General features: G+C 43.3%; 55 protein-coding genes (2 of these 55 cut by a window edge). 31 read left to right on the top strand and 24 right to left on the bottom strand.

Annotated elements, in window-relative coordinates; translation table 11 throughout:
• The 6 genes from AC07NA_RS22930 to AC07NA_RS22905 all read left to right on the top strand — a co-directional run.
• A protein-coding gene (locus AC07NA_RS22930) for a DUF4139 domain-containing protein (RefSeq protein WP_494900081.1) crosses the window boundary here: on the top strand, nt 1-1008 show its 3' portion. 861 nt of this gene lie to the left of the window's left edge; only the last 1008 of its 1869 coding nucleotides appear in the window; the start codon falls outside the window, past its left edge; the stop codon is at nt 1006-1008.
• 2 nt (nt 1009-1010) lie between these two features.
• Nucleotides 1011-2513 carry an NADH-quinone oxidoreductase subunit N gene (locus AC07NA_RS22925; protein WP_494900079.1) on the top strand — a complete coding sequence of 501 codons (1503 nt, stop codon included), beginning with the start codon at nt 1011-1013 and terminating at the stop codon, nt 2511-2513.
• Nucleotides 2514-2620: 107 nt separating this feature from the next.
• Nucleotides 2621-3928, top strand: a complete 1308-nt coding sequence (locus tag AC07NA_RS22920; RefSeq protein ID WP_345213594.1) for an ammonium transporter — start codon at nt 2621-2623, stop codon at nt 3926-3928.
• A gap of 100 nt (nt 3929-4028) precedes the next feature.
• Nucleotides 4029-4238 (top strand): hypothetical protein, encoded by a 210-nt coding sequence (locus AC07NA_RS22915; RefSeq protein WP_494900078.1) that lies wholly within the window; start codon nt 4029-4031, stop codon nt 4236-4238.
• Nucleotide 4239: 1 nt separating this feature from the next.
• Entirely contained in the window at nt 4240-4416 is a 177-nt protein-coding gene (locus tag AC07NA_RS22910; RefSeq protein ID WP_494900076.1) for a hypothetical protein, read from the top strand.
• Nucleotides 4417-4529: 113 nt separating this feature from the next.
• Complete coding sequence (locus AC07NA_RS22905) at nt 4530-6437, top strand: amidophosphoribosyltransferase (protein ID WP_345213597.1); 1908 nt, start codon at nt 4530-4532, stop codon at nt 6435-6437.
• A gap of 493 nt (nt 6438-6930) precedes the next feature.
• On the opposite strand, the gene AC07NA_RS22900 is transcribed toward AC07NA_RS22905, so the two are convergent.
• Nucleotides 6931-7587: a LysE family translocator gene (locus AC07NA_RS22900; protein WP_345213599.1), complete on the bottom strand. Its 657-nt coding sequence runs from the start codon at nt 7585-7587 to the stop codon at nt 6931-6933.
• A 170-nt stretch (nt 7588-7757) separates the two neighbouring features.
• Here AC07NA_RS22900 and AC07NA_RS22895 point away from each other — a divergent pair, with 170 nt between their 5' ends.
• Nucleotides 7758-9449: an MFS transporter gene (locus tag AC07NA_RS22895; protein WP_345213600.1), complete on the top strand. Its 1692-nt coding sequence runs from the start codon at nt 7758-7760 to the stop codon at nt 9447-9449.
• Between the two features lie 216 nt (nt 9450-9665).
• Nucleotides 9666-10133 (top strand): deoxycytidylate deaminase, encoded by a 468-nt coding sequence (locus tag AC07NA_RS22890; protein ID WP_494900073.1) that lies wholly within the window; start codon nt 9666-9668, stop codon nt 10131-10133.
• Here the strand turns inward: AC07NA_RS22890 and cmk are convergent.
• The gene (gene cmk, locus AC07NA_RS22885; RefSeq protein WP_494900071.1) at nt 10120-10797 is read right to left on the bottom strand and encodes a (d)CMP kinase; all 678 of its coding nucleotides are present in this window, start codon (nt 10795-10797) and stop codon (nt 10120-10122) included. The two genes, AC07NA_RS22890 and cmk, sit on opposite strands and share 14 nt — an antisense overlap.
• Before the next feature lie 59 nt (nt 10798-10856).
• Here cmk and arfB point away from each other — a divergent pair, with 59 nt between their 5' ends.
• Nucleotides 10857-11267, top strand: coding sequence for an alternative ribosome rescue aminoacyl-tRNA hydrolase ArfB (gene arfB / locus AC07NA_RS22880; RefSeq protein ID WP_494900069.1), 411 nt, complete (start codon nt 10857-10859; stop codon nt 11265-11267).
• Here the strand turns inward: arfB and AC07NA_RS22875 are convergent.
• Together AC07NA_RS22875 and lon are read right to left on the bottom strand one after the other, a co-directional pair.
• Nucleotides 11264-12217, bottom strand: coding sequence for a lipid A deacylase LpxR family protein (locus tag AC07NA_RS22875; RefSeq protein WP_494900067.1), 954 nt, complete (start codon nt 12215-12217; stop codon nt 11264-11266). The two genes, arfB and AC07NA_RS22875, sit on opposite strands and share 4 nt — an antisense overlap.
• A gap of 218 nt (nt 12218-12435) precedes the next feature.
• Nucleotides 12436-14910, bottom strand: a complete 2475-nt coding sequence (gene lon / locus AC07NA_RS22870) for an endopeptidase La (RefSeq protein ID WP_494900066.1) — start codon at nt 14908-14910, stop codon at nt 12436-12438.
• A 351-nt stretch (nt 14911-15261) separates the two neighbouring features.
• Between lon and AC07NA_RS22865 the strand changes: the two genes are divergently transcribed.
• Nucleotides 15262-15891 (top strand): tetratricopeptide repeat protein, encoded by a 630-nt coding sequence (locus AC07NA_RS22865; RefSeq protein ID WP_494900065.1) that lies wholly within the window; start codon nt 15262-15264, stop codon nt 15889-15891.
• Here the strand turns inward: AC07NA_RS22865 and AC07NA_RS22860 are convergent.
• Both AC07NA_RS22860 and gpmI read right to left on the bottom strand, forming a co-directional pair.
• The gene (locus AC07NA_RS22860) at nt 15888-16448 is read right to left on the bottom strand and encodes a hypothetical protein (protein WP_494900063.1); all 561 of its coding nucleotides are present in this window, start codon (nt 16446-16448) and stop codon (nt 15888-15890) included. The two genes, AC07NA_RS22865 and AC07NA_RS22860, sit on opposite strands and share 4 nt — an antisense overlap.
• Complete coding sequence (gene gpmI, locus AC07NA_RS22855; RefSeq protein WP_494900062.1) at nt 16435-17958, bottom strand: 2,3-bisphosphoglycerate-independent phosphoglycerate mutase; 1524 nt, start codon at nt 17956-17958, stop codon at nt 16435-16437. The genes AC07NA_RS22860 and gpmI overlap by 14 nt, the downstream gene beginning before the upstream one ends.
• 99 nt (nt 17959-18057) lie before the next feature.
• Between gpmI and AC07NA_RS22850 the strand changes: the two genes are divergently transcribed.
• Genes AC07NA_RS22850 through AC07NA_RS22830 form a run of 5 tightly spaced genes read left to right on the top strand, consistent with a single transcriptional unit; the run spans nt 18058 to nt 21628 of the window.
• The gene (locus tag AC07NA_RS22850) at nt 18058-18453 is read left to right on the top strand and encodes a DUF4783 domain-containing protein (RefSeq protein WP_345213609.1); all 396 of its coding nucleotides are present in this window, start codon (nt 18058-18060) and stop codon (nt 18451-18453) included.
• Nucleotides 18454-18497: 44 nt separating this feature from the next.
• Nucleotides 18498-19343 carry a carboxylating nicotinate-nucleotide diphosphorylase gene (nadC, locus tag AC07NA_RS22845; protein ID WP_494900060.1) on the top strand — a complete coding sequence of 282 codons (846 nt, stop codon included), beginning with the start codon at nt 18498-18500 and terminating at the stop codon, nt 19341-19343.
• Nucleotides 19344-19385: 42 nt separating this feature from the next.
• Nucleotides 19386-20033, top strand: a complete 648-nt coding sequence (gene plsY / locus AC07NA_RS22840) for a glycerol-3-phosphate 1-O-acyltransferase PlsY (RefSeq protein WP_345213611.1) — start codon at nt 19386-19388, stop codon at nt 20031-20033.
• 5 nt (nt 20034-20038) lie between these two features.
• Nucleotides 20039-20842: a M48 family metallopeptidase gene (locus tag AC07NA_RS22835; protein WP_494900059.1), complete on the top strand. Its 804-nt coding sequence runs from the start codon at nt 20039-20041 to the stop codon at nt 20840-20842.
• A 42-nt stretch (nt 20843-20884) separates the two neighbouring features.
• Nucleotides 20885-21628, top strand: a complete 744-nt coding sequence (locus AC07NA_RS22830) for a YqjF family protein (RefSeq protein ID WP_494900057.1) — start codon at nt 20885-20887, stop codon at nt 21626-21628.
• Here the strand turns inward: AC07NA_RS22830 and AC07NA_RS22825 are convergent.
• The 7 genes from AC07NA_RS22825 to AC07NA_RS22795 all read right to left on the bottom strand — a co-directional run bounded on the left by AC07NA_RS22825 (nt 21600) and on the right by AC07NA_RS22795 (nt 29332).
• On the bottom strand, nt 21600-22865 hold the full coding sequence (locus AC07NA_RS22825) for an anthranilate synthase component I family protein (protein WP_494900055.1): 1266 nt from the start codon (nt 22863-22865) through the stop codon (nt 21600-21602). The genes AC07NA_RS22830 and AC07NA_RS22825 overlap by 29 nt on opposite strands.
• Nucleotides 22866-22893: 28 nt before the next feature.
• Entirely contained in the window at nt 22894-23985 is a 1092-nt protein-coding gene (locus AC07NA_RS22820; RefSeq protein WP_494900053.1) for an acyltransferase family protein, read from the bottom strand.
• Nucleotides 23986-24223: 238 nt separating this feature from the next.
• The gene (locus AC07NA_RS22815) at nt 24224-25501 is read right to left on the bottom strand and encodes an adenylosuccinate synthase (protein WP_494900051.1); all 1278 of its coding nucleotides are present in this window, start codon (nt 25499-25501) and stop codon (nt 24224-24226) included.
• Nucleotides 25502-25504: 3 nt separating this feature from the next.
• Nucleotides 25505-26137, bottom strand: coding sequence for a nucleotidyl transferase AbiEii/AbiGii toxin family protein (locus AC07NA_RS22810; protein WP_494900049.1), 633 nt, complete (start codon nt 26135-26137; stop codon nt 25505-25507).
• Nucleotides 26092-26406, bottom strand: a complete 315-nt coding sequence (locus AC07NA_RS22805; protein ID WP_494900047.1) for a DUF6922 domain-containing protein — start codon at nt 26404-26406, stop codon at nt 26092-26094. The genes AC07NA_RS22810 and AC07NA_RS22805 overlap by 46 nt, the downstream gene beginning before the upstream one ends.
• A complete protein-coding gene (locus AC07NA_RS22800; protein WP_494900046.1) occupies nt 26390-26857 on the bottom strand; it encodes a Fur family transcriptional regulator in 468 nt (155 codons plus the stop codon). The genes AC07NA_RS22805 and AC07NA_RS22800 overlap by 17 nt, the downstream gene beginning before the upstream one ends.
• A gap of 252 nt (nt 26858-27109) precedes the next feature.
• Complete coding sequence (locus tag AC07NA_RS22795) at nt 27110-29332, bottom strand: RelA/SpoT family protein (RefSeq protein WP_345213618.1); 2223 nt, start codon at nt 29330-29332, stop codon at nt 27110-27112.
• Between the two features lie 106 nt (nt 29333-29438).
• Here AC07NA_RS22795 and AC07NA_RS22790 point away from each other — a divergent pair, with 106 nt between their 5' ends.
• From AC07NA_RS22790 to AC07NA_RS22775, 4 genes are read left to right on the top strand one after another with little or no spacing between them, the layout of a single operon-like run.
• Nucleotides 29439-30065, top strand: a complete 627-nt coding sequence (locus tag AC07NA_RS22790; RefSeq protein ID WP_494900045.1) for a DUF4294 domain-containing protein — start codon at nt 29439-29441, stop codon at nt 30063-30065.
• A 3-nt stretch (nt 30066-30068) separates the two neighbouring features.
• Nucleotides 30069-30569: a glutathione peroxidase gene (locus AC07NA_RS22785; RefSeq protein WP_494900043.1), complete on the top strand. Its 501-nt coding sequence runs from the start codon at nt 30069-30071 to the stop codon at nt 30567-30569.
• A 12-nt stretch (nt 30570-30581) separates the two neighbouring features.
• Nucleotides 30582-31307, top strand: a complete 726-nt coding sequence (gene bshB1, locus AC07NA_RS22780; protein ID WP_494900042.1) for a bacillithiol biosynthesis deacetylase BshB1 — start codon at nt 30582-30584, stop codon at nt 31305-31307.
• 32 nt (nt 31308-31339) lie between these two features.
• Nucleotides 31340-31633, top strand: coding sequence for a hypothetical protein (locus AC07NA_RS22775; RefSeq protein WP_494900041.1), 294 nt, complete (start codon nt 31340-31342; stop codon nt 31631-31633).
• Between the two features lie 29 nt (nt 31634-31662).
• Here AC07NA_RS22775 and AC07NA_RS22770 read toward each other — a convergent pair whose 3' ends face one another.
• Complete coding sequence (locus AC07NA_RS22770; RefSeq protein ID WP_494900040.1) at nt 31663-32103, bottom strand: hypothetical protein; 441 nt, start codon at nt 32101-32103, stop codon at nt 31663-31665.
• 200 nt (nt 32104-32303) lie between these two features.
• The gene (gene lat, locus AC07NA_RS22765; RefSeq protein ID WP_494900038.1) at nt 32304-33635 is read right to left on the bottom strand and encodes an L-lysine 6-transaminase; all 1332 of its coding nucleotides are present in this window, start codon (nt 33633-33635) and stop codon (nt 32304-32306) included.
• A gap of 409 nt (nt 33636-34044) precedes the next feature.
• Between lat and kaiC the strand changes: the two genes are divergently transcribed.
• The 5 genes from kaiC (at nt 34045) to AC07NA_RS22740 (ending at nt 38883) form a co-directional block, all read left to right on the top strand.
• Nucleotides 34045-35739, top strand: coding sequence for a circadian clock protein KaiC (gene kaiC, locus AC07NA_RS22760; RefSeq protein ID WP_494900036.1), 1695 nt, complete (start codon nt 34045-34047; stop codon nt 35737-35739).
• 27 nt (nt 35740-35766) lie between these two features.
• A complete protein-coding gene (locus AC07NA_RS22755; protein WP_345214217.1) occupies nt 35767-36051 on the top strand; it encodes a circadian clock KaiB family protein in 285 nt (94 codons plus the stop codon).
• Nucleotides 36052-36061: 10 nt separating this feature from the next.
• Nucleotides 36062-36379 carry a circadian clock KaiB family protein gene (locus tag AC07NA_RS22750; protein WP_345214218.1) on the top strand — a complete coding sequence of 106 codons (318 nt, stop codon included), beginning with the start codon at nt 36062-36064 and terminating at the stop codon, nt 36377-36379.
• The gene (locus AC07NA_RS22745) at nt 36372-38045 is read left to right on the top strand and encodes a PAS domain-containing sensor histidine kinase (protein ID WP_494900034.1); all 1674 of its coding nucleotides are present in this window, start codon (nt 36372-36374) and stop codon (nt 38043-38045) included. The genes AC07NA_RS22750 and AC07NA_RS22745 overlap by 8 nt, the downstream gene beginning before the upstream one ends.
• A gap of 325 nt (nt 38046-38370) precedes the next feature.
• Entirely contained in the window at nt 38371-38883 is a 513-nt protein-coding gene (locus AC07NA_RS22740; protein ID WP_345214220.1) for a hypothetical protein, read from the top strand.
• On the opposite strand, the gene AC07NA_RS22735 is transcribed toward AC07NA_RS22740, so the two are convergent.
• Both AC07NA_RS22735 and AC07NA_RS22730 read right to left on the bottom strand, forming a co-directional pair.
• Nucleotides 38876-40873: a T9SS type B sorting domain-containing protein gene (locus AC07NA_RS22735; RefSeq protein WP_494900033.1), complete on the bottom strand. Its 1998-nt coding sequence runs from the start codon at nt 40871-40873 to the stop codon at nt 38876-38878. The genes AC07NA_RS22740 and AC07NA_RS22735 overlap by 8 nt on opposite strands.
• Nucleotides 40874-41014: 141 nt before the next feature.
• Entirely contained in the window at nt 41015-41917 is a 903-nt protein-coding gene (locus AC07NA_RS22730; protein ID WP_494900032.1) for a 1-aminocyclopropane-1-carboxylate deaminase/D-cysteine desulfhydrase, read from the bottom strand.
• A gap of 145 nt (nt 41918-42062) precedes the next feature.
• Here AC07NA_RS22730 and AC07NA_RS22725 point away from each other — a divergent pair, with 145 nt between their 5' ends.
• Nucleotides 42063-43100, top strand: a complete 1038-nt coding sequence (locus tag AC07NA_RS22725; protein WP_494900030.1) for an RluA family pseudouridine synthase — start codon at nt 42063-42065, stop codon at nt 43098-43100.
• A gap of 96 nt (nt 43101-43196) precedes the next feature.
• Nucleotides 43197-44030, top strand: coding sequence for an aminotransferase class IV (locus AC07NA_RS22720; RefSeq protein ID WP_494900029.1), 834 nt, complete (start codon nt 43197-43199; stop codon nt 44028-44030).
• On the opposite strand, the gene AC07NA_RS22715 is transcribed toward AC07NA_RS22720, so the two are convergent.
• Nucleotides 44025-44819, bottom strand: a complete 795-nt coding sequence (locus AC07NA_RS22715) for a DUF3050 domain-containing protein (RefSeq protein ID WP_494900027.1) — start codon at nt 44817-44819, stop codon at nt 44025-44027. The genes AC07NA_RS22720 and AC07NA_RS22715 overlap by 6 nt on opposite strands.
• A 132-nt stretch (nt 44820-44951) precedes the next feature.
• Here AC07NA_RS22715 and AC07NA_RS22710 point away from each other — a divergent pair, with 132 nt between their 5' ends.
• Together AC07NA_RS22710 and AC07NA_RS22705 are read left to right on the top strand one after the other, a co-directional pair.
• Nucleotides 44952-45722: a hypothetical protein gene (locus AC07NA_RS22710; RefSeq protein ID WP_494900026.1), complete on the top strand. Its 771-nt coding sequence runs from the start codon at nt 44952-44954 to the stop codon at nt 45720-45722.
• A gap of 48 nt (nt 45723-45770) precedes the next feature.
• Nucleotides 45771-46409, top strand: coding sequence for a hypothetical protein (locus AC07NA_RS22705; protein WP_494900024.1), 639 nt, complete (start codon nt 45771-45773; stop codon nt 46407-46409).
• Here the strand turns inward: AC07NA_RS22705 and AC07NA_RS22700 are convergent.
• The 3 genes from AC07NA_RS22700 to AC07NA_RS22690 all read right to left on the bottom strand — a co-directional run bounded on the left by AC07NA_RS22700 (nt 46399) and on the right by AC07NA_RS22690 (nt 48858).
• The gene (locus tag AC07NA_RS22700; RefSeq protein ID WP_494900022.1) at nt 46399-46575 is read right to left on the bottom strand and encodes a hypothetical protein; all 177 of its coding nucleotides are present in this window, start codon (nt 46573-46575) and stop codon (nt 46399-46401) included. The genes AC07NA_RS22705 and AC07NA_RS22700 overlap by 11 nt on opposite strands.
• A gap of 30 nt (nt 46576-46605) precedes the next feature.
• Complete coding sequence (fmt, locus tag AC07NA_RS22695; RefSeq protein ID WP_494900020.1) at nt 46606-47523, bottom strand: methionyl-tRNA formyltransferase; 918 nt, start codon at nt 47521-47523, stop codon at nt 46606-46608.
• A gap of 90 nt (nt 47524-47613) precedes the next feature.
• Nucleotides 47614-48858 (bottom strand): exo-beta-N-acetylmuramidase NamZ family protein, encoded by a 1245-nt coding sequence (locus AC07NA_RS22690; protein ID WP_494900018.1) that lies wholly within the window; start codon nt 48856-48858, stop codon nt 47614-47616.
• Nucleotides 48859-48940: 82 nt separating this feature from the next.
• Between AC07NA_RS22690 and AC07NA_RS22685 the strand changes: the two genes are divergently transcribed.
• Nucleotides 48941-50161, top strand: a complete 1221-nt coding sequence (locus tag AC07NA_RS22685) for an ABC transporter permease (protein ID WP_494900016.1) — start codon at nt 48941-48943, stop codon at nt 50159-50161.
• A gap of 290 nt (nt 50162-50451) precedes the next feature.
• On the opposite strand, the gene holA is transcribed toward AC07NA_RS22685, so the two are convergent.
• A complete protein-coding gene (gene holA, locus AC07NA_RS22680; RefSeq protein WP_345214241.1) occupies nt 50452-51474 on the bottom strand; it encodes a DNA polymerase III subunit delta in 1023 nt (340 codons plus the stop codon).
• A 113-nt stretch (nt 51475-51587) separates the two neighbouring features.
• Between holA and AC07NA_RS22675 the strand changes: the two genes are divergently transcribed.
• Nucleotides 51588-52046 (top strand): type I restriction enzyme HsdR N-terminal domain-containing protein, encoded by a 459-nt coding sequence (locus AC07NA_RS22675; protein WP_494900014.1) that lies wholly within the window; start codon nt 51588-51590, stop codon nt 52044-52046.
• On the opposite strand, the gene AC07NA_RS22670 is transcribed toward AC07NA_RS22675, so the two are convergent.
• Together AC07NA_RS22670 and AC07NA_RS22665 are read right to left on the bottom strand one after the other, a co-directional pair.
• Nucleotides 52047-53846 carry an ATP-binding protein gene (locus AC07NA_RS22670; protein ID WP_345214239.1) on the bottom strand — a complete coding sequence of 600 codons (1800 nt, stop codon included), beginning with the start codon at nt 53844-53846 and terminating at the stop codon, nt 52047-52049.
• An 81-nt stretch (nt 53847-53927) separates the two neighbouring features.
• A complete protein-coding gene (locus AC07NA_RS22665) occupies nt 53928-56630 on the bottom strand; it encodes a valine--tRNA ligase (protein ID WP_494900012.1) in 2703 nt (900 codons plus the stop codon).
• Between the two features lie 475 nt (nt 56631-57105).
• On the opposite strand from AC07NA_RS22665, the gene AC07NA_RS22660 reads away from it, so the two are divergent.
• A protein-coding gene (locus AC07NA_RS22660) for a rhodanese-like domain-containing protein (RefSeq protein ID WP_494900010.1) crosses the window boundary here: on the top strand, nt 57106-57671 show its 5' end (the start). Its footprint extends 844 nt past the window's final position; only the first 566 of its 1410 coding nucleotides appear in the window; its start codon is at nt 57106-57108; its stop codon lies beyond the right edge, outside the window.

The raw sequence follows: 57671 nt of genomic DNA, 5'->3' as shown, positions 1-57671 counted from the left end.
ATGTACTTTGCCGCCCCCGCAGGCAGCATTACCCGTGTTACAGGTAAGGTGATTGACAGGGCGACAGGTACGGCGGTTCCGGGAGTGAGCATCAGGGTAAAAGGTACTTCAATAGGTTCTTCTACCGATGCTGTGGGTAATTACTCAATACAAATACCTGCCGGTAATAATTTGTTGGTTTATAGTTTTATCGGGTTCGAACCCCAGGAAATACCTGCCAATACCCCTCAGATAAATGTAACCCTTGTTGAATCTGTTCAGCAATTACAGGAGGTTGTAGTAGTTTCAGGGTATAGCAGTAACGATGGTGACAAGGCAGTAGCAACTACTCTTCAGGGTAAAGTAGCAGGTTTAAGAGTGACCAACACCATCCCGGTGCCTGTGCAGCAAACCGAAAATCAAACTAATATTGAGTTTAATATTGAAACACCGTATTCAATACCAAGCGATGGTAAACAATACCTTGTTGAGATCAATAACTTTGATATTAATGCCGCTTACCAATATTACGTGGCGCCCAAAATTAGTACCGATGTGTTTTTAACCGCTACCTTAACCGACTGGAATAAATACAATTTCCTATCGGGAGAAGCTAATCTGTATTTTGAGGGCACCTACATCGGCAAATCATTGATAGACACTTATTCCACCAATGATACGCTGAGTTTATCTTTAGGGGCCGATAAAAGCATCGCGGTTACCCGCACACTAAAAAAGGAACTTACCGAGAAGAAAAATAGCTCATCAACCCAAAAAGAAAGCCGCGACTGGCAAATTGCCATAAAAAACCGCAAAAATCAAGCAGTGAAGTTACTGGTTGAAGATCAGTTGCCGGTATCGCAAAACTCGGCTATTGAAGTGGAGGCGCAGGAGGTATCGGGTGCAAAATTGGATAAGCCTACCGGTAAGCTTTCATGGAGTTTTATGTTAAATTCGCAGCAGGATAAAAATCTGGAATTAAAATACCAGGTACGCTATCCTAAAAATCAATCTGTTATAGTACAATAATAATGCACGATCTGTCGCCATATCTTTCTGAGCAATTAACGTCTATCTGGAACGGCATACCTTATTTTATGCCCGAGATATACCTGAGCGCGCTGTTCATCATCGTATTGATCACCGATTTGCTTTTCGGTAAAAACTCAGAAAAATTATGCCGCATTATAGCTTTCACGGGGATACTGCTGGTTGCTTATAAAGACATCCAGCAGTATTCACTTGCCTCAAACGAGGAAGTGCAGATGCTGTTTAACGATATGCTGGTATTTAACCGTACCTCGGTAACGTTTAAACTACTTATCGACTGTGTATCGTTCCTGCTATTATTATATATGGGCTGGGATGATAAGCTCAGCGCGCACCCTAAGCGCCTGGCCGATCTGTATACCATTGTTGTAGGCTCTATTTTAGGATTGCATTTAATGTGCATGTCGGTAAACCTGCTGGCCATTTATTTATCCATAGAGATGGTGTCCATCGCCTCATACCTGATGGCTGCTTATCGTTCGGAAAGTAAATTTAGTGCCGAGGCGGGGATGAAGTATGTGCTGTTTGGGGCTGCGGCATCGGCTATATTATTATATGGTATTTCGCTGTTGTATGGTTTTACAGGCACGCTAAACATAGCCCTTGCCGATTTCGGTACACAGCTGGCCATGTTAAATACGGCGGGTATTGCCTTTGCCATAGTATTGGTATTGGTAGGGATAGGCTTTAAGCTATCATTTGTGCCGGTCCATTTTTGGGTGCCCGATGTGTATGAGGGCGCACCTACGCCGGTTACGGCTTACCTGTCGACAGTGCCTAAAATTGCCGCGTTTGCTTTGCTGGTTAACTTTTTGCCGTCGTTTATATTTTATGATAAGCTGGCCGTGTTCGATTTTAGGCTGGTGCTATCCGTTATAGGCGTGGTAACCATGGTAGCGGGTAACTTTGCCGCCGTATCACAAAACAATGTTAAGCGTATGCTGGCTTATTCAAGCATTGGGCATACCGGCTTCGCGCTGATGGCCATCGTTACTTTTTCACCGCAGGGATTGGCTTCGCTCATTTACTATTTGGCAGTATACGCGCTGGCTAACATAGCGGCTTTGGTGCTGGCCACCTATTTTGCCAATGCTACCGGTGCCGAAAAGATCAGCGACTATAAAGGTTTGGGCTTAAAATACCCTGTGGCATCGGTTTGCTTTGTAATTGTGCTGATATCCTTAACCGGATTGCCGGTAAGCGCCGGATTCACCGGAAAATTATTCGTTTTTTCGGCAGTGTATGGCGTTTATGAAACAAATCATAACGTATGGCTACTTATTTTACTTATTACGGGTGCTATAACTACGGTTGTTGCCCTGTTTTACTACATTAAAATTCCATTAAACCTTTTCCTTAAAAAGAAAGATAGTGCTATCCCGGTAGAAAAATCATTAAACAAAGCATTGGTTTTTTCAATAATAGCATCGCTTGTGCTTATTTTGCTCGGTATTTTTCCCGATTATCTGTATAGTTGGATATAAGTGTAGCGATAAAGCTTAAAAATTAAAAAATCATTACATTTTTTGAATTTTATATAATAAAAATCATATTTTCACGGCTCTTTTAGAACTTGTTATTTAAAAAGCTAATGAAACGCTTCTTCCCCTTCTCGGTAATTTTAGTTATATTATTATTAACTTTTATTTTTCCTTCTGTAGACTTAGACAATAAAGAGGTTTCGCATTTTGATAAGGCCGATATCGCCTGGATGCTGATGTCAACCGCGCTGGTTTTGATCATGACGCCCGGTTTGGCCTTCTTTTACGGCGGCATGGTCAACAAAAAGAACGTGATATCAACCATGCTGCAAAGCATCGTTTGTATGGTGATCATTACAGTGCTTTGGGGTATCTTCGGTTTCAGCCTGGCCTTCGGCGATAGCATAGGCGGGGTAATTGGTAACCCATCCACCTTTTTTATGATGAAGGGGATGCTGGGCACACGTACCTGGCCATCGGCACCAACCATACCGATATTGCTGTTTGCCATGTACCAGTTAAAGTTCGCCATAATTACCCCGGCGCTTATTACCGGTGCCTTTGCCGAGCGGATCCGTTTTAACTCGTACATTATCTTCCTGATACTATTCTCGATATTCATATTCTCGCCGCTGGCACATTGCACCTGGCATCCCGATGGCATACTTGCCAAATTAGGTGTGTTAGATTTTGCAGGCGGCACTGTTGTGCACATGTCGGCAGGTTGGGCAGCGCTGGCTTCGGCCTTGTACCTGAAACGGCGTAACGAGGCTAACCATGCCCCGGCGCGTATCACTTACGTAATGATTGGTACCGGTTTATTATGGTTCGGCTGGTTTGGTTTTAACGCGGGTTCGGCAATGGGCGCTAATCACTTAGCGGTAACCGCGCTGGCCACCAGCACTACGGCATCTGCCGCGGCAGGTGTTACCTGGATCTTTTTTGATATGCTGCGTAAAAAGAAACCATCGGCTATGGGCACCTGTATTGGCGCGGTAGTGGGCTTGGTAGCCATTACGCCTGCGGCAGGGTATGTATCGGTTCCGCATTCGCTGGCTATCGGTATCATCTCGGCACTGGTAAGTAATTTGGTGGTTGAGTGGCGTACCCGTACGTCTATTGACGATACACTGGATGTTTTCCCTTGCCATGGCGTGGGCGGTATGGTGGGTATGGTGCTTACCGGCGTGTTTGCCAACACCAACGTTAACCCGGGAATTGTTAATGGTAACGGTTTGTTCTTCGGCGAAACCAAGCTGTTCTTTATCCAGCTGATCGCCCTGGTAGGTACTTCGGTATTCGCTTTCTTTGGCTCCATGTTGCTGCTGAAGATCACCGATATGATATCGCCATTACGTGTAACCATTGAAGAAGAAATTGTTGGTTTGGATATCAGCCAGCATGGCGAAAAGCTGTAAACATATACAGGTAACTGCCAAACGATAAATAATCTAAGCCTCTTAAATGAGGCTTTTTTTATGACCGATATTTTGCATCTTAGGGCAAACTTTATCACTAATGAAAAGCATTTATGTAATTGGCATTCTGTTAACTTTTATTGCGTTTTCGTACCTGATAGCCACCAGGATCTTAACGTATTTTTATAACGAAAGTGAGTCGGGGAGTGGTTATAGCGTTGGTTTCGCCGTTAACTGGTGGGAAGTACTATCATTAATCGCGCTAATTGCAGTTATGATCTATCTTATAAAAAAATTCAGACAAGCTTAATATGGCACAGCCTTTTGTAACCAGATTTTCGCTGCCTGCCGCCTATCTCGAAAAGTACGAAATACAGCATGTTGGCGGCCCTATTCATAACGAACTATTGGTGCCGGCAGAGGATCTGGAAGAGTTTAATAACCATATAGTTGGTTTAATTGAGGTTACTAAATCATTTTATGCCTGATTTTCAATTACTAAAATGGAATTGTTACAAATTGCATTTTAGTACGCATTAATGACAATCGATATAGGGAGAGTTCATGATAAAAGTTTACCTTTGCCACCTCATTACAGATCATGAGCGATCAGATTAAACATGAATGCGGTGTGGCGTTTATCCGCTTAAGAAAGCCACTCTCTTATTACCAGCAAAAGTACGGTACTGCACTGTACGGCTTAAACAAGCTATACCTTTTAATGGAAAAACAACACAACCGCGGCCAGGATGGCGCAGGTGTTGCTACCATTAAACTGGATATTGAGCCGGGTAAAAGGTACATCAGTCGTCACCGTTCAATGGCATCAAATGCTGTGGCAGATATTTTTGAATACATCCAAAAGAAATTTGCGGATATACAAAAAGAAATGCCCGAAAAGCTTGCCGACGCCGAATGGTTGAAAGAAAATGTAAGCTTTACCGGCGAAGTGCTGCTTGGCCACCTGCGCTACGGTACCCACGGTAAAAACAGTATCGAAAACTGTCACCCGTTTTTAAGGCAAAACAACTGGAAAACCCGTAACCTCGTTATAGCAGGTAACTTCAACATGACTAATGTTGACGAGCTGCTGCAACAATTGTACGATTTAGGTCAGCACCCGAAAGAGAAGGCTGACACAGTTACCGTGCTTGAAAAAATAGGTCACTTTATTGATACCGAAAACCAGGGATTGTTTGACCAGTACAAACGCGAAGGTTTAGACGATAACATGGAGATCAGCAAGCTTATAGCCAATGATATGGATGTAGCTAAGATCCTCCGTAAATCGGCCAAAAACTGGGATGGTGGCTATACCATAGCCGGTATCCTGGGTCATGGCGATGCCTTTGTAATGCGCGACCCGGTGGGTATCAGGCCTGCGTTTTACTATTACAATGATGAAATAGTAGTTGCAGCATCAGAGCGCCCGGCTATTCAAACCGCTTTTAACGTACCAATTGAAGATATCAGGGAGATAAAACCCGGTCATGCGGTTATCGTTAAAAAGAACGGCGATTTGAGCGAAGAAATGTTCAGCGAGCCTAAAGAGAAAAAGGCATGTTCTTTTGAACGTATCTATTTTTCACGCGGCAGCGATTCTTCTATCTATCGCGAACGTAAACAATTAGGCCGCCTGCTTTGCCCGCAAATACTGGATGCCGTTGATCATGATGTAAAGAACACCGTTTTCTCTTACATTCCGAACACTGCCGAGGTAGCGTTTTACGGTATGGTTGAAGGCGTACATAAATACATTAAAAAATACCAGCGCGACCAGCTGCTTAACCGTGAGGATAAGATAACCGACGAGGAGCTTACCGAAGTATTAAAGCTTGCCCCGCGTGTGGAGAAAATAGCCATTAAAGACGTTAAACTGCGTACCTTCATCACCCAGGATGCCGACCGCAGCGAAATGGTGGCTCACGTATACGATACTACTTACGGCCTTATTAACAAAGGTGCCGATACATTGGTAGTATTGGATGACTCCATTGTACGTGGTACTACGCTTAAACAAAGCATCCTTAAAATATTAGACAGGTTAGGCCCTAAAAAGATAGTGGTAGTATCATCTGCTCCGCAGATCCGTTACCCTGATTGTTATGGTATTGATATGTCGCGTATGGGTGAGTTTGTGGCGTTTGAGGCAGCTATCAGCCTGCTGAAAGAAGCCGGCAAAGAAGATATTATCCTGAAAGCATATCAAAAAGCTAAAGACAGTTCGTTATTACCTAAAGAGGAAGTAGTGAACCACGTAAAAGCTATTTACGAACCGTTTACCGATCAGCAGATCTCTGACCGTATTGCGCAGATCATCACGCCTAAAGGCATTACTGCCAAGGTTGAAGTGATCTACCAAACGCTGGATAACCTACATATCGCTTGTCCGGATCATACCGGCGACTGGTACTTCTCGGGCGATTACCCAACCCCGGGCGGTAACAAAGTGGTAAACCGCGCATTCGTAAACTGGATGGAAGGCAAAAACCAAAGAGCTTACATGTAAGCCATACAAGAATTATATTTAAAAGAGGCATCATTTTATGGTGCCTCTTTTTTTGTGGTAAAGAATTTTCTCTTGCGCTCATTTATAATGAGTGCTTAAAAATGGAGTGGCGATTGCAATGCCTGGCAGGGTAGGGCGATGCAATCGCCATCCCATGTTAAGCACTGATCACAGATCAGCGCAATTGATAAGGGTTTTCTTCTCCGTCCGCAAACAGCTTCGGGCGAAAACGGGCAGGACTTTGGTGGCCAAGAGCGAAAAGGCGTGAGACGATGTGTGAAAAATCAAATAAAGGTTAGCCTGTCACCCTGAGCTTGTCGAAGGGTGCGTGGGTGATGGCCTCTGCGCAAATCCTTCGACAAGCTCAGGATGACCCATTTATTAGACATCATGGTAACGTAGCGAAGAATCTTCCTCCCTATACTAATCGGCAATCAGATGCTTCGTACCTCAGCATGACAGTGACGACTATAATATAACAATCGAAATAAACCTACGACCCCGCAGGAGGCGAGAAAATAAAGTGTGTAACCAACCTGTCGAAAAGGATAAACGAAGCGATGATGAGCGCTACGCCGGCCACCTGGTTAAGCTTGTGTACCAGTTTTACCGATATTTTGTCGCGAAGTTTGTTAGCATAAAAGGCTTTTGTGGTATCTAATCCGAACTGAACCACCAGAATTGTAAAGAACATGATGGCAATTTTCAGCTGACGGTGATGAACACCTTCGTGGTAAATGGTACTGGCGGTACCTATAACGGTGATCCAATGGAAGAGAATGGTAGGATTGAAGATGCACATCAGGAACCCTTTGAGGAAATAGCCGGTGCGCTTTAAGCCCGAGGGCGCGTTGTTATTATAGTTAACATCGGCCTTTTTAAACAGGTAATAAATACCGATGCTAAGTAATATGGCACTACCGATAACCCCGGCAATAGTTTTTGTATGTGGTGTAATATCAAATAGTTGCGAACCGAAAAGGATGGCCCCTACAAACACTACATCGCTGGATACAACGCCAAGTGCGAGATAAACCCCGGCATGGAATCCGCGCTCGATGCTGGTCTTAATTAGTGCGAAAAAGACCGGCCCGGTAATAAACGTGAGCACCAACCCTATCCCAATACCCGATATAATAGCTTCTATCATTAAACTTTAGCCTTAGGTTCAGTTTTGAAGTATGCGAATATGCAACTTTATCTGTTAAACAACGAAACTAATATATAGTGTTATATTAAATTTAAATCAATAACAGGATTTTACAAAAATTGATTTATGTTAGTGGTTTAAAAATCCTTTTAGTACAACCAAAAAATACAATGGAACAAAACAATTCTAAAAACTACGGGTCGGCATTGTACACGCTGATCACGGTGTTTTTCTTTTGGGGCTTCTTAGCTGCATCAAACGGCATATTTATCCCATTTTGTAAAACACACTTCAGTTTAACCCAATTCGAATCGCAACTGATCGACTTTACCTTTTACGGTGGTTACTTCATAGGTTCGTTGGTGTTATACTTCGCTTCGCAGGCCAGCCGTGTAGATATACTGAACAAACTTGGCTATAAAAATGGTATCATTTTAGGTTTGGTAATTTCGGCTATTGGCGCGTTGGGTATGGTTCCATCTGTAAATTCAGGTTCATTTGTACTTATCCTGTTGTCATTCTTTGTAATAGCCATTGGTTTCTCGTTACAGCAAACAGCGGCTAACCCGTTCGTTATTGCTTTAGGTCCGCCGGAAACAGGTTCAAACAGGTTAAACTTTGCAGGTAGTATTAACAACATCGGTGCCTTATTAGGCCCGGTAGTAGTAAGTGTTGTATTATTTGGTTCGGCTTCGGCAGCAAGCGCCGCGGCTGATGTTAAAATATCATCTATCAACAATCTGTATTTCATATTAGCCGGCTTATTCATCGCCGTTGCGGTATTCTTTTGGTTCTCTAACCTGCCAAAGGTTACCAGCGACGAAAAGATCGAATCAAGCTCAAAAGCGAACACACCATTGCTGATCATCTTTGTAGCATTCCTGATCATCCTTGCAGCTGATCCGCTGAGCGCTTATACTGCGGGTATATTACCAAGCGGAAAAGGTTTGGATCCGGCAGCCTTCGCGGCTTTAATATTAAGCGTTAAACCTTACTTTGTATACCTGGCACTGGCCATTATCGTTTTCACTTTAGTGGGTACTATAGTAGCTGCCGGTAAGGGCAAACAAGGCTGGGGTGCCATGCAATATCCACAGCTGATTTTGGGTATGATCGCTATCTTCACTTATGTAGGTACAGAGGTAACTATTCAAAGTAACATGGGTGCCTTATTAAAACAACCTGAATTTGGTGGTTTTGATGATTCGGCTATTGCACCTTACATTTCTTTGTACTGGGGTAGTTTAATGATAGGCCGTTTCGCGGGTTCTATCGGCGCGTTTAACTTATCAAAATCGGTTAAAAATATCTTGACTGTAATTGTTCCGTTTGTTGCCTTTGGTGTAATATTAATGGTGAATTACCTGAGCGGTGGTACAGTGGCTAACCTGTTGCCTTACGCCATTTGCGTACTGGTACTAATTGTAGCTTTCTTTATCGGCCAGCAAAAACCGGTGCGTACGCTTACTGTATTCGGTTTGTTAGGTGTTGCCTTTATGCTGATCGGTTTGTTTACCACAGGCACAGTAGCTACCTTCGCGTTCATCAGTGGTGGTCTGTGCTGCTCTATCATGTGGCCATCAATCTTCTCATTATCTATAGCAGGTTTAGGAAAATACACCAGCCAGGGTTCAGCGTTCCTGATCATGATGATTCTGGGCGGATCAATACTGCCTCCGGTACAGGGTATCCTGGCCGATAGCAGCCACAATGTAGTTCCGGGTTTAAGTGGTATCCACTTCTCATACATTGTACCGGCATTAGGCTTCGCTTATCTTGCATTCTTTGCCTGGAAAGTAAGCCGCGAGCTAATTAAACAAGGTATCAATCTTGACCACGTAGAATCTTCAGGCGGTCACTAAGATATTCGTATTAGGGCATTGGGTCATTGGTTAGTGAGTTTTCACTGACCAATGACCCAATCTCTTTTTATACCAGTGAGAAATGAGTAAAATTGCTGTTTGATAAATTAAGGTTTAAAGCTGACCATTCAACAACTAACTATTTTACTATTTGATACATTAAAGTTTTGCGGCTGACTACTGACCACTAACAATTCACCACTAACTACTGACCACATGAAACCCAGTTTCAATAACATATTCATGAATTTGGCTACTGACCTGGCCCGGCGTTCGCATTGTGTAAAGGCGCAGGTAGGGGCGGTGCTCACTAAAGACACCCGCATTATATCCATAGGCTATAATGGTCCACCGGCAGGTACCCATAACTGCGATGAAGAATGGCCTACAACAGGCTGCGCGCGTGATGCTAAAGGAAGCTGCTCACTCGCCTTACATGCCGAAGAGAACGCTATTTTATATGCGGTAAAGAATGGCGCCAACCTGGAAGGGGCAACGCTTTACACCACGTTATCGCCGTGTTTGCCATGTGCAAGGCTGATCTACTCGGCAGGTATTAAATATGTGCTGTACGATAAATCTTACGCGGCATACAAAGGCCTGCCCAGCGATGAGGGCGTTGATTTTCTGAACCGTTTCGGGGTTGTAGCCGTGAAGATAGATACCGGGATTACTGACCTGTAAAAGGCTTTATCTTGCCCAGGGCAAAGTCAAGCTGCTCGTCGGGAGTAAGATGGCTGTTGTCTAATATAATAGCGTCATCGGCCTGCACCAGCGGACTTTCCTCACGTGTGGTATCATCATGATCGCGCAGGGCAAGGTTATCAAATACCTCTTCCATCGTGATCTCCGGATTTTTTACCACCAGCTCTTTATAACGTCGTTCAGCACGGATCTGAGGGTCGGCTGTCATAAACAGTTTTACCTGCGCATCGGGGAATACGGTAGTGCCTATATCGCGGCCATCCATAATTATATTGATGGATTTACCCATCAGCTGCTGTTGCTTCACCATGGCATGCCTTACCTCGCGGATGGCGGCTACCTTGCTCACGTTTGATGCCACGTGCATCTCGCGGATCTCGTCAGATACATCTTCGCCGTTAAGTAATATATGGGCTTGCTCGCCTTCAGAGCGGAAGGTGATATGTACATTATCCAAAGCTTCTGTTACCTTTGCAGCATCAGTGGTATCAACCTGGTTGCGCAAAAAGTACAGGGTTACGGCACGATACATGGCGCCGGTATCAATATAAACGAAATGAAGTTTTTTAGCTAATGCCTTGGCAATGGTACTTTTGCCGCATGATGAATAGCCGTCGATAGCTACTACGATATTGTTGCTCATAGGCTACTAAGGTACAAAAAACAGTGTTTTTATCCTGATTTTATCACAATATCTTTGAAATGAATTTTACAAAAAACGACCTCCAGAAAGAGGTAAGCTATAAAACATCGCGCAGCGGGGGCAAAGGCGGGCAAAATGTAAACAAGGTTTCTACCAAGGTAGAATTGTTGTTCGATATAAACGGTTCATCACTTTTTACCGATGACGAAAAGACCCTGCTGAACCAGCGTTTGCAATCGCGCTTTAATAAAGATGGTTTAGTGCAGGTAGTATGCGATGAAGAACGCAGCCAATACCTGAACAAAGAAAAGGCCATTGAAAAACTGATCAACATACTCACCAAAGGCCTGCATGTTGCCAAGGTACGCAAGCCGGTTAAGGTTAGCAAAGCGGCAAAGGCCGCGCGCTTAGATAGTAAAAAGCAGCAATCCTCCAAAAAAGAAAGCCGCCGTAAAGTAACCGACGATTAATTGAAACGGTAGTACAATGCTGCAGTACCCCATTGGTGCGATGATTTCATCATCTCCTTAACATCGCGGGTATGGAAGGTGGCTGATAACTGCGCCATCCAACGGCTGCCGCCATAAGCCAGGCCGATCTGGTTGCTGATCATGATGTGTTTTGGCGTTAAGGTAACTTCGTTGGCATCATCGCTGTTTTTAAAGATATTGCCCTGCACGGTGGCATCATAAGCTACATAGTTAAAGAGCGGTTTGTAAAACAGGAACAGTTCATACTTATGCAAAGGTTCGGCGGTGCGGTTCTTAATAGCGGTACTTTGCGTGCTGTACGAGTTAAAAAGCTGGTTGAAATTACCAATCCTGAACATAGGGCCAACACCAATACCGTTAAAACCGGTACCTACATTAGCGTACGAGGTAAGGCTTACATCGGCATCGCCGCCACGGGCCAGCAGCCTGTTATATTCGGCCGAAAGATTGATCTGTACATTGTTTTTAACCTGGTATTGCCAGCCGTTCAATTCGTAAAAACCGAAGGTGTCGTGTATTACTTGCTGTGCCTGCCTGCCCAAAGCCGCCGGACCAACAACGCCCACCTGTGCGCCCAGTTTAAGGTTGCTTTCGTTTTTATAGAGTAAGTTAAGGCTCGATCCTAAATAAAGATAGCCTGCGAAAGGCCTGTCTATATAGCTTTTATCAGGCACCGAACCCGATATTGGGTTAAAGATCTTTTGACCGACCTCGATACCTAAAACCTTATTGGCGAGCGAAGTGCTTTCGGGAACGGTTAAAGCCTGGTTGTAATAAATGAATAAGCCGTTGGTGTAATACCTGTCTGATCCCTGCGCTAAAAATGAGTCGTTTTCCGATACGATACCAACTTCCTGCGTATGTGTTTGGGCAAAGGTGTTGTTAATACATAACAGCAACCCCGATAATATTAATAATTTAAGTTTCATTAGTTTATAAAAGTAAACATATATAAAAAGCCGAACAATTGTCCGGCTTTTAAATTTTTTAATTTGTTATGATTTGCCCATGACTTGTTTGTCTGTGGGGCATCCTGAGCTTGTCGAAGGATCGCGCGTAGAGGCCTCATTCACACACCCTTCGACAAGCTCAGGGTGACAGGCCATGCTCTATAGCACGTATTGCATCGAACTTAACACTACTGCAATCAATTCAAAACCGGCTTGGTTTCTTCAATCACTTTCAGGTCAAGTGGTTCGCTTACTTGCTCGTTAAGTAGTGCAAGCTTAATTACATCACGCATATCGGTAACGTAATGGAACTGCAAATCTTTGATATAGCTTTCCTTAATATCGAGTATATCTTTCTGGTTCGATTTACATAGGATGATCTCTTTAATATTGGCACGTTTAGCAGCCAGTATCTTCTCTTTAATACCACCTACAGGCAATACGCGGCCACGCAGCGTAATTTCACCTGTCATAGCTAAATGAGGTTTAATTTTGCGCTGGGTAAATGCCGAAGTAAGGGCAGTAAGCATAGTTACACCTGCCGATGGACCATCTTTAGGAGTAGCACCTGCCGGTACGTGAATATGCACATCCCATTGATCGAACAGTTTGGCGTTAATATCAAAGTAAGATGCATGCGCGCGCAGGTAAGCCATAGCTATAGTGGCCGACTCTTTCATTACATCACCCAGGCTACCGGTTAAGGTCATGCGGCCCTTGCCCGGACTTAAACTCGCTTCAATAAATAGTATGTCGCCACCTACGGATGTCCAGGCCAGGCCTGTTACCACACCGGCAACATCGTTACCTTCGTACAGGTCTTTATCGTAAATAGGAGCACCCAAAATGGTTTCAACGTCCTTTTTACTTACAGTTGGGTTGTATGGTTCTTCCATAGCGATGTTTTTAGCCACGCCACGTACTACCGAACCAATCTTTTTCTCTAAAGCACGTACGCCCGATTCGCGGGTATAATCCTCGATCACCTTCTCAATCACATCGTTCTTGATCACCACGTCCTTGGTTTTAAGGCCATGTGCTTCGCGTTGTTTTGGTACAAGGTGTTGTTTAGCTATCTCTATTTTCTCTTCAATGGTATAGCCGTTCACCTCGATGATCTCCATACGGTCGAGCAACGCAGGTTGTATAGAGCTTAAAGAGTTGGCTGTAGCGATGAACATCACGTTCGACAGGTCGAAATCCATCTCCACATAATGATCATAAAAAGTACTGTTCTGCTCCGGATCGAGCACCTCTAATAGCGCAGATGACGGATCGCCACGGAAATCGTTACCTACCTTATCTATCTCATCTAAAATAAATACAGGGTTAGCAGCACCGGCTTTTTTAACCGATTGAATAATGCGGCCCGGCATAGCGCCGATATACGTTTTACGGTGACCCCTTATTTCGGCTTCATCACGCACGCCGCCAAGCGCCATACGCACATATTTACGCCCTAAAGCCTTAGCGATAGATTTACCCAGCGAGGTTTTACCAACTCCCGGAGGGCCTACCAAACAAAGGATAGGAGCTTTCATGTCGTGCTTTAGCTTAAGCACAGCAAGATATTCTATAATACGTTTCTTTACCTTATCCAACCCGAAGTGGTCTTTATCCAACACCTTTTGGGCGCGTTTAAGGTCGAAATTATCTTTAGTGAACTCGTTCCATGGCAGGTCAAGCATCAGCTCAAGGTAGTTGATCTGTACCGAGTAATCGGCTGCTGCCGGATTGGTGCGGGCCAGTTTTTCAAGCTCTTTGCTAAAATGGTTTTTAACCTCAACGTTCCATTTCTTTTTAGCCGAACGCTGGCGCAGGTTCTCAATTTCCAGATCGGGAGAAGTTCCGCCCAGTTCTTCCTGGATGGTTTTCAACTGCTGGTTCAGGAAATAGTCGCGCTGTTGCTTGTCCAAATCAACACGTACCTTGGTTTGTATCTGGTTTTTAAGCTCCAGCATTTGCAGGTCGAGCGTTAAATGCTCCAGTACAATGTTGGCACGCTCGCGCAGGTTGGCAACTTCAAGCAATTGTTGCTTGGCTGCCATATCGGCATTCATGTTTGAAGCCACAAAATTGATGAGGAACGAAGTGCTTTCGATATTGCGGATAGCGATACCGGCTTCGCTCGGGATGTTTGGCGACAACTGGATAATGCTCATGGCCATGTCTTTAATAGACGATATCATGGCCTTAAACTCTTTATCCTCTTTTATTTTAGCATCGCGGAACGGCTCAATAGTAGCTTTTATGTAAGGCTCGCTTTGCAGCTCCTCGTTAAGTATAAAGCGTTTTTTACCCTGAATGATAACGGTAGTGTTACCATCGGGCATTTGCAGCATTTTTATAATGATGGCCACGGTACCCACCCTGTTCAGCTGATCAAAGGTTGGATCTTCAATAGCTACATCCTGTTGCGATACCACACCTATCATGCGGTCGCCTTTATTGGCATCACGTATCAGTTTAATTGATTTATCGCGGCCAACGGTAATAGGGATAACTACGCCGGGAAAAAGAACGGTATTGCGCAGGGGTAATATAGGTAACGATTCAGGCACCTCCTCGTTGTTCATCTCAGCTTCATCCTCTGACGACATCAGCGGGAAAAACTCAGAATCATCGTTGATGATAGGTAAAGTGCTCTTAAAATCAAAAGGATCGAAATTCATCAAATGTTATTTATATAATAAAAAGAACGACAAATTGTCACATTAAATATGAGACTAATGCAATATATTGCGCTCGTAAAATACGGTATTATATGTTTCAAGATACATGCCAGTATATTTATAGTATACGTAAAGTATTTGCATTTAGCTTCAATGTGTTGAAAACTAACGCTATGCGAAATGTGAGTTTAACGCAGGCTGTGTAATTAAATTACCATGTTGTGAAAAAAAGTCATGCTTTGTAAAAAATGCCTGCTTAAATTATTTTGCATAAAAGCATGTTATCAGTATAATAATTTGTTTCAAAGTTAGTTAATGTAATACTAATTTTGTTGCTTTATAACCCGATTGATGAAGTTAACTGCCATAGTATCCATTTTAATTGTGTCTTCGCTCGAAGCTACGTTTGCGCAAAACGCGTACGTTAAGTTGGGCGAGCAGGCCTTAATGGATGGCAATTTTAAAAGCGCCGTTAAGCAACTGGAAAAAGCCTGCGTGGTTGATTCAACCAATGCCAACGCATTGTGGATGCTGGGCTACTCTTATTACCACAGCGATAATTTCAAAAAATCAATTGCCGCCTACAACAAGGTGATCGCTATAAAGCCAACCGATGCTTCGGCTTATTACTACAGGGCAAGGGCAAAAAGCTTTTTGGGTAAAGACGCGTCATTAAGTCTTGCCGAAAAGGAAAAAAACCTGTTGGGGGCGATATATGACCTCACCCGGGCCATTGCCGTAAACCAAGACCCCGATGATGTAAAGCTGCTGCAAAACCGTGGTATCGCTTATCGTGAATATGGTATATTCAAGTTGCAGCCCAACCCGGCATCTTTCGACAGAAACCGTGGTTTGAGCGCCCTAAAAGCCTCTATTGCCGATCTGGAAAAGGTATTGAACAGCAATCCCGGCCGTTCGGATATTTCTTTACTGGTCGATCTTTCTAAAGAAAAATTGGCATCGGCCCAGGGGCACCGTTAGCGCAAAATTCCCTCTATTTTATATTTATTGGTACCCAGTAATTTAACCGACTGCCTTTTTTCTATCAGGTATAACGAATCGGGAAAGTAGGTGAGCTTTTCGCTGCTTTGGTACAGCAGGTTATCGGTGTGGTTGTATATCATCACCAAGTCGACTTTGCCGCTGTGTTTACGTACCAGTATTTCCTTTGTTTTTAGTTCGGGCAGTTTGGTTTTGTAAATGATAAGGCTGTCGCCGCTGTTGGCAATAGTATAGCTATCGCGCCAGGATGGTTTATTGATATCTGAAATGGTAAACAGATCGAGCTCGGCCGTCCAGTTCTTAATATGTACCTTTTGGGTTTGGGTATCGTTATTATGCGAGGCCGATTTTGTTACAGCGGGATTAAGCTTGGTTAAGCGCACCGCCTCGTTTTTAAAATAAGAGGTAACATCGAAAAACCTTTTTTCGGAACCTGTTTCTTTTACATCAGGCCTGCAAGAGTACAAGCCCGATGTAATAAGAACAGCGCTCAACGGTGTGAGCAGATATTTATTAAAATTTTTATACCAGTACATTACCGGTCATTTCTGCTGGAATTTCAACGCCTAAAATGCTTAACACGGTAGGGGCAATGTCGCCCAGTTTACCGTCTTTTACCTCTTTAACGTCGCTGTCGATAATAATACATGGCACCAGGTTGGTGGTGTGCGCGGTATTTGGCGACCCATCATCATTGATCATGTAATCTGCATTACCGTGATCGGCCAGTATAATAAACGAGTAGCCATGTTTTAAACCTGTTTCAACAACCGCCTGTGTGCAGGCATCGGCTGTTTCGGCAGCTTTTACTACCGCTTCAAATACACCTGTGTGGCCAACCATATCGGTATTGGCAAAGTTAAGGCATACAAAATCAGGCCATTCGTTCTCCAGTTCAGGGATGATCGCGTCGCGGATACCGGCTGCGCTCATTTCGGGCTGTAAATCATAAGTAGCCACCTTTGGCGATGGCACTAACAAACGTTTCTCGTCGTAAAATTCTTTTTCGCGGCCACCCGAGAAGAAGAAGGTTACGTGCGGGTATTTCTCTGTTTCGGCAATACGGATCTGTTTTTTACCGGCATCCTGCAATACCTCGCCTAAAGTTTTGGTCAAATCATCCTTGGTAAATACAACGCTTACATTTTTAAACGTGTCGTCGTAAGTGGTCATGGTAACGTAACGAACGTTCAGCGGGTGCAGGTTATACTCAGGGAATGCCTTTTGCGTAAGCGCCAGGCTGATCTCGCGGCCCCTGTCTGTACGGAAGTTAAAGCAAAGCACTACATCGCCTTCTTTAATTACAGCAAGTGACTGGCCTGCGCCGTCAGTTTTTACTATCGGGTTAACAAATTCATCGGTAACACCTTCAGCATAAGATTTTTTTATCGAATCGATAACGCTTTCAGTTGGTTCGCCAATAGCGTTCACCATCAGGTCGTACGCTTTTTTAACACGCTCCCAGCGGTTATCGCGGTCCATGGCATAATAGCGGCCAATAGCCGAAGCCAGTTTTACGGGCGTGTTTTCAATGTATTGTTCAACATCGGTAACAAAACCCAGGCCCGATTGCGGATCAGTATCGCGGCCATCTAAAAAGGCGTGGATAAATACTTTCTCCAAACCGTACTCTTTGGTAACATCAACCAAACCCTTAAGATGGTAAATGTGCGAGTGTACGCCACCGTCAGATACCAGGCCGATGAAATGCACATCGCGGTTGTTTTGTTTGGCGTATTCAAAGGCTTCCTTAATAACCGGGTTGGTACCCAGTTCTTTATCGTCAACCGCTTTATTAATGCGGCCAAGCTCCTGGTAAACCACGCGGCCGGCACCTAAGTTCATGTGCCCAACTTCGGAGTTACCCATTTGCCCGGCAGGCAGGCCTACAGCCGTGCCTGATGCTTCAAGCTTTGAATTTGGATAGTTTTGCAGCAGCGAATCAACAAAGGGAGTTTTTGCTGCCAATATAGCGTTCGACTGATCGTTACGACCGTAACCCCAGCCATCAAGTATGATTAATGCGAGTTTTTTCTTATTTTCCACAATGCAAATATAAAATCTGCCGGTAACTTTAATGCAATTACTGTGTATAAGTTTATTTTATATTGCAACAAATTTTCGCTTTATTGCTTATATATAATTATGAAGAAGCTAAGTTACCTGCCCCTGCTGATGATCTTGTACCTGCTTCCTCATGCAGCGGTTGCCGACCCTATTGATAACGTTGCCGAACTGATAAAACAAGGAAACACCAAAGAACTTGCCAAGCTTTTTGCATCAACCATAGATATTACTATACTGAAAGATGAAAATGTGTATTCAAAAACACAGGCAAGTATTATACTGGAGAAATTTTTCAATCAAAATAAGCCCAAAGCTGTTAAGGTAGTACATAAGGTGAACACTAACCCAACTTACAGGTTTGGCGTTTTATTACTCACTACCGAGAAGGGTACATACCGCATATCATTTACCCTTAACGAGGTTAAAGGAGTTTTACAACTCATAGAATTGCGTATTGAAACGGAAAAGACTTGATAATTGGCAATTGTTCTTATTTTTGAGGCCATAAAACAAGAAATTTGGATAAGACATTTATTATACCCTTTATAAAAAACGCCCTGCACGAAGATGTAGGCGACGGCGACCACACTTCACTGGCTACCATACCGGCAGGTACGCTGGGCAAAGCAAAACTTTTAGTTAAAGACGAAGGCATACTGGCAGGCGTGGAGCTTGCTGTTGAAATATTCCGTGAGGTTGATGCTGATTTACAGGTAAATATATTTTTAAAGGACGGTGCTGCTATAAAGCATAAGGACGTAGTGCTTGAAGTAGAAGGCGATGTAAAAAGCATCCTGACAGCCGAAAGACTGGTGCTCAACTGCATGCAGCGCATGTCGGGCATTGCTACGCGCACCCACGAAATTGTTGACATGCTGAAAGGTACCAATACCAAGGTGCTGGATACCCGTAAAACCACGCCGGGCATGCGTTATCTCGAAAAATGGGCGGTACGGATAGGTGGGGGAGTGAACCATCGTTTCGGTTTGTATGATATGATCCTGATCAAGGATAATCATGTTGATTACTCGGGCGGCATACGCCAGGCCATTGAAAACGCGCACCAATATATTGCCAATACCAAGAAATTAGCCATTGAAATTGAGGTGCGAAACTTTGAAGAACTGGAACAGGTTTTGCAAACAGGCGGTGTAGACCGTATATTGCTTGACAATTTTAATTTTGCCGACCTTCGCGAAGCAGTAAATATGATAGAAGGGCGGTATATTACCGAAGCATCGGGTGGTATAACTGTTGATAACGCCCGCGAATACGCGGCTTGCGGAGTTGATTATATATCGATGGGCGCGTTAACGCATTCGGTAAAGAGTTTAGATCTCAGCCTAAAAGCTGTTAAAATATAATAAACAAGTTTTTTAACCTTTATACAATTTATATACGGGTATATGATATCCATCTATTCAATTTCAGCGCTTATACTGGCCTATCTGTGCGGGTCAATTCCAACGGCTGTTTGGATAGGTTTGTCATTTTATGGCATCGACGTGCGCGAGTATGGCAGCGGCAACGCCGGCGCAACAAACACTTTCAGGGTATTGGGTAAGCAGGCGGGTATACCTGTAATGCTTATCGATATATTAAAAGGTTGGACAGCTACCAACCTTGCTTATTTTATAGGCGTATCAACTACCGGTCCGCATAATTCAATAGCGTTTACCAACTACGCGCTTGCCCTCGGTATAGCCGCGGTAATGGGCCATTTGTTCCCGGTTTTTGCAGGTTTTAGGGGCGGTAAGGGCATCGCCACATTATTTGGAATGATATTAGCTATAAACCTGCATGCGGCTCTGCTTTGCGTGCTGGTATTTATTACGGTATTGCTAATAACCAAGTATGTATCACTAAGTTCAATAATGGCAGGTTTTACTTATCCTATCGGGGTTACATTTATTTTCCCGGTGTATATTAAATCGGTCATTATATACGGTATGTGTATATGTATCCTGATATTGGTAACCCATCAAAAAAATATCGAACGTTTACTAAAAGGCAAAGAGTCCAAAGTGAATTTATTTAAGAAAAAAACTACTTAAACTCTATGAAAGCATTTAAACCCCTGGTCGCGATTACAACGGCTATTCTATTGTATTCGTGTTCAACAGTACCACTTACCGGCCGTAAGCAATTAAGCCTGGTAGGCGACGCCGAAATAAACCAATCGGCAGCGGCAAGTTACAAGCAGTTACTCACCGACCCTAAAACCAAAGTAGTTACCGGCACCAGCGATGCGCAGCGTGTTAAGCGTATTGGTAACCAGCTGGCGGTAGCTATTGAAAAATATTTAAAAGATAACGGCTATGCCGACCAGTATAACTTTACCTGGGAATTTAACCTGATACAAAGCCCCGAAGTAAACGCATGGTGTATGCCGGGCGGTAAGGTGGCCGTGTACAGCGGTATATTGCCGGTAACCGCTACTGATGCAGGTTTAGCCACAGTAATGGGCCACGAAATTGCCCACGCAATTGCAAAACACTCTGCCGAACGCATGTCGCAGGAGCTGGCAGCGCAAACAGGCGGTAGCCTGATCGGCGCGGCTTCAAGCACACAATCGGCCGCTACGCAGGCACTGATCAGTAAATTATATGGCGTTGGCGGGCAGCTTACCCTGTTGAAATATTCACGTAACCAGGAGTCGGAAGCAGATCGTTTAGGGTTAACCTTTATGGCCATGGCCGGTTATAACCCTAACGAGGCGGTTGCTTTTTGGCAACGTATGGCCGCGCAAAATAAAGGCGGCGCCCCACCGGAGTTTTTAAGTACCCACCCGGCCGATGCTACCCGTATAAGCGCTATACAAAAAGCCATACCCGAAGCCATGAAGTATTACAAAAAGGGTTAATATAAAATATCACATCCCGCCCCGCAAGGCGGGATTTTTTGTATGGAGAAAATTAAGTTTTTAACCGCCAGCTGGAAAAACCTTATAATGCTCAATTATGAGGTAGATCCCGAAATATTGAAACCCTATTTGCCCGCCGCTACCGAGCTTGATTATTGGCAGGGTAAGGCATTGGTAAGCATGGTGAGTTTCTTGTTTCACGATACCCGGGTAATTGGCGTGAAATGGCCGGGGCATGTAAACTTTGAAGAAGTAAACCTGCGTTTTTATGTGCGGCATTTTAATGGTAAGGAATGGAAACGCGGTACGGTATTCATCAGCGAAATTGTGCCTAAACGGATGATCCCGCTGATTGCGAATACACTTTATAAAGAACATTATGTACGCATGCCCATGCGGCACAGCATTACCAAAACTGATGATGTGAACACGCGATATTTATACGAGTGGAAGTTGAAAGGCAGGTGGAATAAATTAGGTGCTACGGTTAATAATAACTTCATCGCTATGCAAGCCGGCAGCGCCGAAGAATTTATTTTGGAGCATTACTGGGGCTATAATCGCTTAAGCGATACCAGTTCGATGGAATATGGTGTAGAGCATGTATCATGGAAAGTGGGTGCCATAAGTGATTACGTTTTTGATGCCGATGTAAAAGTGTTGTATGGCGAAGCTTTCGCGCCGTATTTATCAGTGGAACCTTATTCGGCATTTTTTGCGGAAGGGTCGGAGATCATCGTACGATCGGCCACTAAAATTAGGATTGGCCCAGCACTTCAAGGATAGCTTTCGCTTTTAGCAGGCATTCTTCATATTCCTGTTCGGCATCAGCATCAATGGTAATGGCGCTGCCTGCATGAAAGGAGAGGTAGCGGCTTTGTGCATCGTACAAAATGCTCCTGATCACCACATTAAAATCAAAGTCATCATCCGGACTAAAATAGCCTATCGCTCCGGAATACACCCCACGTTTGCTACGTTCGTATTGTTCCATTAAACGCATTGCGCTCACCTTGGGCGCCCCCGTCATGCTACCCATGGGGAAGGTGTTTTTGATAGCCTGAACAGGACTTACACCCGCGGTTATTTCGCAGGTAATGGTCGATATCATTTGGTACACCTGCTTAAAGCCGTATATGCCAAATAATTCTTCGGTTACCACGGTGCCCTGCCGGGCCGAGCGGGTAAGATCATTACGAACCATATCAACCACCATTACGTTCTCCTGTAATTCTTTGGTGTGGTACCGGAGTTGTAGCTTGTTTAGTTCGTCCTCTTCCGGGTCGTCGCTGCGTTTGGCGGTGCCTTTTATGGGTTGCGAAATCAGCTTGCCGCCGCGTTTCGCCAAAAAGCGTTCGGGCGTAGCGCAGATGATATATTTATCGTTCAGCTTAAAAAAGGATGCAAAAGGGTTGGGCGAAACCTCATTCAGATTTACAAATACTGATAGCGGATTGATCCCGGCACCCTCCGCATAAAACTCCTGGCAAAAATTGGTCACGTAAATATCGCCGCGGGCAATGTGCTCTTTTACTTTGTTTACGGTACTAATGTATTCCGCTTTGGTAAAGCGGTTTTTTATTTGTGCCGATGGTTGCAGACTTGAGAGGTGAATGACTTGGTTATTAATACTGCTAAGTGCAAAATCAGCATCCTCTGCCACAATTTCAATTTGATCACCTTTTATAATAATGAGGTATTGCGGTGCGAAGAAATACAGATCGGGGAAGTACAGGTTATCGGTATTGTTTGAGCTGAGTTGCTCAACTTCGTTCTTCAGATCGTACCCAAAAAAGCCGGTGATCCAGCCATTGTGCTTAAGCCGGAATGCTTCCAGCTGACTAAAAGCATCGCCCGAGTTGGCCAAAACTTCATCCTTTTTGCCAATAGCAATTAAGGTATCAAATTTAGAGTAGGCATCGGTAAAGCCATTTGCATCTAAATAACAGGCAACATCAAAGCTCGCTGCCCATAATAATGCTTTTTGCTTGAATGTTTTAAGATCGCCTACCTGTATTATCACGCTGCAAAAATAGATAACAAAAGCATTTCTACACGCCTTTAGTATCGATACTTGTTTCTTTCCTCATCTTTTTAGATTCTTTTAAACTCTTGCTAAAAAGGGTTGACAGGTATTGCGCAATTTTATGCGATGGTAATTCTACAGTTAAATAGATAAGGTAAGAGATTGCAATGGTTGCAAATATGAATAGGAAGTATGTAGCAGCGCTGAAGCTGAAGTAATTACTCAATGCAAGAAATACCAGTATATGGCATAAATAAAGCGAGTAAGAGAATTTACCGCAGAACTCTAAAACGGATAAAGGTTTGTTGGCGCGGTAATAAACTATTTCTTTTTCAAGCCACTTAACAGCCAGCAACGCGAAGATATTTAAGGTGTACATGTAGCTTAGGTAGAAATGGAACATGGCAATCAGCGATGCAACTGACGCTGCAAGAACAAGGGTTCTGTACAAAATCAGCGTTCTGGAATTCACCACACTTCTTTTTTTATCAATTTGGCCGGCCAAAATTACGCCTAACAGCCAGCAAGGCAATCCTATAATAGCGGTGGGTATAGTACCAAGGCTTTGGTATCCGCCATCAAAGTTTATGTTTTTATGGTGGATAAATGAGAGAAAGGAATCCCAGTTAAATATTAAAATTACAGCATACGAAAGTATGAAGCTGAAAATAAACAGCTTTTTCCAGTTGACTTTCGAGATGAATAATAAAGGATAGATAACATAGTAAATCATTTCGCAATACAAACTCCAAACCGGAAGCGTGTTGAAATAATTATAGTAAGAAGCAATAAAGCCAACGATTAATAAGGGAATCCCGATGCGGAAGATCCGACGGATCAAGAAGCCGGTAACATCAAACTTGTCTTTATTTCTATAAGGAAAATGAATGACAAAGCCGGAGATCACAAAAAACGCGATGACAGCTGCCGGTCCGCAAAACAAAATGTGACTTACAGACACAAGCATTTTAACGATCAAATTCTGTGAATTTTCAAAAGCATCAAAAGGGTTTGGGAAATGAGCAAGCATAACAATTACTGCTAACACAAACCTAATGCTATCTAAACCATAGATCCATTTTGTTTTTTTTGTGGCAATTGCAGGCGATGAATTCATTGATGAGAAGGTTTAAGTTTCTCAATAAAAGTAGATTAAAATTCATCGGCCGAACGTAACAAATTAGATATGAAACAGATAGCATTGGAATCAGTTTTGTGTGTTGTCTCGGGTGATTGTAAATCAAAAAATAGAAGGAGTAACGTTTTTTAAATAGACAACGGTTTCGATGTATCCCAACAAAAAACGCCTCATAAATAAATATGAGGCGTTTTTATTATGTTTTCTGATATGTTTCTTAGTGCAATACTAAAGTTTGTTTCCTGTCCGGACCAACAGATAGATATTTTACCGGTACGCCCAGTTCAGCTTCCAGGAAATCGATATATGATTGCAGTTTAGCCGGGATTTCTGATAGTTCGGTAATGCCTGTAAGGTCTTCGTGCCAGCCATCAATTTCTTTCAAAACGGGTTTTGGCTCAATGGTGCAAATATCGTACGGCATGTAGTCGATAATTTCACCGGCATAATCGTAATGTGTGCAGGCGTATATCTTTTCAAATCCGCTTAACACATCGGCCTTGGTCATTACCAATTGGGTAACACCGTTTAGCATAATGGCGTATTTTAAAGCCGGAAGATCGATCCAGCCTGTACGGCGCGGGCGACCTGTTGTTGCGCCAAACTCATGACCAACGCGACGTAGTTCTTCACCTGTTTCGTCGTTAAGTTCGGTAGGGAAAGGGCCGCCGCCAACACGTGTGCAATAAGCTTTAAAGATACCTATCACATCGCCAATTTGCTTTGGCGCAATACCTAAACCGGTACAAGCACCGGCAGCGGTAGTATTTGATGAGGTAACAAAAGGATATGAACCGAAGTCGATATCGAGCATAGCACCTTGCGCGCCTTCTGCCAGTACCTTTTTACCTTGTTTAATGTAATCGTTAACCAAATGCTCCGAGTCAACCAGCGGGAATTGTTTAATTACGTTGATGGCCTCGAAGAATGCTTGCTCCCTTTCAGAGAAATCAGCCACATCACCATATAATGATTGCAGCATTGATTTGTGTTTTTCAACCAGTTTATGGTAACGTTCTTCAAAATCGGGCAGGGTAATATCGCCAATACGCAAGCCGTTACGGCCGGTTTTGTCCATATAAGTAGGGCCGATACCTTTTAAAGTAGAACCAATTTTGCCTTCGCCCATCTTCTTTTCAGAAGCCGCGTCGAGCAATTGGTGGGTAGGCAATATCAGGTGCGCTTTTTTAGCGATCACCAGGTTCTTTTTAGCCAGCAGATCGTGCCCGGCATCTTTTAATTTATCAAGTTCCTTTTTTAAGGTGATAGGGTCAATTACAACGCCGTTACCTATAAGGTTAAGTGTGTTGTCAAAAAATATACCTGAAGGAATAGTGTTCAATACGAACTTTTTGCCATCAAATTCTAAAGTGTGCCCTGCATTCGGCCCGCCCTGAAAGCGTGCGATCAGATCGTAATCTGCACTAAGAACATCAACAATTTTACCTTTACCCTCATCGCCCCACTGGAGGCCTAATAATACGTCAACAGCCATTATTTAATTAATTCTCTTTTTATAATAAACATCAAAAGCTTTTACTATGATGGTTTTAACATCGGTCCATGTAGTGTTATCTAACGAAACCGGATCTGCCTCTTCTTCTGCATCATCAAAGTATACCACTGATCTAATTACCGCAAAGGTATCATCATATAAGTATCTATCATGATAAAATTGAAAAAGATTATCGAAGGTGTAAAACTGCAACAATTTTGCTATATCCCAAAAGTCTTTTTTTGCACCGCGCCCTTTTACGGCGTTTAATTTCAATGCGATAAGATCTTTTTTATCAGCAAAGGGTATTGCATTGATAATTTCGGGCTGATTTGTAAATGGATCTTTTACGGATACAAAATCAACTTTTACATTTTGTATAATGCACTGCAATATATTCTTACTCCTGTTATTGGTTATAATCAGATGATCGAAATTTGCATTCAAAGCCTCTAATAATATTTCTTTATCCAGCGGTTCATCGGTAAACAGATCAATATCAATAGATAAACGATGCCCGAAAAGCAGGGATAAGGCCGTGCCGCCAACCAGTCTGAAATTTTTTAACTCCGGAAGTGAAACTAATTTTTTTAGAAGTTCCAGTGTTGAAGGTTCAACTGTTTCTTCTCGTAGCATTTAAAATCGGTGGGTTTAACTTTAAACAGCGTGCAGCAAAAATTAATACTTATATCAGATAACCAGGAGGCCTGTAGTGCCAGTTCTTTTACTTTGTTGGCACCGTAAAATTTAATAAGGTTTAAAAAATCGCTTTCTTTACCCCGTTCAATTACTTTTTCTACAACAAAACGTGCGTGCTTTTCAAAGTCGATAGTATTCATATCAACATCCCAAAAAGCCTGTTTGCTTAAAACAGGCTTTGCCGGTTTGTTAAGCCTTTCTGTCACAATAGCCTTCTTTTAATTTAGAACAATTTCCATAAAGGTTTAAAGAGTGGTGTTTGATGTCGAATTTCAGCAATTCGCCCATCATGCTTTGTATCTGCTGTATACGCGGATCGCAAAACTCAACCACCTTACCGCAGTCGATGCATATAATATGATCGTGTTGTTTGTAGCCATAAGATTTTTCGAACTGGGCCATGTTTTTACCAAACTGGTGCTTGGTAACCAAATCGCAAGAAACAAGCAGTTCAAGCGTATTATATACAGTAGCACGGCTTACACGGTATTTTTTATTCTTCATGTGGATGTATAACGACTCCACATCAAAATGGTCGCTTCTTGAATATATCTCTTCCAGAATGGCAAAACGCTCGGGCGTTTTACGCAAACTTTTGTTTTCAAGATAGGCTTCAAATATTTTTTTTACCAGTGCTATAGTTTCCTGTTGCAGCATAATCGGGTATAAGTAATAAATAAAAGGTAAAGGTATTAATAAGAATTGAGATACGTATAGTAATCGATAGCAAACACATAACAATCAGACAAAAGGCCGACAAAAATAGAAGCGAGAGTTGAGAGTCAGGAATCAAGATAATACGCTTAGCAAGTGTTAGAAGAGACTTACGAAGTTTTCAAAACTTCGTAAGCCTGACTATCTCCTGATTCCTGTTTCTTAATTCTTGACTCTTATCTCTTGACTCTAATTTCAAGACGCTTTCTCCGCTATCGAATCAAAGCGGTCAACCGAGGTTACGCCGCGTACTTGTTTTAGTTTCTTTACCAAGTCTTCAAGGTGCTGTGTATCATTTACATACACCATAATTGAGCCCTCGAAAATACCGTTGTCACTATCAACCGTTATCGAGCGCATGTTCACCTTAAAGTCGTTTGATATTACGGTGGTGAGCTTGTTGATCAAGCCCACATCATCAATACCGCGTATACGTAAACCGGTAAGAAAAGCCAGTTCCTGCTGGTTGGTCCAGCGGGCTTTTACAATGCGGTAACCGTAGTTGGCCATCAGTTTGGCGGCATTAGGGCAGTTGGTGCGGTGTATCTTAATGCCATCGCTCACGGTAATAAAGCCGAACACGTCATCGCCGGGAATAGGGTTACAGCAGTTGGCCAGTTTGTAGTCAATCTTCTGCATATCCTCGCCAATCAGCAACATATCGCTGTCTTTAGCCTTGATGTTGCGAAGCAGGCTTTGTACCTGGTCGGCCTCTATCTTATCCTGTGGCTTGTTCTCAATTACCTTTTCAGATAGCTGGTACTCCTTCAGGTGCTTCATATCAATAAGGCCTTTGGCCACATTGTAAAAAAGATCCTGAGTTGAGCCCAGCTTAAAGTAATAGCTTAGCTTATGTATGTTCTCGGAGTTGTAAGTGATCTTGAGCGATTTTAATTTACGCTCCAGTATCTCTTTACCATCCTCGGCAATTTTGCGTTTAGCCTCTTTAAGTGCCGATTTAATTTTGGCTTTCGCCTTGGCGGTAACCACAAAGTTGAGCCAGTCTTCCTTCGGGGTTTGCTTACCCGAGGTGATAATCTCTACCTGGTCGCCATTTTGCAGTTTGTAGCTTAGGGGCACCAGTTTATGGTTCACCTTAGCGCCTATACAGCTGGCACCCACATCGGTATGTATCTCAAAAGCGAAATCGAGCGCGGTAGCGTTCAGCGGCAACTGTATCAAGGCGCCCTTAGGCGTAAAAATGAAGATCTCATCGCTGAAGAGGTTCATCTTAAAATCGTCGATAAAGTCGAGCGCGTTCGAATCCGGGTTTTTCAGCATTTCGCGTACTTTTTGTACCCATTGGTCGAGGCCGCTATCGGTGCTCGATTCCTTGTACTTCCAGTGGGCCGCGAAACCTTTTTCGGCAATCTCGTTCATGCGTGTGGTACGTATCTGTACCTCAACCCACTGGCCTTTAGGCCCCATTACCGTGGTGTGCAACGATTCGTAACCGTTTGCCTTCGGCGATGAGATCCAGTCGCGCAGGCGGTCGGGGTTGGGGCGGTACAGGTCGGTAACTATAGAGTAAGCTTTCCAGCAGTCGGCTTTTTCATGCTCCGGCGGACTATCCAGTATAATCCGTATAGCAAACAGGTCATACACCTCCTCAAATGGAATAGATTTTTTCTTCATCTTGTTCCATATCGAGTTGATTGATTTCGGCCTGCCAAATACATCGGCTTCAAGGCCTTGTCCTTGTAAAACCTTCTTCACCGGATCAATAAAATCGCGGATGAATTTTTCGCGCTCGGCCTTCTTCTCGTTCAGTTTCTTTTTAATGAGCTGGTAAGTTTCACGTTCCATGTATTTCATGGACAGATCTTCCAGCTCCGATTTTATAGCGTATAAACCCAGGCGGTGTGCCAGCGGTGCATACAGGTATACGGTTTCTGATGATAGTTTAAGCTGCTTATCGCGCGGCATAAACTCCATGGTACGCATATTATGCAACCTATCGGCCAGTTTGATCAGTATAACCCTCACGTCATCGGCAAGGGTAAGCAGCATTTTACGGAAATTTTCGGCCTGTAAAGAACTGTTGGTATCAAATACGCCCGATATTTTGGTTAAGCCGTCGATAATTTTGGCTACTTTTTTACCAAATTCCCTTTCAATATCATCAAGGGCAACGTCGGTATCCTCCACCACATCGTGCAGCAGGGCGCATACTATAGAGGTAGTACCCAAGCCTATCTCCTCGGCGGCAATTTGGGCCACGGCAATAGGGTGGTATATATAAGGTTCGCCAGATTTGCGGCGCATATCCTTATGGCTTTCTAAAGCCATATCGAAAGCCTTGCGTATCATGCGTTTATCACCCTTTTGCAAGGTTGATTTACACGCGCGCAGCAAAGCCCGGTATCTCTTTAATATCTCGTTCTTTTCGGCTTCCAGGTCGATCACTAAATCTTTCATGTACGAACTTTAAAATATATCACTAACTTGTAACAAAATGTGTTTAAATTGCAGTTGATCTCCAATTACCTGAAAAATTGCACTAATTTTGTATACAAGTAAAAATATGAAATTTATTGGTTTTATATTGTCATTGTTTTGTTGTTTACCGGTTGCGGCGCTAAAAGCGCAGGATGCACCGGCTAAGCCTCAACGTGCTCAATTGGGCAAAAATGATACCATCAAAACCTATATGACCGATCTTGACGGTGAACTGGTGCCATGGATAGTAATGCACGACATCAATATACGCGATACCCGTATTTTTGCCAGCGAGGATGACAGGTTAAAATACCGCCGTTTACGCTATAATGTATACAAGGTAATGCCTTATGCCCGCTATGCGGGTGAGCGTTACCGCCAGTTGCAGCGCGACCTGGCTGTTACTGCCGATAAGAAGAAACAAAAAGAACTGGTGAAAGCCTGCGAAAAACAAATTAAAGATTTGTTTAACAAAGAAATTAAAAACCTGACAATCAGTCAGGGTGAGGTATTAATAAAGTTGATTGACAGGGAAACCGGCAACACCAGTTTCGCCATGCTTAAGGAACTCAAGGGCGGCCTTAACGCATTTATGATGCAATCTGTAGCACGTATTTTTGGGCACGATTTGAAAGAAGAGTACGACCCCGAGCAGGAACGCGATATAGAGAACATCATCCGTACATCAAACTTCGATACGCCCTATAATTGATAAATGAGCGATACGAACATCTACCAGTTCAGCGTACCTAAGCTGGATGGGGAGGAACTTAACCTGTCGGTATTTAGCGACAAGGTTTTACTGATAGTAAATACAGCATCGCAATGCGGCTTTGCACCACAGCTTAAAGAATTAGTAGCTTTAAAGGAAGAATTTTCGGGACAGGATTTTGAGATACTGGCTTTCCCTTCCAATGATTTTGGCGGACAAGAACCCTTAGAAGGTGCCGAGCTGGCTACATTTTGCGAAAACGTAGCCACCAATTACCTTACCTTTGATAAAGTGAGGATTAGAGGACCATACGCGCATCCGCTATATAAGTTTTTGGCAGATAAAAAGCTCAACGGGGCGGTTAATTCAACACCGCGCTGGAATTTTCACAAGTTTTTAATTGACAGATCGGGCGCCGTAAAGGATTTCTTTTTCCCTTTTACAAAACCTACATCTTCAAAAATCAAAAAGCAAATAAGCCGTTTAATAGCGGCCGGCAAATAAGAATATATTTTTATGACTAAGTTAGATATACTGGTATTATCTGTTCACCCGGATGATGCCGAATTAGGTTGCGCGGGCACCTTGCTTAAACACATAGCAATGGGTAAAAAGGCAGGTATTGTAGACCTTACCCGTGGCGAACTGGGTACCCGTGGCACCCCCGAAATACGTGAAGAAGAAGCGCAGGAAGCAGGGCGGATACTGGGATTAACCGTCCGCGAAAATTTGGGTTTGCCTGATGGTTTTTTTGAGAACACGAGGGAATACCAGATCAAGATCATCGAGGTGATACGTAAATACCAGCCCGAAATTATCATCACCAATGCCTATCATGATCGTCACCCCGATCACGGCCGTGCTAATGAGTTGGTAGAAGCATCGGTGTTTTTATCGGGATTACGCAAAATAGAAACTACTTATAACGGTGAACTGCAAAAAGAATGGCGGCCAAACCTGGTGCTGCATTTTATACAAGACAGGTATATTGAGCCCGACATACTGATAGACATAACCGAACACTGGGATAAAAAGGTGGAAAGCGTATTGGCGTTTAAATCGCAATTTTACAACCCCGACTGGATAGAAGACGAGCCCCAAACTTACATCTCATCGCCCGTATTTATGCAACGCACCGAAGCCCGTGCCCTTGAACTGGGTAAAAACATAGGCGTTAAATATGCCGAGGGCTTTACTTCAGTAAAGTTATTGGGAGTTGATAATTTATTCAGCCTGCTGTAAAAGCGGTTGAATACTTTTTTAGCTAAGGCGCGATGAAGTTAGCCGTCAGCAAACAGCTTCGGGCGAAAACGGGCAGAACTGTGGCGGCCAAGAGCGCAAAGGCGGGCATAGCGAACTTGTTGCATGCGGGTAGGAATAGCGCGTCGGGGCAAAAGTTCCAGCCCCAAGTTCTGCACGGTTTGCAGGGAATGGCTTTGTGCGGCAAAGAAGCCTTTTGCTGGACAAGGGTTTTGTTACTTTTGCCCTCAAAAGTAATGGGGCACTGCGCCCAAGAGCAGACTAACGTTAATTACAGCACATCATTAGCATCATCTTTCGAGATCTAAATAATTTGTCTGTCGGCTGGATAAAATTGCTATACCTTAATATAATCAAACCTATTATTATCACGGCTTTTTTCGCGGCGCAATTTATTTTCGTTGGCCAATTTCAGCAGGATGCCTGATAGCTCGGATGTTTTAAAATCTGAATCGTACTTTTCCTTACAATATTCGGCTATGGAAGCAATTGAACGGGGCTGATTAAAAAAATCGGTAGCCAGTATCTGGTTCAATACCTTGGTAGCACCCGGTTTTTTACGGTGTGCAGCGCCGTCAGTATCGTGACCGTTATCTTTAAAACGACGACTCTTTTTAAGCAGGTAATCCGAATTTTCGTGTTCGGCACGGTCGGCATCAATCAGTACATCGAATAGCTTTTCGGCTATGCGTACCTGTACCGCTTCAGATTTAAATGTATTTACAACCTCCGAAATTTCGGCTAATTGCTTTTTCAGTTTTTCAATTTGTTTGCTCATGATAGTATGCGTTAGGTAGCTGCATCAAAAATTTCAGTATGGTATAAAGCGCAAAAACAATATTCCACACCGCATCAATACCTGTATAACAGCGTATTAATATCAAACTAAAACGTTATTAAACGATAATAGTATATTTTTGATTAAAAAAAGCCTGTATTGTGTCAAAAACGCATTCTTGTAGCAATATTATTACAGTTTTACATAATATTAATAACCTTCTCTAATACGCTAAGGCCTTCATCAATATGATCTGTACCTATAATAAGCGCCGGCCTGAAACGTATGGTACGCTCACCGCAGCCTAAAAACATAACGTTGTGCTCAATACCCTTTTCAATAAAGCTATTGCGGGTTTCCTTGTCCGGAAAGTCGAAAGCGGTAAGTAATCCTTTGCCTCTTATATTACTGATGAGCGATGTTTTAGTGGCTATTTTAGCTAATTCGTGCTGTAAGTAATTACCGGATTGCGCCGCGTTATCGCACAGGTTATCTTCATATATTATTTCTAATATTTTTGTCGCCCTTACCATATCTACCAGGCTGCCTCCCCAGGTAGAATTGATCCTCGATGAAACCTTAAAAACGTTCTGCTCTACCTCATCAATACGCTTGCCTGCCAATATGCCGCATACCTGCATCTTTTTACCAAAAGCGATAATATCCGGGCGCGCGTTTTCCCCGAAATGTTCGTGGCACCAAAACTTGCCGCTAAGGCCTACACCCGTTTGCACTTCATCGTAAATCAGCAGGGCCTCATACTCATCGGCCAGTTGGCGCAATTGCTCGGCAAATTCCTTGCGCATATGGTTATCGCCGCCTTCGGCCTGTACAGGTTCTACAATTATGGCGCATATATCATCCTTATTTTCCTCAAACGCCTGCCTGATCTCGGCGACTGATTTTGCCTCCCGTTTTAAAAGGTCGGCGTGAGACTCATCACTATGCGGAAATGTTACCGCAGGGAACGATACCCGCGGCCAATCGAACTTGGCATACCACTTGGTTTTAACCGGTAGCGTATTGGTAAGACTAAGCGTATAACCCGACCGGCCATGAAAGGCATGTTCAAAATGTAATACTTTCAATCCTTTTTCCTGGTTATAACCTTTGGCGAAATTCTTTTGAACTTTCCAGTCCATTGCAACTTTAAGGGCATTCTCGATAGCGAGAGTGCCGCCCGATATAAAAAAGGCATGGGGCAGGTAATCAGGAATACCCACCTTTTCAAACGTATCCACAAACTGAGCGTACTGCGTAGTGTAAATATCCGAGTTTGATGGGTTGGTTAATGCCGCCAGCATGAGGTTCTTTTTAAACTCATCATCGTTAAGCATTTTGGGGTGGTTATAACCCAATGGTACCGAAGCGAAGCAGGTGAAAAAATCGAGCAGGGTACGTTTATTCTTGGCATCATAAATATATACCCCCTGGCTTTTTTCCATATCAAAGGTAAGGTCGAAACCATCGGCCAGGATATGTTTTTGCAAGGTGGCCTGCACATTTTCGGGAGATATTTGCAACTGGTACATATAATTCGGGTTTACACAAATCTAACAAAAACGGCTAAATAACAAAGTTTAAGGGTTTTGAACTTTCTTAAACAGTTCAGCAATATATCCTTCAACATAGCAATAGTATAAGTCAATTTCCGGTGTGCTGCATATAATTACTATAGCCTGATGCGGATATTGTTAATTATAACAGTTGTATAATATTTTATTTAGAACGAAAGAATGTTATTACATTGCAGTGTTAGAAATTTGACGTTATCACGAATGCTGTAAAAAGCCCATGTTAACGGGTCCATTATTTGTAAAATTTCAATCTTTAAAAACAAATCAACCCGATTTGCGATTGTAATTTCTTGATATTGACAAAGTTGTTTTTAGCAAAGCATAAGTAAGTAATTATTGTTAAATGAGTAAAATTGTAAATACTGTGACAGCATCCAGCCACCCGCTTTTACCAAAAACGCCTACAGGAATAAACGGATTAGATGAAATTACAGGTGGAGGCATCCCTTTCGGGCGCCCCACATTGGTTTGCGGCGACGCGGGCTGCGGCAAAACCTTAATGTCGATAGAGTTTATTGTACGTGGCGCTATTGAGTTTGACGAGCCGGGCGTGTTTATGGCTTTTGAAGAAAAAGCTGATGAACTGGCCATGAACGTAGCCTCATTAGGGTTTGATCTGGACAAGTTACAGGCCGAAAAAAAGATAAAGATAGATCATGTTCATATTGATCGCAGCGAGATAGAAGAAACCGGCGAATACGATTTGGATGGTTTATTTATCAGGCTCAATTACGCTATTGATAGCATTGGCGCTAAAAGGGTGGTATTGGATACGCTGGAAAATTTATTTTCGGGCCTTACTAACCAGGCCTTGCTGCGCGCCGAATTGCGCAGGCTGTTTCACTGGCTGAAAGAAAAAGGTGTCACCGCCATTATTACCGGCGAGCGCGGCGAAGGAAAACTAACCCGCCAGGGCTTGGAAGAATATGTATCAGATTGTGTGATTTTGCTCGACCACAGGGTGATCAATCAAATATCAACCCGCAGGTTAAGGATAGTAAAATACAGGGGATCTGTTCACGGTACCAATGAATATCCGTTTTTAATTGATGAGGAAGGGATTTCTGTATTACCGGTAACCTCATTAAAGTTGGAAAAACCGGTATCGTCTGACAGGGTTTCGTCGGGCATACCTGCGTTAGATAAAATGCTGGGCGGCCAGGGCTTTTTTAAAGGCAGCAGCATATTGGTATCGGGCACGGCGGGAACCGGCAAAACCAGTATTGGCGCTTATTTCGCCAATGAAACCTGTAAGCAAGGGAAGAAATGTATTTATTTCGCTTTTGAAGAATCGCCTAAGCAGATTATCCGGAACATGCATTCTATTGGTGTCGATCTTCAACAATACGTTGACAATGATACGCTGAAATTTTTCGCATCGCGCCCAACTTTATATGGTTTAGAAATGCACCTCGTGGCTATGTATAAAGTTATAAAGTCGTTTAAACCCGAGGCTATTATTTTAGACCCTATCACCAATTTAATCACCGTAGGTTCAGTAAGTGAAGTTAAAGCTATGCTGATACGGCTGATAGATTTTTTACAGGAAGAACAGGTCACGGTAATGTTCACTGCCTTAAGCTTAAATAACATTGTTAACGAACAAACCGACGAAGGAGTATCATCATTGGTGGATGCCTGGTTGCTGGTGAGAGATATTGAATATAACGGTGAGCGGAACCGCGGAATGTATATCATGAAATCGCGCGGAATGAAGCACTCTAACCAGGTAAGAGAATTTGTGATTACCGATAAGGGTCTCGATTTGGTGGATGTTTATTTAGGACCGGATGGAATACTGACAGGATCAGCACGTGAAGCACAGATGTTGCAGGAACAAACCGGCGAAGTGCTGCGTGACCATGCCGTTAGCAGAAAAGACAGGGAAATATTGCGCAAACGCAAAGTATTGGAAGCCAAAATATCGAGTTTGCAAACGGAGTTTGAATCGGTTGAGGAAGAACTGAACAAGGTTTACGAGGAAGAAGAATTAATTAAGAACGTAGCTGATAAAACCCGTACTGAAATTACCCAAATGAGGCGTAATGATAAGGGTTAAATTAAAAGGAATAGAAACAAAATACGAATGACTGAAGTTAAAAAATATGAATTAAGATTATATGTTGCCGGCAATACAACAAAATCGGTTGCTGCATTGTCTAATCTTAAAAAATACTGTGAAGAATATTTGAAGGGGCAATATGTAATTGAGGTGATAGATCTTTTGGTGCAACCGCAATTAGCCGAGGGCGATCAAATATTCGCTATCCCTACGCTGGTACGCAAAGTTCCGGAACCAATACGCAAAATTATAGGCGACCTGTCAAATGAAGAAAAGGTTCTGGTAGGTTTAGATATAAGGCCAGCATAATTAATATTAAATGACCGAGCAAGAGGAAATACCCAATGATCACCAGCCTGTAAAAGATGTTTACTTATTACGTTTGTTTGTAACAGGTGCTTCCCCTAACTCGTCGCGTGCAATAACTAATTTGAAAGAAATTTGCGAAACGTATTTAAAAGACAAATATGAGCTGGAAATTATTGATGTTCATCAGCAGCCCACTGTTGCTGAAGATGAGCAGATTATTGCTTTGCCAATGCTTATAAAAAAATCACCTGGCCAGGAACGAAGGCTTATTGGCGACATGTCTGATACTGAAAAAGTTTTGCAGGGGCTTGGTTTACAAAATGGCTAAATATATGGACCAGGCTAAATTAACAACAGAAGAACTGCTGGCCGAAATGGCTGACCTTCGTATACAACTGGAGGAGGCGAACGATACTATACAGGCAATTCGTACAGGGCAGGTTGACGCGTTTGTTTTAAAAGGAGAAAACGGACATGAGCTTTACACGCTTAAAACCGCCGACCAAACTTACCGTGTTTTTATCGAGAAAATGAATGAAGGCGCGGTTACACTTAACCGCGAGGGTGTTATACTCTATAGTAATTCGCGCTTTGCCGCTATGGTAAGCTCTCCCTTAGAAAAAGTAGCAGGCACAACATTCGACAGATTTATTTCAGATGATGAATTAGATAAATTTGCCAGGGTGATTGGTAATGGCTGGGAGGAGGATTGCAAACAAGAAATAAACCTTACTGCCATTACGGGTGAAATAGTTCCCTGCCTTTTATCGTGCAACGCGCTTGAATTGGATGAAGGTATGGCGTTAAGCCTAATATTAACCGATCTCACCATACAAAAGAATGCAGAAAAGCAATTGCAGTTAAAAAATGACGAGCTGGCAATTGCGCACAACGCTGCCGAAAAAATGAATGATGAACTGGAGGATATTGTAAAAGAACGTACCAGCGAATTACTCATCAGTCGCGAACATTTTAAGTTGCTTGCCAATAATATACCACAAATGACGTGGACGAGTTTGCCCACCGGCGAATTGAATTTTTACAACAGGCAGTGGTATGATTATACCGGGCTTGATTTGCAACACGAGCGGGAATACAAATTTGAGGACATTGTACATCCAGACGATCTGGAGATCACCAACCAAAAGTATAATGCCGCTATTGAATCCGGCAATATCTTCGAGGTAGAAAACCGTTACCGCAAAGGTACAGACGGCTCTTACCGCTGGCACCTTAACCGGGCTATACCACTACGGGATGAGGCTGGCCACATTATTTTATGGGTGGGCACTGCAACCGATATTGAGGAACAAAAGCAGCAGATGCAGCGGAAAGATGAATTTATCGGTATCGCGAGCCATGAGTTAAAAACTCCGCTTACCAGTTTAAAGGGCTATCTTCAGTTACTTGGCACCTATAAAAAGGATGTGCTGCCGCCAACGATAAAAACATATATTGAAAAGGCCAACCTGGCTTCAAATAAATTGCAGCACTTGGTGAACGACCTGTTGGATGTAAGTAAAATTCAGGCCGGGCGATTAGAGTATCAGTTTGAACGCTTTGATATATCAAAGGCACTCGCAAGTTGTATTGAAAATGCCCGCCATATTTATCCGGACAATATTTTTTACGAAAATGTACAACCGGACATCGTCATTTCAGGCAATGCGGAACGACTGGAGCAGGTGGTGATGAATTTTATAAATAATGCTGTCAAATACTCGCAGGACGATAAGCGGATCATCATAACAACCGAGCGCTTACAAGGCTACTTGCGGGTATCCGTAACTGATTTTGGTATCGGTATGTCGAAAAAAGAAATAGGGCGGGTGTTCGAGCGTTTTTACCGGGTTGAGGATATGAAGTTTATGGCCAGTGGCCTTGGCATGGGCCTTTATATATCTACCGAAATCATAAATTCTCATAAAGGTAAAATTGGTGTAGATAGCGAGTTAGGAAAAGGATCTACCTTTTATTTCGATTTGCCTTTCTAAGCGTTTTTACATTCTCTCATCTCTTTCCGGAAATAAATTACCTGTAAACTTCATAAACTTCCGTACCCGATAAAGTCGAATTTGCAATCATTTAACTATCTCGCAAACCTCCGCACAAAAAAGTGATGGACAATATTGGCAATAATAATGTGTGAAATTTAGTGTGAAATATTGTACAATATATCACGATTATTAACTAAAAGCTATATCGAACGAACATAATGAACAACCAATTGTAAAGTATTTAGAGCCATGCGAATGAATTAATAAAAGCTTTCATTACTTTTAGGGCACTATTATAAACTAAAAATTAATATCCTTACCTGTGAGATTTCTTGTTACATTCATATTTATACTGGTATTCGGTTTTTCAAATGCCCAAACCATTGTTAACAGCAAAGGTGTTAAGCATACCTGCAAAACAGATATTCTTAAAACTGTGGTTGATGATTTTAAATCGGACATAGGCGATGGCTACACGTTTGAAGATAAGCGCACAACGATCCCCAAATTTGTGAACCTGCTTAATAAAGATTTCAAGACAAGGTATTTCAGTAATTTCTGTTTTGTAGAGTATTCTTCATTCAGGGCTATTAAAGATGATGAAGATCTCCATTTAGGTCTCATCAGTATAGGGTTTGATACGGATGCCAAAGCAGATAGGGCTTTACGAATAGTTAAAAACACAGGCCGTAGTAATTTCCGGTTAAAAAACCTTACCATGTTCACTTACTACAAACGGCAGAAAAGCCTGGTCATCATTTTCTCAGAAACCGGCGACAAGAAACCGGTAAACGCATTTTTGGCTAAACGCAGTATTAAGCGTGTGGCTATCTGATAATGGTTATATAACCGGTCATAATCTTAAAATTGTTTTTGGGGTTTATAATGTAGTAGTACGAGCCCGATGGCAGGTAAACGCCATTATACCGTCCATCCCATGCGTTGTTTTCTCCGGTTGCTGCATATAACTTTTGCCCATACCTGTTATAAACGTCAACAGTACTGTTTGGGTACGAATCAAGGTTGCGCACTGTCCATGTATCGTTCACCCCATCGCCATTGGGTGAAAAAGCTGATGGAATAACCAAGGTTTGCATAGCTGGTTTTACGGTAAGTATACCATCTGCATAAGTAAAAGTATAATTATTTGAAACCGCCCCGCCGGCTGTTATAACATAGCTGCCCTCCGGTGAAAATGAAGTAGCTGTAGTGGTAACTATTGGGGGAAAGGTTAGGTTAGCGGCATTATCGTTATTAACAAAACCGCTGTAGCTTACCGTTAAAGGAGGATTAACGGCGCCATAAATTTTACTTTGGTTATTTGCCATTATAGTTAAAGCGGCAGGGGTAACGGCACTAAGCGGCATAGCGATATGCTCATCATTTATATCGGTGCTGCTAAGTACGATATTCCCCGAATATGTATTTACCGGCACTCTCCCTGATAACCGGATATAAACCGGCGTAACCGGAATGGTGTTACCCGAACCTACTGTTACTGTGCTGCTGAAAATGTTGTTATCCAAACTCAGCTCAAAACCCGCGGGTGCCGATACTGCGATACCATCAACCATATTGCTGCCGCTAACATTGAAAGTTGTGGATGCTGATGCTGTGCCGTAAACCGTAGTTAAAGCAGATGGATTACCCGAATAGGTAATATTGGGTGGTTGGGTGGGGGTTACGGTAATAGTGAATATTGATGGCTGTGTGCCGCAGTCGTTACGTAAAAACACGGCCGAATTAAAAGAATATAAGCCTGTGTTTATCCTTTTCTTTATGGTAGTGGTTTGCGCGTCAATTATTACAAGCTCGTTTCTTACCGGGGTACATACATAAATATCCTTACCATCAGGACTAATAGATATGCCCGTAGGCAGCGTGCCTAATGGTATGGTTGCTACCGTGTTGTTTATTGTATTAATTGTTGAAAATTCTTGAGATCCCCCATTACTTACGTATACCCGGGTGCCATCTGCATTAATTTTAATGTTGCCTGGTTTAACTCCAACATTAAAACTTCTTATTACGGCGCCCGTTGCTGCATCAATTGCAGTTACTGTATTTTCGTTATAACTTGTTATGTATAAGCGGCTGCCATCGGCAGTTATAGCAATTGAAGTAGTGCTTGTACCCGGAGAGATCGTATTTACTAATGTATTTGAGCTGGTGCTAATTACCGATATAGTGTTTGCGCTTCCATTGGCTACATATACAAATTCGCCGTTTGGGGAAACTACTAATGAAAACGGGTCATCATCAACAGGGATAGTAGCAATTAGAGATAATGTGGCTGTATTAATCACCGAAACAGTGCTTGAGTTAATATTTGCGGTGTATGCTTTGCTTCCGTCGGGTGTTACCACTATTTCAGATGGTCCCCAGCCAACGGGTATAGTGGCCAAAACGGTATTTGTTTGTGTATTGATCACCGATACCGTATTTGAGCCCTGGTTGGTTACATAAACACGGCTGCCATCAGCATTTGGGTAAATACCTACAGGCGTTTGTTGTACATCAACAGTATTTTCAACTTGGCTTGTAACCGCATTAACTATGGTTACCTGCGAACCACCTGTGTTAACTACATAGGCATAAGGTACCGGAACAGGTGTAGCGGTAATAGTGGCTTTAACAGGAACGATACCCGTGTTAAAGGCCTTAAATGACGCGATATAGCCAGTGCCGTTTGCGGCTAAGCCAACAGCAGGATTGTCATTTACCCAATTGAATACACAAGTAGAAGGAAAACTGATAGGAGTAGTATTTTGGCCGTTATTAACGGTTTGATCTTGCGCCTGGATATTACTGAATGAGCATAGCATTAAGATGCCAAAGAGAAGGATAAGTAAAGGTCGAATCATTAGTTTAGGGGTGTGCCGACGATAAATATTGGTTTAAGGTAGCACAAATTATTGTATCAGGCAGTAATTATTTTTACAACAATAGTGCGTAATTATACTATGTTAAATGCTGTTCGCCCAAAACTTATCGCGCATCCCTAATATACCCCATAGCCCGCCGGTATGTATGGCGAGGATACGGCTGCCGGGCTTAAAGTGGCCTTTCTCAATCAGGTCAAACAGGGCATAAAACATTTTGCCGGTGTAAACGGGTTCAATCAATATGCCAGTCGATGCAGTGAACTGCCTGATGAAATCAATTAGTTCCGGCTTGGTTTTGCTGTAGCCGCCAAAATGATAATCGGTATGCAATTGGTATTCGGCAGGGTTTAGCAAAAAACGGTCGATCTCCTCGCGCATAAATTCGCCGTTCTTAAATACGGGGACAGCATTAAACCGGGTATCGGGTGAGTATTGTTGCAGGCCGTTGATAATTCCGGCTGCTGTTGTACCTGTTCCGCAGGCGCAAATAATATGGTCGAAATGTTGGTCAAGTTCGGTTACCAGTTCGCTGCAACCCAGTGCGCCTTCGGCGGATGCCCCGCCTTCATCTATAAAAAAGGCATCGCTGTCATTGCCAAAATACTTTTCGAACAAGGCCGGTTTATCGCGATAGCTGTCCCGGTCGGTAAATATCAATTGCATGCCGTGCAGCTTGCATAAAAACAAGGTATCGTTCTTTACTTCCTCGCCCCGTACAATGCCCGTGGCCTTAAACCCGAATTTTGCCGCAGCGGCAGCCGTGGCCAACAAATGATTAGAGAATGCCCCGCCGAATGTTACCAGGTGGCTTTTGTTTTCGGCCTGCGCCTTCTTTAGCAAGTACTTCAGTTTACGCCATTTATTGCCCGATATCAGCGGGTGGATCATGTCGTCGCGCTTCACAAAAACTTCTACCCCACGGCTTGTAAACAGCGCATGATTGATTTGCTGCACCGGGCTAAAAATTTCGAGGCTGATATCCATACTGCAAACTTATAAAAAACTACTGTTTGAGATACAAGAGTTAAGAATCAAGATACAGGACGCAATACGATCTTGTTTCCTGACTCTTATTTTCTGCACTCTTAAACGCTATGCGTTTATCAGGAATAACCTTACTTTTGCGCAAATGGCAAACGAAGATGAACTGATAGAACAGGAAGAGCAGGACTTGTATGAGCACCTGCGGATTGTGGTTGATAAGGGTCAGTCGCTGTTACGTATTGATAAGTTTTTGATGCACCGTGTGGAGAATGCTTCGCGTAACCGCATACAAAACGCCATTGAGTTGGGTAATGTGCTGGTGAATGATAAGCCCATTAAATCGAGCTATAAGGTAAAACCGCTGGATGTAATTTCGGTGGTATTGCCGCACCCGCCTCGTGATACCGAGGTATACCCGGAAAACATCGCCATCAATATTATTTACGAAGATGATGATGTACTGATAGTGAATAAGAATGCCGGTATGGTAGTTCATCCGGGTTATAATAATTACACGGGCACACTGGTGAACGCGCTGGTATATCATTTTCAGCAACTGCCAACACTGCCGGGTAACGATGGTCGCCCGGGACTGGTGCACCGTATTGATAAAGATACATCGGGTTTGTTGCTGATAAGCAAGAACGAACGGAGCATGAGCTACCTCGCCCGTCAGTTTTTTGATCATAGCATTACCCGTAAATACATCGCGCTGGTATGGGGCGACTTGCCGGAGGATGGTACAGTTAGAGGCTACATTGGCCGCAGCGTGGCAGATAGAAGAGTGATGTCAATTTATGATGACCCGGAGAAAGGCAAATGGTCTGTAACGCATTATAAGGTGCTGGAGCGCTTAAATTATGTTACGTTAATTGAGTGCCAGCTGGAAACCGGACGAACTCACCAGATCCGCGCGCACATGAAACAGATTGGGCACCCTTTGTTTAGCGATGCTACTTACGGCGGCGATAAAATATTAAAAGGTACGGTGTTTAGTAAATACAAGCAGTTTGTTGAGAACTGTTTCGAGCTGATGCCGAGGCAGGCGCTGCACGCCCAAACCCTGGGTTTTGTGCATCCGTCCACCAAAAAATATATCCATTTTGAAGCCCCTCTGCCACAGGATTTTGAAAGCGTTTTGGCCAAATGGCGCAAATACACCAATACCGATAAAGAAGTATAAGCGTTAAATAGGCATAAAATTAACGCGTTATCACCGAAAAATTAATACAAGGCCACAATCACAAACTAAATCTTAAACTAATTTCTACCTTTAACAATGCCTGTTTTTATCAATTTTAATGGTGAAATACTACCTGCGGATAGTAAGGTGTTTACTATTGCCAACCGTGGTTTCAGGTATGGCGATGGTTTGTTTGAGAGCATGCGTATGATGAAGGGGCATCTGAAATTTGCCGACCTGCATGCCGATCGCCTGCAACGGGGGATGAAAGCGCTTAAAATTGACGGTTACTCGCAAATGGATGCCTGGTTCCTGAAAAATAAGGTGGAGGAACTGGCTATTCGTAATAAGGCGAAACATGCCCGTATACGGCTAACGGTATACCGCGACGCCGAGGGTTTGTATGCGCCCAGCACCAGTAAAATGGGCTATTGCCTCGAATTGCAGCCCCTGGATGAGCCAAGGTATTTCCTGAATCCGAAAGGTTTGATCATGGATATCTTTACCGATTTGCCTAAGCCATCAAACTACCTGTCGAATATTAAAACCTGCAACTCGCTCATCTATGTAATGGCGGGCTTATACAAACAGCAAAATAACCTCGATGATGTGTTTTTGCTTAACCAGGCAGGGTATCTGTGCGAGGCCAGCAGCTCAAATGTATTTGTAAACTACAAAGATCACCTTTATACCCCGGCTTTAAGTGAGGGTTGTGTAGAGGGCGTAATGCGGCAGGTGATCATCAATATTGCCAAAGCGAATAACATAGGCATCACCGAAGCGCAGATCAATCCCGAAATACTGTACGAAGCCGATGAGGTATTTTTAACCAATGCCGGTCGTGGTATACAATCGGTAATGGGCTTTGGCGTGAGGCGCTACTTTAACCGCCAAAGCAAGGCGCTGATGGACGAGTTGAATAAGTTATAACGATACCGTACTATCTTCAGTAATCTCGGCCAGTATACCATCCCAAAGATCAATTCTTGCCTGTAAGGCGGCTTTAACGGCTTTAGTAGCTTCGGCCCATTTGGTTTCGTCGGTGCCGCAAAGTTCGGCAGTCATTTGATAGGCTAATTGTGAGTGATGGTCGCCGTCAACCTCAATGTGGCGCTCCAGGTAATACAATAGTATATCTACTTTGCCCGGCAGGCTTTGGCTCAGCTCTTTCACCATGCTGATGAACATATCCGGTATCAGGTCTTCACGACCAAAAGTAAATACCGCTGCCTCTAAATAAGCTTTATCGGTGCCGATCACCTCAAAGGTATGACGTACAAAATCGCGCACGGCATAAGGGATAGCATCATCAGTTAATGCCTGGTTAATGGTTTTGCCGGTGCTTAGTTCGGCAAGCAGGGTTTTAATGCCCTCAATATTGCCACCAGCCTGCTCCATAGCGGTAAGGTATAACTCGAAATGACTGGTACGATTGCCAGCTTCGTCAACATCGCTTTCTTCGCCGGTTACAATTTCATTGATGAGGTAACGGGTATTGGCGCTGCCCACGGGTATCCATGGCACTGCGGTGCAGGTAAGCTTTTGCTGTAACGATTTTAACAGCGACATGAAATCCCAAACAGCGAATACATGATGTTCCATAAACAGGTTCAACTGGTTAATGGTGCTGATGTTGGCATACAAAGCGTGGCCGGTAAGCTGGTCGCGCAGTGGTTGTATCTCAGTTTTTAAACGATCAATGTAAGGGCTGTTCATCATGCTGTTTTTTAATAATCCGGCAAAAGTAACAGCATTTTGGTTTGTTGAGATCTTTTTATTGTTAAATTTTTTTAACCAAGCTGCGCCAACATTTAATTTGAAATACTGTTATACTAACAAACCACAATTTACATGCTGCTACTTAATATACTTCCGCCTGATGGCGCAGCCTTATATACCGAAACCAACATGGCTCACCTTTTTCCCGAGCCCTGGAACATGATAACATCCGGTTTATTTCTCATCCCTGCGTTTTACTGGCTCATTAAGTTTAAAGGTTTTGATAAGCGTTACATCTTCCTCAGTGTAGCATCGTGGATGCTGCTCATTGGTTGTGTGGGCGGCACGGTGTATCATGCTTTCAGGCAGTGGCGCTTTTTTATGTATATGGATTGGGTGCCTATCGCTGTGCTATGCCTGCTGGCCAGCGTTTACTTTTTAATAATAGCAACCGGGAAACGTGTTTACGGTATAATCGCTCTAATCGCTTTCGGGCTGATAGAATTCGGCCTGCACCAGCTTTACCTGGCGTATGATAAGCATATTATGTTTAGTGTTAACTACGGCGTAATGGTGCTCATGATCGTATTACCGTTGCTGATGGTGCTTATAAAAACAAGGTGGAGAAATGTGTGGCTGGTCGTGGGGGCCTTTATAGCTTTTGGTTTCGCCCTGTTCTTCCGTATTATTGATACATGGGCCATTATACCAATAGGCACCCATTTTTTATGGCATACCTTCGGCGCCATAGCTACTTCGCTTATCTTTTTATTCATTTACAAGCTTAATACCTTTTCGTTCCGCAAAAAGAGACGACATGGTGAAGATGCCCTCGTGCTGCCTTTATATAATGAGTTTGATGAAGGACTGGATGACGACATAGTTGAAGGTAAAGCATCCTGATTTGCATCCGTTAATTGCAGATGAAGTTTTGTAATGCTATATTTAGGCATGAAAAACCTGTCACAATTAATTATACTTCTGATACTGGTAGTTTGCCTGGCGTGTAACAGTAAACAAAAAGCAGCAGATAGCACCGATGTTGAAAATATACCGGCGGCGCTAAAAGACGAATCTTCGGATGTGTTTATTAGTAAAAGAGTTTCAGATTCCAACCTGATGACGGAAATATACAGAGATATCGCCGGGAAGGATAGCTCGTTAAGTAAATTTGAAGACGAATTGGCCGGGTTTAAAAAAGCTAAAGCCGACACGATCCAAAAGTTCAAAGTATATTACAAAAAGGTAGATGAATACTATACATCAGCCGTTGATGCTACAAAACAAATATCAGATACTTTGTTGAGGCAAAAAATGCTCGCCATTATAAAACAGAGCCAATCCGGGTACACCGATAAAACAAAGCGTTTTCAATCGCTTATCAATGCCATCGAGCATCAGGACACCTCTATTGATGATTCGTATACCTTATTGCAACTGGTGGTTTCGCTCCCCGAAATTGAAAAATATGAAGATGCCGGGATTGCGCAAAATAAAGGCATAGTCGTAGTTGAAAAGAAAGCCGGTAAAGTGTTGCGCCATACCAAGCAACTGGCTAATAAATATCAGGAAAAGTTGGTTAAGAAATAGGAGTGGGGTGTACAATAGGCCATTCTTTATATTTCAACTTAAAGATATTGAAAGATATAAGATTGCTGTCGTCATCACTTTCTTCGTAAGCATCCAATAACTCTTTTTGTTGCTCTGCCGACAGAGCATCCCAGTGGAAACCTTCAGTTTTTACAGAATTACTCATACATGCATAAATAACCTTTAGCTAAAACCCTTACAGCTTTACACCCCTCAAAAATTCTTCTATACCCATCCGTTTTTTACCTTCTAATTGTACATCCTTCAGTATCACAAAGCCATCTTTGGCGGCGAATTTTAGGTAGGTTTTATTGTCGGTTAAAAAGCCGCCGGGTTGTATGGCGGGTTCAGTTTCCTGGTATTCGGCTATGTATATTTTAAGGTTTTTGCCATTCAGCGTAGTTGATGCAGATGGCGCCGGACTTAAGCCGCGTATAAGATTGTAAATGCTGATAGCAGGCTGTGTCCAGTCGATAATGCCGGTTTCTTTGGTGAGTTTCGGGGCGTGTTTTAACTCAGTATCTACCGCTATTTGTGCCTGCGGATGTTCGTGGTAACGGCCGCTTTCAATAGCCTTTACCGTTTTCACCAGTAGACCAGCGCCTTTGTTCATCAGACGGTCATGCAGTTCACCGGCGGTTTCGCTGCCGGTAAGGGTTATCTTTTCGGTAAATAAAATATCACCTGTATCAATTTCGTGTTTTAAAAAGAAGGTAGTAGCGCCGCTTTCCTTTTCGCCGTTTATCAGCACCCAGTTAATGGGGGCGGCGCCGCGGTATTGCGGTAACAGTGAGGCATGTAAATTAATAGTGCCTTTATGCGGCATGCTCCAAACCACCTCGGGCAGCATCCGGAAGGCTACAACCACCTGCAAATCGGCATTGAGGGCTTTCAGTTGTTCTAAAAACTCAGGGCTTTTCAGTTTTTCGGGTTGTAAAATTTTTATGCCATTGGCTACGGCATATTGTTTTACGGCACTTTCAGTTACTTTTTGTCCCCGGCCGGCGGGTTTGTCGGGCGCGGTTACCACGGCAACAATATTACTGCCATGCTGTATCAGTTCATCTAACGATGCTACTGCGAACTGCGGGGTGCCCATGAACACTATTCTCATATTATGCGATGTTTTTCTTGTAGGTGGATGCTTTTTGTAAAAATAAAGATCAATAGTAAATGTTTGCTTAACGGCCCCGCATTTTACACACTACTGATAAAGCAGGTACTTAGCGCGCGTTACTTTAAATTTACTTAAACCGGGCTCCCAGGTCTGTCTTATTTCATCCTCGGTTTTGCCCTGCTTTATTTGTTCTTCAAGTTTGTCGGTTCCGGCAAGCTTTCTAAAATACGCATTAAAATACACTTTCTTATCAGGAAAAGCCTTATAAAAATCAATTAGCCAGGTAAGGTTAAGTTTGCCCGTAGTTTTAAATATGGAGGCATCGTAATTACGAAAATCAATACCGTAACAGGTATTCCCTTTCTGAGGAGGGTTTTCGCTCATGCCGGGGATGCTTACCGGGGTGAAGGAGAATTTATACTTGTCTTTCAACAGCGGGTGCCCAACCATTACAAAGGGAGTCATGGTGCCACGACCCAGACTAAGCACTGTGCCTTCAAACAAACAAATGCTTGGATACAGCAAGATAGACTGTGCCGAATTTAAGTTAGGTGAGGGGTTAACAGGTAGTACATAGCTCGATTGATGATCGTAATTAACCACCTTGATCACCTTCAGCTTACACTGCACGCCTTTTTTTAGCCAACGTTCGCCGTTGATCATCTGCGCGTATTCGCCAATCGTCATTCCGTGGGTAATAGGGATAGGGTGCATACCCACAAACGAGCGGAAGGCAGTATCCAATATAGGGCCATCAATTGTAAAGCCGTTAGGATTCGGGCGATCAAAGACTATTAGCTCAATATTGTTTTCGGCACAGGCTTCCATTACATAGTGCAGCGTTGATATATAAGTGTAAAAACGCGTGCCTACATCCTGTATATCAAATATCAGCAGGTTGAGGCCTTTAAGGTCTTCGGGCGTAGGTTTGTAATGTTTGCCATATAATGATGTTACAGGCAGGCCGGTCGCGGCATCCGTTTCATCGCCTATGGTAGCGCCGTTACTTGCATTCCCTCGGAAACCATGCTCAGGGCCGAAGATCTTTTTAATACCGATACCCAGCTTCAGCAAGCTATCCACCGTTGTGGTTTTGTTTTTACCGATGATGGAAGTAGGGTTAACCACCATACCGATGTTTTTTCCCTTCAGATCTTTCAGGTAAAGTTCGGTTCTGTCGGCACCCGGAATTATTGTTTTTTCGGCAGTGCTGTTAACAGCAACCGTGTCGGTCTTTTTTGATGGAGCAGCCGGCAGGGGCTGGCTGCAGGTGTTGCTGCCTAATACAAAAGAAAAGGTAGCCAACCGTAAAAAAGCGTTTATATACAACATAATAGGTTCTCCGTGCAATTTAAATCATCATAATTAACGTTAAAACCGCATATTTGCGAAGGTACACAAAATCATTTTTGCGTTGAGTTTTTCGTCATTTATAGCAGGTCGTATAACGTTTAAGTCAAAACGTACATTCTCCAAACTGATTGTGCGCATTGCCATTATTGGTATTATGCTTGGCCTGGGCGTAATGATATTATCACTCGCGGTAGTACAAGGCTTTAAACAAGAGATCAGCGTAAAAGTTCGCGGGTTTTCGGGCGATATGCAGGTGGTTAATTTCGACTCCAATAACTCCTACGAAATTTCACCTTTTAAGGCCGACGACGATTTTGTAGCCCGCACCCTGAAAAATAACCTCATTAAAAAGGTAATGCCCTTTGCCACCAAGCCGGGCATCATTCGCGCCAACGATGAAATTGAGGGCGTGGTGCTAAAGGGGGTTGATAAGAATTACGATTTTTCTTTCTTTCAAAAAGCATTGCTATCAGGTAAGGTGATCGACTTTACCGATTCGGCGGCTGCCCAAAAACAGATCATGATATCGCGCCATACGGCGGATAGGTTACGTTTAAAAGTGGGCGATAAGTTTATCATGTACTTTGTACAGGAGCCTTTAAAAAAGCGCCCTTTCACTATATGCGGCATTTTTAGTGCAGGGGTAGATGAGGTTGACCGCAACTTTGTGGTAGGAAACCTATCGGTAATAAGGCGTTTAAATAACTGGGACGAAAACCAAATTGGCGGCTATGAGGTAAAAATAGGCGATATAGATCAAATTGACCGCGCTACCGATATTCTGGAAGCCAATATGCCGCCCACGCTAAAATCGTACACTATAATGGAGCTGTATCCAACCATTTTTGAATGGCTTGGTCTGCTGGATGTAAACGCCCAGGTAATGTTGATACTGATGCTGGTAGTTGCGGTGATCAATATGATATCGGCCCTGCTGATTATGATACTGGAACGTACGGCCATGATAGGCATGTTTAAAGCACTTGGTGCCAGCAACTGGAACATCCGCAAAATATTTTTATACAATGCCTCATACCTGATAGGGGTAGGGCTGTTTTTGGGCAATGTATTCGGATTGGGTTTAGGCTGGTTCCAAGATAAAACGCACTTCTTCACCCTCGATCCTGCATCTTACTACATGAATTTTGTACCTGTACAAATAGGCTGGTTTGAAGTGGTTGTGCTTAACCTGGGTACGCTGCTTATTTGTTTACTGGTGCTGATCATTCCGTCAACGCTTGTAAGTAAGGTTTCGCCGGTTAAGGCGATCAGGTTTAAGTAACTTGGCAGGTATAGCTTTGACAACTTTTTAAATTTGTCAAAGCTGAAACAAAAATGACGGTGGCTCACACCCACTCTCCACTGTCATGCTGAGGAACGAAGCATCTATCGGAGATAAGTATATCGAAGAAGATTCTTCAAACGTTCAGAATGACAGTTTTTCCCCTCACGCCATTGGAACGAAACAATCTCTACTCTTGTAAATCCGCTCTGTATAGCTTAAAGATTGCTTCGTCCCTCGCAATGACATAGGGGGAATCTTATCAGTAAGAAGGACCACTGACGACCAGCTTAATGCAATATCTTAAACATCAGTTCCTTCATTAGTTCGCCGGGGCCGAGGGTTGATTCTACGCCTTTGCTTTTCAGGTCGTACTCGCGCAGCAGGCTGATGATCTGCACGGTTTTGCCTAAATTATAGCTGCGTGCGGCCTGCTCATAATCTTTCACAAAAAACGGACTAACGCCAAGTTCCTTGGCTACATTTTGCTGCGATTTATCTTTTACGTAATGATAAACCAGCACTTTGGTAAAATAGTTATTGAGGTTGCCGAAGAGTAACACTATGGGGTTGGCCTTTTGGTTGGCCTCAAAATAATTGATGATCTGGTTGGCCTTTACCACATCTTTACGGGCCAGGGCCGATTGCAGCTCGAATACGTTGTACTCCTTGCTGATACCAATGTTATCATGAATATCCTTCATGGTGATCTCCTGCCCAATGGTTACGTTAAGCATCAACTTTTCCAGCTCATTGGCAATTTTAGAAAGGTCGTTACCCAGGTATTCCGACAGCATGGCCGATGCCTGCGGGCCTATTTTGTAGCCACGCTCGCTAAAAAAACCTTCTATCCAACCGGGGATCTTATTATCATACAATGGCGACGATTCAAACACCAGTCCCTGCTTTTCAATGGCCTTATATGTTTTTTTGCGCTTATCAAATTTCCCGTATTTATAGCAAAAAACAAGGATGGTACTTGGCAACGGTTTTTCGAGGTAGGCCAGCAGCGGGTTAATCCCTTTTTTATCGTCGTCATCTTTACCCCATTTCATTTCCTGGGCTTCCTTTACCAACACTACCTGGTAGTCGGCCATCATCGGGAAACGTTTTGAGGCGTTCAGTACGGTCATCATATCAGTATCCTTACCGTAAAATACGGTTTGGTTAAAGCCGCGTTCGGCTTCGGGCAGCAGCTTATGCTCTACAAAATTACTTACCAGGTCAATATAATACGGTTCTTCGCCATGTAACAGGTAAAGGGGTTTATACTTGCGGTTCTTAAGGTCTTTTATAATATCAGCTGCCGTCATATACTTTTCATTTCAAAAGTAAAAATTCAAAATGGTAAAGGCTCAACTTCTTTTTGAACAAATAGCGGCTTATGCCATTTACTTTTTACTTTTGAGGTTTGAATTAAGTTTTGATGGATCTGTTGCAGCCGCTGGCATTACCGCCTTACCCTTTTAAAATTACCGACAATAACGGGCAGCTTACCCTGTTTGATGAGATACGCAAACGCACCATCATCATTACGCCCGAAGAATGGGTGCGGCAGCATTTTGTACAGTACCTCATCCGCCAAAAAAATTATCCAAAAACATTGATAAGGCTCGAAGGTGGCTTGCGGGTGAACGGCATGCCCAAGCGTACCGATATCGTCATATTTAACCCGCAGGGCGAAAGGATACTGATGGTGGAATGCAAAGCGCCGTCGATAACAATAGATCAGAAGGTGTTCGACCAGATAGCCCGTTATAACATGACGCATAAGGTGGCCTTACTGGCTGTTACCAATGGCCTGCAACACTATTATTGCAGTATCGATCATGTAGCGTGCACCTACCGGTTTATTGAAGATCTGCCCGATTATAGATCATTGTAACTAAGCGAGGCTGATCAGGTTTTGGATCTTCTCGAACAGTTCCTCAGGCTTAAATGGTTTGGAAACATAATCGTTCATGCCCGAACTGAAAACCTTTTGCTTAATATCAAACAGTGCCGAAGCCGTAAGCGCGATAATAGGGATATTGGCCTTTTTAGTATCAGGCAACTTACGGATCTCTACAGCTGCATCGAAGCCGTTAAGCACGGGCATTTGCAGGTCCATTAATATAATATCGTAATTACTGTATTGCAGCATTTGTATGGCGCGTTCGCCGTTTTCGGCAATGGTGGGTGTTATTTTCCACTTAGCCAGCAGCTTTTTCATCAGCATTACGTTAACCACGTTGTCTTCGGCTATCAATATTTGCAGGTTGCTCAGGTCGTCGTGTGTTTGAAAGGTGGGCTTCACCTCATCGGCCACGGCCTCTACCTCGGTTGATACCGGGAACTCCATATTAAACGAAAACTCCGACCCGATACCTAACTTACTTACCACATTCATTTGCAAGCCTTGTAATTCAAGCAAGCGCTTTACAATGGCCAGGCCTAAACCGGTGCCGCCGTACTGGCGTGTAGTAGTAACCGACTCCTGAGCGAATGGTTCAAAGATCATCTCCAGGTTCTTCTTGTCGATACCTATACCGGTATCACGTACCGAAAAATTGACCATCACCGAGCCTTGCTTATCCTCCGCACAACTCACGCGTACCCAAATACAGCCTTCGGGAGTAAACTTAATGGCGTTACTCACCAGGTTAAATATAATTTGGGTGATGCGGGTAGGGTCACCCAAAAAGCTCCTGTCTTGTAGTTTATTGTCGATATCCAGCTTGAAGATGAGGCCTTTTTCGCCGGCCTTAATAATGAGGCCGCCGCAAATGCTGTGCATTAGTTCGTTCAGGTTAAAGCGGGTATTTTCAAACACCACCATGCCCGATTCTATCTTGTTAAAATCAAGCACATCGTTAACAATGGCCAGCAGGTTATTCGCCGAAAACTTCAGGATATCGAGGTTCTCCTGCTGATCGTTACGCGGGTTGTTCATCAGCAGTAAATTACTCATACCGATAACCGCGTTGAGCGGCGTACGAATTTCGTGCGACATGATAGACAGGAACTCCGACTTGGCCTGTGATGATTTTTCGGCCTTTTCAATAGCCCACTCAAGCTTGGCGTTAAGCCCGCTTTGCAGCCTGCTTGTATCTTTTAGCTGCTGTATGTTTGATACAAAGGCATTATAAAAATGGCTGTGTATAAAAATGATAAGCACGAAATTGGCGAAAATGCTGATGATCACGGTAGACTGATCTACGTTTTCGGGCTTTAAGCCGATAACGTAACTGTTTTCAAACCGCCATATTAAAAAAGCCAGTATAGGCAGCACGTTAGCCAGCGAATAAAAGATCCCCCAGCGTTGCCCCAGCATATAAAAGGAGAAAACGATCACCAAAATGATCACCTGGATGGTAATTACGTTTACGTTTTGCAGGGTAACATAAACATCAACCAGGTTCACTACTGTGCCTAAAGTAAGCAAGGCAACGGATACTACCTTCCAGCGGGGATTGTAGGTAATGGCCTTAAATAGCAGCAATACACAGGTAAGCATTATGCCTAATGTGTAAGTGAGTATTATTTGATGTTGAAGATATACATTGAAAAACAGGGCACCCAGTGCAACGGAAACTAAAAGTAAACCGTAGTACAGCAGGCGAACCTTAGCCTGGTCAATAATCGACTGACCATCGTTAAGTATAGGGCTAAGTGAAAAATTATAAAAGGACGCTTTTTTGCTCATTAATGTAACCGTGGTAACATATCATGCTTTAAATATTCAGCATATTTAAAGCATGATACCAACCATAGTAGCTACAATTAATTAGCCAAAAGATGCAAGCCTCGCCACAATGATGGCTAATTTGGCCTCGGCATCAGCCTTTTTCTTTCTTTCGTTTTCTATAATTTCGGGTTTCGCGTTCTGTACGAAGCGCTCGTTATTCAGTTTAGCATCAACAGATTTCAGGAAACCGATAAGATATGCTTTCTCTTTTTCCAGGCGTTCCTTTTCGGCGGCAACATCTACAGTTTCGTTCAGCGGAATAAAAAACTCGTCTGTTTGTGCTAAAAATGCGTTCGCGCCTTCCAGCTTTTCGTCAATAATGGTAAACTCGCTGATGTTACCAAGCTTGGTGATAATGCCTGCGTAAGCATTATAATCAATAGCCGAATTTATTTTTACCGACAGCGGTAACGCCTCTTTTGGTGATAGTTTATTATTACTACGAATATTCCTGATTTGAGTAACAACTAATTTTACCGTTTCAACATCGGCAAGTAGCTGTGTATTTATTTGCCCAAAGGTTGGCATTTGCGCCACGATAATACAATCTTTTGAATCGCGTGTTCCGAACAGTTCATCATGCCAAAGCTCTTCTGTAATAAAAGGGGTGAACGGATGTAACACCTTTAACAAGTTCTCGAAGAAACGGATAGTGTGGGTATATGTCTCCCTATCTATCGGCTGCTGGTACACAGGCTTTATCATTTCGAGATACCAGGCACAGAAATCGTCCCAAACGAGCTTATAAGTGGCCATTAAGGCTTCTGATAACCTGTATTGAGCAAAGTCGTCCTCTATTTCGGCAAGTGCCTGGTTAAAACGGTTTTCGAACCAGGTGATAGCAATTTTATTTTTTCCTTCCAAGCTATCGTCAACTTCCCAGCCTTTAACCAGTAAAAAAGCGTTCCAAATTTTGTTACCGAAGCTTGAACCCTGTACGCAGTCCTTTTCATCGAACATAATATCATTACCGGCAGGTGATGATAACAGCATACCAACACGTACACCATCAGCGCCGTATTTGGTGATCAGGTCTAAAGGATCGGGCGAGTTACCTAACGATTTCGACATTTTACGGCCCAGCTTATCGCGTACAATACCGGTAAGGTAAACGTTTTTGAACGGAACCTCGCCGCGCCACTCGTGCCCGGCCATGATCATTCTCGCTACCCAAAAGAAAAGAATTTCAGGAGCGGTTACCAGGTCGTTTGTTGGGTAGTAATAATTGATCTCGGCATTATCAGGCTCGGCAATACCATTGAATACCGATATTGGCCATAACCATGAAGAGAACCAGGTATCAACCACGTCTTCCTCTTGTGTAAGATCGGCCGCGGTTAGTTGAGCGTTGTCGGCAGAAAGCTTTTTGGCTTCTTCCAGTGCTTCCTCTACTGTTTTGGCTACCACAAAATCGCCGTTCGGCAGGTACCAGGCAGGTATTTGTTGCCCCCACCATAACTGGCGACTGATATTCCAATCCCTAACGTTCTCCATCCAGTGGCGATAGGTATTGATAAATTTCTCGGGGATCAGTTTTATCTCGCCATTCAGTACGTAATCCAGCGCAGGTTTGGCCATCTCTTCCATTTTGCAAAACCATTGCATGGATAGTTTGGGCTCAATAGCGGCATCGGTACGTTCCGAAAATCCTATTTGCGATTTGTAATCTTCTGTTTTCTCTAAATTACCGGCTTCTTCCAACAGCACAGCTATTTTTTTACGGGCAATGAAGCGGTCTTCACCAACCAGTATCTGCGCTTTTTCGTTCAGCGTACCGTCGTCGTTTAAAATATCTATAACCGGCAGCTTGTGTTTGATGCCCAGCTCATAGTCATTCAAATCATGCGCAGGGGTAACTTTCAGGCAGCCTGTACCGAAGTCCATAGCCACATATTCGTCCTGTATTACAGGTATAACCCTGCCAATTAGCGGCACATAAACGCTTTTGCCACGCAAATGGAAATAACGCTCATCGTTAGGGTTAACACAAATCGCGCTATCCGCCATAATGGTTTCCGGGCGCGTGGTAGCGATGGTTAGGTAGTTGTGAGTTGCGAGTTGTGAGTTGTGAGTATCTACACTACTTTCGGACTTCCCGTCTTCCGGACTTCCGGACTCAGCAGCATCTACTACTTGATACTTGACATAATACAGCTTCTGGTTAACTTCTTTGCGGATAACTTCTTCGTCGGATACGGCGGTTTTGCCCTGGGGATCCCAGTTTACCATGCGTACGCCGCGGTATATCCAGCCTTTTTTATACAGGTGGATAAAAGTATCTATCACAGCTTCGCTCATGTGCGGATCCATGGTGAAGGCGGTACGGTCCCAATCGCATGAGGCGCCTAACTTTTTAAGCTGCTCCAGTATGATGCCGCCGTATTTATTTTTCCAGTCGTAAGCGTGTTCCAGGAACTCGGTACGGGTAAGGTCTTTTTTGCTGATGCCTTTCTCTTTCAGCATGGCTACTACTTTGGCTTCGGTAGCAATGCTGGCATGATCTGTTCCGGGTACCCAGCAGGCATTTTTGCCTTTCATGCGGGCACGACGGATGAGTACATCCTGTATGGTATTGTTCAACATGTGGCCCATATGCAGTACCCCGGTTACGTTTGGCGGTGGTATTACAATTGTATAAGGTTCGCGTTCATCAGGTACCGAAGCAAAAAACTTTTGCTCCAGCCAGTAGCTATACCATTTATCTTCAAACTCTGCGGGCTGATATTTTTTAGAAATACTCATAAGCCGCAAAAATAATAAATCATTTCATTAGTCGGTCATTGCATTGGTCATTACGTCATTAGTCATTTCTTTGGTCATTGGGGCATTTGGTCATTGTTTATTTTTGGTATAGCCTGTTGCATGCAAGCAAATCAGTTCATCAACCTACTCACTAATCTCCATACAACTTACAACTCTCAACATACAACCCACACAACACAATAATCCGGCAAAATAAAAGTTATAGTATGGTAATTAATTGCAACGCATTATGAAAGTATTGTCCGTAAACAGATTATTACACGACCTTTTGAAACGGTCGCGATTAGAATTTCTGATCAACTGGTTTAACCGCTAAAAATATCCGGGCCCGTTAAACTAATACCCGGCAATACTGCGGCGGGCTGGGCATAGTATAAATTTTCTTAATACAAGTTCGTTAAAACGAGGCCGATACAATTGTATTGGCCTCGTTTTTTATGGGACGAATGTAAAAATGTTATTGAACCGCCTAATTGACTATGCAGACTTAGCCAACTCGGGGCAAACACTTATCTTTGCCGCCAATATTATGTTCATCAATCAATTTTACGACAAAGGACTGGCCCACGCATCGTACGCGGTGATACGTGCCGGCAAAATGATAGTGATAGACCCGGCGCGCGACCCGCAGCCGTATTACGATCTTGCAACCCTGCACGAAGCTGATATTGTGGGTGTTATTGAAACGCACCTGCATGCCGATTTTGTGAGTTCGCATCTGGAGATTCACCAGACAACCGGTGCTACTATTTACGTGAGCAAGGTTGCCCATGTTGATTATCCGCACGAAACGTTTGATGACGGCGACGTGATCAGCCTGGTCGATATCAAACTGAAAGCCATTAACACCCCCGGCCATTCGCCCGATTCAATCTGTATTTTGGTAGAGGATGAGAACGGCAGGGATACCACCATATTTACCGGTGATACGCTGTTTGTAGGCGATGTTGGTCGCCCGGATCTGCGTGAAACGGCTGGCAACGTTACCGCCAAAAAAGAAGAACTGGCCAAACAAATGTA

This window comes from Mucilaginibacter sp. GW821-FHT07G05, from assembly GCF_059418565.1.
The sequence above is the reverse complement of the archived record's forward strand: the minus strand, read 5'-3'. Positions and strand labels throughout refer to the sequence as shown.

Bases quoted from the DNA above. Each gene is read 5' to 3' on its own strand.
- AC07NA_RS22925 (WP_494900079.1), top strand. From the start codon at position 1,011: ATGCACGATCTGTCGCCATATCTTTCTGAGCAATTAACGTCTATCTGG.
- AC07NA_RS22920 (WP_345213594.1), top strand. From the start codon at position 2,621: ATGAAACGCTTCTTCCCCTTCTCGGTAATTTTAGTTATATTATTATTA.
- AC07NA_RS22915 (WP_494900078.1), top strand. From the start codon at position 4,029: ATGAAAAGCATTTATGTAATTGGCATTCTGTTAACTTTTATTGCGTTT.
- AC07NA_RS22910 (WP_494900076.1), top strand. From the start codon at position 4,240: ATGGCACAGCCTTTTGTAACCAGATTTTCGCTGCCTGCCGCCTATCTC.
- AC07NA_RS22905 (WP_345213597.1), top strand. From the start codon at position 4,530: ATGAGCGATCAGATTAAACATGAATGCGGTGTGGCGTTTATCCGCTTA.
- AC07NA_RS22900 (WP_345213599.1), bottom strand. From the start codon at position 7,587: ATGATAGAAGCTATTATATCGGGTATTGGGATAGGGTTGGTGCTCACG.
- AC07NA_RS22895 (WP_345213600.1), top strand. From the start codon at position 7,758: ATGGAACAAAACAATTCTAAAAACTACGGGTCGGCATTGTACACGCTG.
- AC07NA_RS22890 (WP_494900073.1), top strand. From the start codon at position 9,666: ATGAAACCCAGTTTCAATAACATATTCATGAATTTGGCTACTGACCTG.
- cmk (WP_494900071.1), bottom strand. From the start codon at position 10,797: ATGAGCAACAATATCGTAGTAGCTATCGACGGCTATTCATCATGCGGC.
- arfB (WP_494900069.1), top strand. From the start codon at position 10,857: ATGAATTTTACAAAAAACGACCTCCAGAAAGAGGTAAGCTATAAAACA.
- AC07NA_RS22875 (WP_494900067.1), bottom strand. From the start codon at position 12,217: ATGAAACTTAAATTATTAATATTATCGGGGTTGCTGTTATGTATTAAC.
- lon (WP_494900066.1), bottom strand. From the start codon at position 14,910: ATGAATTTCGATCCTTTTGATTTTAAGAGCACTTTACCTATCATCAAC.
- AC07NA_RS22865 (WP_494900065.1), top strand. From the start codon at position 15,262: ATGAAGTTAACTGCCATAGTATCCATTTTAATTGTGTCTTCGCTCGAA.
- AC07NA_RS22860 (WP_494900063.1), bottom strand. From the start codon at position 16,448: ATGTACTGGTATAAAAATTTTAATAAATATCTGCTCACACCGTTGAGC.
- AC07NA_RS22850 (WP_345213609.1), top strand. From the start codon at position 18,058: ATGAAGAAGCTAAGTTACCTGCCCCTGCTGATGATCTTGTACCTGCTT.
- plsY (WP_345213611.1), top strand. From the start codon at position 19,386: ATGATATCCATCTATTCAATTTCAGCGCTTATACTGGCCTATCTGTGC.
- AC07NA_RS22835 (WP_494900059.1), top strand. From the start codon at position 20,039: ATGAAAGCATTTAAACCCCTGGTCGCGATTACAACGGCTATTCTATTG.
- AC07NA_RS22830 (WP_494900057.1), top strand. From the start codon at position 20,885: ATGGAGAAAATTAAGTTTTTAACCGCCAGCTGGAAAAACCTTATAATG.
- AC07NA_RS22820 (WP_494900053.1), bottom strand. From the start codon at position 23,985: ATGAATTCATCGCCTGCAATTGCCACAAAAAAAACAAAATGGATCTAT.
- AC07NA_RS22815 (WP_494900051.1), bottom strand. From the start codon at position 25,501: ATGGCTGTTGACGTATTATTAGGCCTCCAGTGGGGCGATGAGGGTAAA.
- AC07NA_RS22810 (WP_494900049.1), bottom strand. From the start codon at position 26,137: ATGCTACGAGAAGAAACAGTTGAACCTTCAACACTGGAACTTCTAAAA.
- AC07NA_RS22800 (WP_494900046.1), bottom strand. From the start codon at position 26,857: ATGCTGCAACAGGAAACTATAGCACTGGTAAAAAAAATATTTGAAGCC.
- AC07NA_RS22795 (WP_345213618.1), bottom strand. From the start codon at position 29,332: ATGAAAGATTTAGTGATCGACCTGGAAGCCGAAAAGAACGAGATATTA.
- AC07NA_RS22790 (WP_494900045.1), top strand. From the start codon at position 29,439: ATGAAATTTATTGGTTTTATATTGTCATTGTTTTGTTGTTTACCGGTT.
- AC07NA_RS22785 (WP_494900043.1), top strand. From the start codon at position 30,069: ATGAGCGATACGAACATCTACCAGTTCAGCGTACCTAAGCTGGATGGG.
- bshB1 (WP_494900042.1), top strand. From the start codon at position 30,582: ATGACTAAGTTAGATATACTGGTATTATCTGTTCACCCGGATGATGCC.
- AC07NA_RS22775 (WP_494900041.1), top strand. From the start codon at position 31,340: ATGAAGTTAGCCGTCAGCAAACAGCTTCGGGCGAAAACGGGCAGAACT.
- AC07NA_RS22770 (WP_494900040.1), bottom strand. From the start codon at position 32,103: ATGAGCAAACAAATTGAAAAACTGAAAAAGCAATTAGCCGAAATTTCG.
- lat (WP_494900038.1), bottom strand. From the start codon at position 33,635: ATGTACCAGTTGCAAATATCTCCCGAAAATGTGCAGGCCACCTTGCAA.
- AC07NA_RS22755 (WP_345214217.1), top strand. From the start codon at position 35,767: ATGACTGAAGTTAAAAAATATGAATTAAGATTATATGTTGCCGGCAAT.
- AC07NA_RS22750 (WP_345214218.1), top strand. From the start codon at position 36,062: ATGACCGAGCAAGAGGAAATACCCAATGATCACCAGCCTGTAAAAGAT.
- AC07NA_RS22745 (WP_494900034.1), top strand. From the start codon at position 36,372: ATGGCTAAATATATGGACCAGGCTAAATTAACAACAGAAGAACTGCTG.
- AC07NA_RS22735 (WP_494900033.1), bottom strand. From the start codon at position 40,873: ATGCTATGCTCATTCAGTAATATCCAGGCGCAAGATCAAACCGTTAAT.
- AC07NA_RS22730 (WP_494900032.1), bottom strand. From the start codon at position 41,917: ATGGATATCAGCCTCGAAATTTTTAGCCCGGTGCAGCAAATCAATCAT.
- AC07NA_RS22725 (WP_494900030.1), top strand. From the start codon at position 42,063: ATGGCAAACGAAGATGAACTGATAGAACAGGAAGAGCAGGACTTGTAT.
- AC07NA_RS22720 (WP_494900029.1), top strand. From the start codon at position 43,197: ATGCCTGTTTTTATCAATTTTAATGGTGAAATACTACCTGCGGATAGT.
- AC07NA_RS22715 (WP_494900027.1), bottom strand. From the start codon at position 44,819: ATGATGAACAGCCCTTACATTGATCGTTTAAAAACTGAGATACAACCA.
- AC07NA_RS22710 (WP_494900026.1), top strand. From the start codon at position 44,952: ATGCTGCTACTTAATATACTTCCGCCTGATGGCGCAGCCTTATATACC.
- AC07NA_RS22705 (WP_494900024.1), top strand. From the start codon at position 45,771: ATGAAAAACCTGTCACAATTAATTATACTTCTGATACTGGTAGTTTGC.
- AC07NA_RS22700 (WP_494900022.1), bottom strand. From the start codon at position 46,575: ATGAGTAATTCTGTAAAAACTGAAGGTTTCCACTGGGATGCTCTGTCG.
- fmt (WP_494900020.1), bottom strand. From the start codon at position 47,523: ATGAGAATAGTGTTCATGGGCACCCCGCAGTTCGCAGTAGCATCGTTA.
- AC07NA_RS22690 (WP_494900018.1), bottom strand. From the start codon at position 48,858: ATGTTGTATATAAACGCTTTTTTACGGTTGGCTACCTTTTCTTTTGTA.
- holA (WP_345214241.1), bottom strand. From the start codon at position 51,474: ATGACGGCAGCTGATATTATAAAAGACCTTAAGAACCGCAAGTATAAA.
- AC07NA_RS22675 (WP_494900014.1), top strand. From the start codon at position 51,588: ATGGATCTGTTGCAGCCGCTGGCATTACCGCCTTACCCTTTTAAAATT.
- AC07NA_RS22670 (WP_345214239.1), bottom strand. From the start codon at position 53,846: ATGAGCAAAAAAGCGTCCTTTTATAATTTTTCACTTAGCCCTATACTT.
- AC07NA_RS22665 (WP_494900012.1), bottom strand. From the start codon at position 56,630: ATGAGTATTTCTAAAAAATATCAGCCCGCAGAGTTTGAAGATAAATGG.